This is a genomic window from Paraburkholderia steynii (assembly GCF_900100565.1).
GTDB lineage: Bacteria > Pseudomonadota > Gammaproteobacteria > Burkholderiales > Burkholderiaceae > Paraburkholderia > Paraburkholderia terrae.
Window position 1 is genome coordinate 227,287 of the sequence record NZ_FNDI01000013.1, and the last position, 52,195, is coordinate 279,481.

General features: G+C 63.6%; 43 protein-coding genes (1 of these 43 cut by a window edge). 26 read left to right on the forward strand and 17 right to left on the reverse strand.

What is annotated here, in order from left to right; translation table 11 throughout:
- The 5 genes from BLT65_RS23770 to BLT65_RS23790 all read left to right on the forward strand — a co-directional run.
- A protein-coding gene (locus BLT65_RS23770; RefSeq protein WP_091781629.1) for a response regulator transcription factor crosses the window boundary here: on the forward strand, positions 1-99 show its final stretch. 576 nt of this gene lie to the left of the window's left edge; 99 of the gene's 675 nt are visible here — the last part of the coding sequence; its start codon lies beyond the left edge, outside the window; the stop codon is at positions 97-99.
- Positions 100-1,110: 1,011 nt separating this feature from the next.
- Positions 1,111-2,070 carry an AraC family transcriptional regulator gene (locus BLT65_RS23775; protein ID WP_091781631.1) on the forward strand — a complete coding sequence of 320 codons (960 nt, stop codon included), beginning with the start codon at positions 1,111-1,113 and terminating at the stop codon, positions 2,068-2,070.
- 70 nt (positions 2,071-2,140) lie between these two features.
- On the forward strand, positions 2,141-2,527 hold the full coding sequence (locus BLT65_RS23780; protein ID WP_042314914.1) for a DUF3331 domain-containing protein: 387 nt from the start codon (positions 2,141-2,143) through the stop codon (positions 2,525-2,527).
- 155 nt (positions 2,528-2,682) lie between these two features.
- Positions 2,683-3,648: a LysR family transcriptional regulator gene (locus tag BLT65_RS23785; RefSeq protein ID WP_091781634.1), complete on the forward strand. Its 966-nt coding sequence runs from the start codon at positions 2,683-2,685 to the stop codon at positions 3,646-3,648.
- A gap of 125 nt (positions 3,649-3,773) precedes the next feature.
- Positions 3,774-4,646 carry an alpha/beta fold hydrolase gene (locus BLT65_RS23790; RefSeq protein WP_091781637.1) on the forward strand — a complete coding sequence of 291 codons (873 nt, stop codon included), beginning with the start codon at positions 3,774-3,776 and terminating at the stop codon, positions 4,644-4,646.
- Between the two features lie 22 nt (positions 4,647-4,668).
- Here BLT65_RS23790 and BLT65_RS23795 read toward each other — a convergent pair whose 3' ends face one another.
- The 6 genes from BLT65_RS23795 to BLT65_RS23820 form a co-directional block, all read right to left on the reverse strand.
- Positions 4,669-5,175, reverse strand: coding sequence for a Dps family protein (locus tag BLT65_RS23795; protein ID WP_091781767.1), 507 nt, complete (start codon positions 5,173-5,175; stop codon positions 4,669-4,671).
- 68 nt (positions 5,176-5,243) lie between these two features.
- Entirely contained in the window at positions 5,244-6,233 is a 990-nt protein-coding gene (locus BLT65_RS23800) for a cytochrome d ubiquinol oxidase subunit II (protein ID WP_091781640.1), read from the reverse strand.
- A gap of 30 nt (positions 6,234-6,263) precedes the next feature.
- Positions 6,264-7,673, reverse strand: coding sequence for a cytochrome ubiquinol oxidase subunit I (locus BLT65_RS23805; RefSeq protein WP_091781644.1), 1,410 nt, complete (start codon positions 7,671-7,673; stop codon positions 6,264-6,266).
- Positions 7,666-10,023 carry an FdhF/YdeP family oxidoreductase gene (locus BLT65_RS23810; RefSeq protein WP_091781650.1) on the reverse strand — a complete coding sequence of 786 codons (2,358 nt, stop codon included), beginning with the start codon at positions 10,021-10,023 and terminating at the stop codon, positions 7,666-7,668. Before BLT65_RS23810 ends, BLT65_RS23805 begins: the two co-directional genes overlap by 8 nt.
- Positions 10,024-10,298: 275 nt before the next feature.
- The gene (locus BLT65_RS23815; RefSeq protein WP_244186572.1) at positions 10,299-10,649 is read right to left on the reverse strand and encodes a hypothetical protein; all 351 of its coding nucleotides are present in this window, start codon (positions 10,647-10,649) and stop codon (positions 10,299-10,301) included.
- On the reverse strand, positions 10,646-11,620 hold the full coding sequence (locus BLT65_RS23820) for a LysR family transcriptional regulator (RefSeq protein WP_042314920.1): 975 nt from the start codon (positions 11,618-11,620) through the stop codon (positions 10,646-10,648). The genes BLT65_RS23815 and BLT65_RS23820 overlap by 4 nt, the downstream gene beginning before the upstream one ends.
- Positions 11,621-12,206: 586 nt before the next feature.
- On the opposite strand from BLT65_RS23820, the gene BLT65_RS23825 reads away from it, so the two are divergent.
- From BLT65_RS23825 to BLT65_RS23840, 3 genes are all read left to right on the forward strand, one after another.
- Positions 12,207-12,848 carry an HD domain-containing protein gene (locus BLT65_RS23825; protein WP_091781653.1) on the forward strand — a complete coding sequence of 214 codons (642 nt, stop codon included), beginning with the start codon at positions 12,207-12,209 and terminating at the stop codon, positions 12,846-12,848.
- Between the two features lie 43 nt (positions 12,849-12,891).
- Entirely contained in the window at positions 12,892-14,637 is a 1,746-nt protein-coding gene (locus BLT65_RS23830) for an FAD-dependent oxidoreductase (protein ID WP_091781656.1), read from the forward strand.
- A gap of 443 nt (positions 14,638-15,080) precedes the next feature.
- The gene (locus BLT65_RS23840; protein ID WP_244186573.1) at positions 15,081-16,949 is read left to right on the forward strand and encodes an ATP-binding protein; all 1,869 of its coding nucleotides are present in this window, start codon (positions 15,081-15,083) and stop codon (positions 16,947-16,949) included.
- Between the two features lie 33 nt (positions 16,950-16,982).
- Here the strand turns inward: BLT65_RS23840 and BLT65_RS23845 are convergent, their stop codons facing one another.
- Positions 16,983-17,903, reverse strand: a complete 921-nt coding sequence (locus BLT65_RS23845; protein WP_042314928.1) for a LysR family transcriptional regulator — start codon at positions 17,901-17,903, stop codon at positions 16,983-16,985.
- A 234-nt stretch (positions 17,904-18,137) separates the two neighbouring features.
- On the opposite strand from BLT65_RS23845, the gene BLT65_RS23850 reads away from it, so the two are divergent.
- The 4 genes from BLT65_RS23850 to BLT65_RS23865 all read left to right on the forward strand — a co-directional run bounded on the left by BLT65_RS23850 (position 18,138) and on the right by BLT65_RS23865 (position 23,031).
- The gene (locus BLT65_RS23850) at positions 18,138-20,321 is read left to right on the forward strand and encodes an FUSC family protein (protein ID WP_091781659.1); all 2,184 of its coding nucleotides are present in this window, start codon (positions 18,138-18,140) and stop codon (positions 20,319-20,321) included.
- Positions 20,318-21,808 (forward strand): efflux transporter outer membrane subunit, encoded by a 1,491-nt coding sequence (locus tag BLT65_RS23855; RefSeq protein WP_091781772.1) that lies wholly within the window; start codon positions 20,318-20,320, stop codon positions 21,806-21,808. Before BLT65_RS23850 ends, BLT65_RS23855 begins: the two co-directional genes overlap by 4 nt.
- The gene (locus BLT65_RS23860) at positions 21,798-21,998 is read left to right on the forward strand and encodes a DUF1656 domain-containing protein (RefSeq protein ID WP_007579001.1); all 201 of its coding nucleotides are present in this window, start codon (positions 21,798-21,800) and stop codon (positions 21,996-21,998) included. Before BLT65_RS23855 ends, BLT65_RS23860 begins: the two co-directional genes overlap by 11 nt.
- A gap of 61 nt (positions 21,999-22,059) precedes the next feature.
- Entirely contained in the window at positions 22,060-23,031 is a 972-nt protein-coding gene (locus tag BLT65_RS23865; RefSeq protein ID WP_091781661.1) for an HlyD family secretion protein, read from the forward strand.
- A 14-nt stretch (positions 23,032-23,045) separates the two neighbouring features.
- Here BLT65_RS23865 and BLT65_RS23870 read toward each other — a convergent pair whose 3' ends face one another.
- A complete protein-coding gene (locus BLT65_RS23870) occupies positions 23,046-23,960 on the reverse strand; it encodes an AraC family transcriptional regulator (RefSeq protein WP_091781663.1) in 915 nt (304 codons plus the stop codon).
- Positions 23,961-24,455: 495 nt separating this feature from the next.
- On the opposite strand from BLT65_RS23870, the gene BLT65_RS23875 reads away from it, so the two are divergent.
- The 11 genes from BLT65_RS23875 to BLT65_RS23920 all read left to right on the forward strand — a co-directional run bounded on the left by BLT65_RS23875 (position 24,456) and on the right by BLT65_RS23920 (position 38,378).
- Positions 24,456-27,386: an ATP-binding protein gene (locus BLT65_RS23875; protein ID WP_091781666.1), complete on the forward strand. Its 2,931-nt coding sequence runs from the start codon at positions 24,456-24,458 to the stop codon at positions 27,384-27,386.
- 239 nt (positions 27,387-27,625) lie between these two features.
- Positions 27,626-28,468 carry an alpha/beta fold hydrolase gene (locus BLT65_RS23880; protein ID WP_042314932.1) on the forward strand — a complete coding sequence of 281 codons (843 nt, stop codon included), beginning with the start codon at positions 27,626-27,628 and terminating at the stop codon, positions 28,466-28,468.
- A gap of 259 nt (positions 28,469-28,727) precedes the next feature.
- A complete protein-coding gene (locus BLT65_RS23885) occupies positions 28,728-31,505 on the forward strand; it encodes an ATP-binding protein (RefSeq protein WP_091781669.1) in 2,778 nt (925 codons plus the stop codon).
- Between the two features lie 242 nt (positions 31,506-31,747).
- Positions 31,748-32,383 (forward strand): hydrolase, encoded by a 636-nt coding sequence (locus BLT65_RS23890; protein ID WP_091781672.1) that lies wholly within the window; start codon positions 31,748-31,750, stop codon positions 32,381-32,383.
- Between the two features lie 101 nt (positions 32,384-32,484).
- The gene (locus BLT65_RS23895) at positions 32,485-34,365 is read left to right on the forward strand and encodes an amidohydrolase (protein ID WP_091781675.1); all 1,881 of its coding nucleotides are present in this window, start codon (positions 32,485-32,487) and stop codon (positions 34,363-34,365) included.
- A gap of 14 nt (positions 34,366-34,379) precedes the next feature.
- The gene (locus BLT65_RS23900) at positions 34,380-34,787 is read left to right on the forward strand and encodes a DoxX family protein (protein WP_091781775.1); all 408 of its coding nucleotides are present in this window, start codon (positions 34,380-34,382) and stop codon (positions 34,785-34,787) included.
- 9 nt (positions 34,788-34,796) lie between these two features.
- Complete coding sequence (locus BLT65_RS48460; RefSeq protein ID WP_255221909.1) at positions 34,797-34,928, forward strand: hypothetical protein; 132 nt, start codon at positions 34,797-34,799, stop codon at positions 34,926-34,928.
- Positions 34,929-34,947: 19 nt separating this feature from the next.
- Positions 34,948-35,184 carry a DUF1427 family protein gene (locus BLT65_RS23905; RefSeq protein WP_091781678.1) on the forward strand — a complete coding sequence of 79 codons (237 nt, stop codon included), beginning with the start codon at positions 34,948-34,950 and terminating at the stop codon, positions 35,182-35,184.
- Positions 35,166-35,915 carry a YoaK family protein gene (locus BLT65_RS23910; protein WP_425273141.1) on the forward strand — a complete coding sequence of 250 codons (750 nt, stop codon included), beginning with the start codon at positions 35,166-35,168 and terminating at the stop codon, positions 35,913-35,915. Before BLT65_RS23905 ends, BLT65_RS23910 begins: the two co-directional genes overlap by 19 nt.
- Before the next feature lie 58 nt (positions 35,916-35,973).
- On the forward strand, positions 35,974-36,909 hold the full coding sequence (locus tag BLT65_RS23915) for a glyoxalase (RefSeq protein WP_091781683.1): 936 nt from the start codon (positions 35,974-35,976) through the stop codon (positions 36,907-36,909).
- Complete coding sequence (locus BLT65_RS23920; protein ID WP_091781686.1) at positions 36,906-38,378, forward strand: alginate export family protein; 1,473 nt, start codon at positions 36,906-36,908, stop codon at positions 38,376-38,378. Before BLT65_RS23915 ends, BLT65_RS23920 begins: the two co-directional genes overlap by 4 nt.
- Before the next feature lie 84 nt (positions 38,379-38,462).
- Here BLT65_RS23920 and BLT65_RS23925 read toward each other — a convergent pair whose 3' ends face one another.
- The 5 genes from BLT65_RS23925 to BLT65_RS23945 form a co-directional block, all read right to left on the reverse strand.
- Positions 38,463-39,152 carry a hypothetical protein gene (locus BLT65_RS23925; protein WP_042314939.1) on the reverse strand — a complete coding sequence of 230 codons (690 nt, stop codon included), beginning with the start codon at positions 39,150-39,152 and terminating at the stop codon, positions 38,463-38,465.
- 282 nt (positions 39,153-39,434) lie between these two features.
- On the reverse strand, positions 39,435-40,763 hold the full coding sequence (locus BLT65_RS23930) for a dicarboxylate/amino acid:cation symporter (RefSeq protein ID WP_091781692.1): 1,329 nt from the start codon (positions 40,761-40,763) through the stop codon (positions 39,435-39,437).
- Between the two features lie 112 nt (positions 40,764-40,875).
- A complete protein-coding gene (gene leuD, locus BLT65_RS23935; RefSeq protein WP_091781694.1) occupies positions 40,876-41,490 on the reverse strand; it encodes a 3-isopropylmalate dehydratase small subunit in 615 nt (204 codons plus the stop codon).
- Positions 41,487-42,905, reverse strand: a complete 1,419-nt coding sequence (gene leuC / locus BLT65_RS23940) for a 3-isopropylmalate dehydratase large subunit (protein WP_091781696.1) — start codon at positions 42,903-42,905, stop codon at positions 41,487-41,489. Before leuC ends, leuD begins: the two co-directional genes overlap by 4 nt.
- 28 nt (positions 42,906-42,933) lie before the next feature.
- The gene (locus tag BLT65_RS23945; protein WP_091781698.1) at positions 42,934-43,812 is read right to left on the reverse strand and encodes an alpha/beta fold hydrolase; all 879 of its coding nucleotides are present in this window, start codon (positions 43,810-43,812) and stop codon (positions 42,934-42,936) included.
- 118 nt (positions 43,813-43,930) lie between these two features.
- Between BLT65_RS23945 and BLT65_RS23950 the strand changes: the two genes are divergently transcribed.
- A complete protein-coding gene (locus BLT65_RS23950; RefSeq protein WP_091781700.1) occupies positions 43,931-44,827 on the forward strand; it encodes a LysR family transcriptional regulator in 897 nt (298 codons plus the stop codon).
- 985 nt (positions 44,828-45,812) lie between these two features.
- On the opposite strand, the gene kdgR is transcribed toward BLT65_RS23950, so the two are convergent.
- From kdgR to kduI, 3 genes are all read right to left on the reverse strand, one after another.
- On the reverse strand, positions 45,813-46,631 hold the full coding sequence (gene kdgR / locus BLT65_RS23955) for a DNA-binding transcriptional regulator KdgR (protein WP_229516990.1): 819 nt from the start codon (positions 46,629-46,631) through the stop codon (positions 45,813-45,815).
- 163 nt (positions 46,632-46,794) lie between these two features.
- Positions 46,795-47,574: a 2-dehydro-3-deoxy-D-gluconate 5-dehydrogenase KduD gene (kduD, locus tag BLT65_RS23960; protein ID WP_091781704.1), complete on the reverse strand. Its 780-nt coding sequence runs from the start codon at positions 47,572-47,574 to the stop codon at positions 46,795-46,797.
- 34 nt (positions 47,575-47,608) lie between these two features.
- Positions 47,609-48,445 carry a 5-dehydro-4-deoxy-D-glucuronate isomerase gene (gene kduI, locus BLT65_RS23965; protein WP_091781706.1) on the reverse strand — a complete coding sequence of 279 codons (837 nt, stop codon included), beginning with the start codon at positions 48,443-48,445 and terminating at the stop codon, positions 47,609-47,611.
- A 281-nt stretch (positions 48,446-48,726) separates the two neighbouring features.
- Here kduI and kdgT point away from each other — a divergent pair, with 281 nt between their 5' ends.
- Positions 48,727-49,746, forward strand: coding sequence for a 2-keto-3-deoxygluconate transporter (kdgT, locus tag BLT65_RS23970; RefSeq protein WP_079502687.1), 1,020 nt, complete (start codon positions 48,727-48,729; stop codon positions 49,744-49,746).
- A gap of 122 nt (positions 49,747-49,868) precedes the next feature.
- On the opposite strand, the gene BLT65_RS23975 is transcribed toward kdgT, so the two are convergent.
- Positions 49,869-51,083, reverse strand: a complete 1,215-nt coding sequence (locus BLT65_RS23975) for an MFS transporter (RefSeq protein ID WP_091781708.1) — start codon at positions 51,081-51,083, stop codon at positions 49,869-49,871.
- Positions 51,084-51,942: 859 nt separating this feature from the next.
- Between BLT65_RS23975 and BLT65_RS47980 the strand changes: the two genes are divergently transcribed.
- On the forward strand, positions 51,943-52,195 hold a 253-nt coding region (locus BLT65_RS47980; protein ID WP_244186574.1), incomplete at its 3' end, for a helix-turn-helix domain-containing protein.

Sequence of the window (52,195 nt, forward strand, 5' to 3'; positions counted from 1 at the left end):
GAGTCCCGGTCGTTGGCTGATTTTGTTCTCAAGGCGGAAGCGCTGGGGGTTAAGTCGTTGGAGGCCGGGGCGTCGACGCGGACGCAGCGCGGGTCTTGAGGTTTTGGTTTGTCTTCGACGTTGGGTTGGGGGTGCTTGTGGGGCTTTGCTGGCATTCGCCGTTATGGTGGTTTGCTTGTGTTTGTGCTGGCATCCGCGTTACGGTGTCTGCGCTTTCGCTGGCATCCGCGATTTGTTAGCTTGCTTCAGGCGTCGCCCCTGTGCGGGGCGGCACCTACTTTTCTTTGCCGCCGCAAAGAAAAGTAGGCAAAAGAAAGCGGCTCACACCGCCAGTGCTAGTTTTTGCCTGAGGGCCCCCACAGGGTCTTACGCTTCACATGGCAATCACGTGACCCATGTTCGTTGCCAACGCTCTTGCGGTGCGCCTCACCCGCTTCACGCACCCGCGCTTTACCATGCCGTGCCAGATAGTCCACCGCCGCCCAGGTGGCAAACTGTGTGTAGGCCGTAGTGCCTCGCACGCCTCACTTCGAACCGATAGCGCACACGTCCCACCCTGTAAGAGCGCCAGGCTCTACGCCGCGACAACCTACACACAGTTTGCCACCTGGGCGGCACATACCATTCGCTACCGCTGGCCCTTGTACGGGTGTCTGAAGTGGGTGAGGCGCTCATTCAAAGCGTTGGCAACGCACGCAAACAGAAAGGCTGCCGTGTGAAGCATAAGACCGGTTGGGGTCCCTCAGGCAAACACAAGGGCTGGCGGTGTTAGCCGCTTTCTTTTGCCTACTTTTCTTTGCGGCGGCAAAGAAAAGTAGGTGCCGCCCCGCACAGGGGCGACGCTTGAAGCACGCTAACAAAACGCGGATGCCAGCGAAACCCCCAGGCAAACCGCCACAACGCGGATGCCAGCGAAACCAAAACAACAACCCCCGCGCCCCCGCGCGCCCCACCCGGTATTAAACCTTCATATAGGTTGACGCAACCATTCGACTGCACCGGCAACCCTATGTACGGCTAGTCGCGCCAGGCCCATCCGTTTAACTTTGATTCCATCGCGGCAGCGTTATTTGCGCCGCAATCAAATCACTGAAACCGGAAGAACCTGCCATGACCACCACACTGATCGACCTGCCCGCTCCGCTTGCCGATGTCGTGTCGCGCCGCCAGGCATCCCCCATCGTCGCGGAACAGCAATGGCGCCGCATGAACGCGTCCACGCACGACGCCGCGACGCAGCGCGACAACGTCGTCGTCATGCGCTGGACCCACGGCGGCGACGCGCCGCTCGAAGTGTCAAATGAAGGCAGCGTCGACGATCACTGCATCGGCCTGAACCTGAAGTGCGCTGCACTCACCTTCGATCACGCCGGACGCAGGCTCGTACACGGCCGTCTGACGGCAGGCGCCGTGCAGGTCACCGCGCCCAGCGTGCCGACCCGCGCCGTGTTCTCGTCGTCCGCCGATGTGCTGCATCTATTCGTGTCGCAGCAGGTGCTCGCCGAGTGCTATCAGGACCTGTTCCAGCACTCGCGCGATGCCGACATCGTGCTCGACGACCCCGATCTGATCCGCGACCCCGTGCTCGAGCGTCTGGGCCAGGCGCTGGCCGTCTCGCAGAGCAACGACGCCGCGCTCGGCAAGATGTTCACGGACAGCGTGAGTCTCGCGATCGTGTCGCATGTCGTCGGGCGTCATTTCGCCGGTGCTACGCGCCGTTCGCGCGAGGCCGCGCCGCTGCCGCAGTGGCGCATGAACCGCGTGATCGAATTCGTCGAAGCTCATCTCGCCGAACCCATCGGCCTTGCCGACATCGCGGCGAGCGCCGGCCTCACGCGCATGCATTTCGCCGCGCAATTCCGCCGCGCAACGGGCGTGCGTCCGCATGAATATCTGCTGCGCCGGCGCGTCGAGCATGCGCAGCATCTGCTCGTGACATCGAAACACAACGTGATGGACGTCGCGCTGAGCTGCGGATTCCGCTCCCAGGCCCACTTCACGACCGTGTTCAAGAAGTTCGTCGGCGAAACGCCGCATCGCTGGAAAGAGAAGACCAGCGACGCGCGCTAAAGCACCGTCCCGTACTTCAGACAGTCCAGAAGCATCGCCCGAACCGATCGCTTTCCACAGGAGTTTCGACATGCTGGCAAACGCAAACGTGATGGACCCATGGACCCAGACCATCGGTCTGCTAGGGACGACTTCGCGCCTGATGGCCGTCGCGGAAGCCGCAGCGCAGCCGCGTCACAAGACGCGCAGCACGGATGAGCCCGTGGGCGCGCAGGTGACGCTGATCGATCGCCCCACGCCTTCGACGGCCACCATCGCGTGGCGCGACTCGACGCGCGGCTGTTTCGGCGATCAGGTCTGGCGCATGGCGCGCGCTCGCATGCCGGGCTTCTGCGCGATGAGCGGCCAGGCCATCCGCCCCGGCGACGCCGTGTACAAGCCGAATCCGCGGCCTACGCCCGTCAATGGCGACGCGATGATTCTGGCTTCCGTCCTGCGCGACGCCGACACGCTCTGAACGGCGCGCATCGCGCGATGCCGGCGAGGTGCGATGTCCCCTGCAATGCGAATGACGCGGCGCGTATGGCATAGTCCCCGCCTTGGGGCGCGATGCGGCCGTGAACGGGCGTATCGTGCGGGATGGGATAGTCACTTTGCCTGGTGGGTCAGCGAATGGCAGATATCGTCGGCAGCATGCGCGTATTCGCGCGGGTGGTCGAGACGGGTTCGTTCACCGCGGTTGCGAAAGAGAACGACGTAACGGCCGCGCAGATTTCGCGCGCGGTCACGGCGCTCGAAGAGCAGTTGCAGACGGCGCTGCTGCATCGCACGACACGCCACCTGTCGCTGACGGAAGCGGGCACCCGCTTCTACGAACGCGCGAAGGCGATCCTCGCGGACCTCGATGCGGCAACGGACGAGGCACGCAACGCGAGCATGTCGCCAGCAGGCAAGGTGCGGCTGCATTGCGCGCCTGGCCTTGCGCAAAGCACGGTGGCGGCGGCGCTGGTCAGCTACCAGCGCGCGTACCCTCATGTATCCGTCGAACTGAAGATCGAACAGAGCATGCCGAATCTGGTCGAGGACGGCTATGACGTCTCACTGATCTCGGCGACGCAGCTTCCCGATTCCGCCTATGTCGCGCAGTCGCTCGGTTCCGCGTGGTCGTTGATGGTCGCTTCGCCCGGCTACGTGAAGCAGCACGGCATGCCGCTCACGCCCGACGACCTCGCAGCGCATACGCTGCTCAAGCTCGAAACACCCGTTTCGCCGGCCGACGAATGGCACCTCGAAAGTGCGCATGACACTCAGGTGGTCACGCTCGCGCACGCGCCGCTGCAGGTCAATGCGCCCGACGTGATGCGCGCAATGCTGCTGGACGGTGCGGGTATCGGTACGCTCGCAACGTATTCCGCTGTCGACGATCTCGTCTCCGGCAATCTGGTGCGCGTGTTGCCGCAGTACAGGCTCAAGCCGTTCACCGTGTACGCCGTATATCCTTCGCGGCGCTACCTTGAAGCGAAAGTCCGCACGTTGCTAGATCACTTGCGTTCGACGCTGACGCCCGCGCTCGAAAGCGCCCGCGAACGTATCGACGCCGTGAGCCGCACAGTGGAGCCCGCAGCAAGACGGGCCTGAATCGACACGATTACCCGCAGCGCCATCAAGAATCTTTATCCCCGTCACAGGCTTAATCACAGGCCGCCTGCTCAATAGACTGATTCTCAACCGGCATCGACCGGATCACCATTGGAGAATCAGTCATGACGAACACGATCGATCTCACGCGTCACACGGTCACTGCAAACGGCATTCGCCAGCACTATGTCGAAGCCGGCGAAGGCGCGCCCGTCGTGCTGCTGCACGGCTTTCCCGAAACGAATCATGCATGGCGGCATCAGATTCCCGCGCTTGCGCAGCACTATCGCGTGATTGCGCCCGATCTGCGCGGCTACGGCGAAACCGACAAGCCCGCGAGCGGCTACGACAAGCGGACCATGGCGAACGACTTGCGCGCGTTATTGAGCGAACTGTCGATCGAACGCGTGGCGCTCGTCGGGCACGATCGCGGCGCGCGCGTGGCGACGCGTTTTGCGAAGGATCATCCCGAAGCGCTGGACCGTCTCGTCGTGATGGACAACGTGCCGACGCGCATCGTCGCGCAAGCGATCGACGCGAAGATCGCGCGCGCGTACTGGTTCTTCCTGTTCCACCAGGTGCCCGACCTGCCGGAGACGTTGATCGCAGGCAAGGAGCGCGCGTGGCTGCGGCATTTCTTCTCGGACTGGTGCTATGACCCGAACGCGATTTCGGGCGAGGCATTCGAAACCTATGTGCGCGCGTACGAGGTGCCCGGCGCGGTGCGTGGCGCGATGGCGGACTATCGCGCGAACGCCGTCGACGTTGCGCAGGACAAGGAAGATGCCGACGTGCTGATCGAAGCGCCGACGCTTGCGCTGTGGGGCGAGGCGTTCTATGCGGTGGGCCAGATGTTCGACATGGAGAACGTCTGGAAGGGCATGGCGCGCGATGTCGTGACGCACGCGATTCCGCGCGCCGGACATCTGCCTCATGAAGAGCAGCCGGAGATCGTCAACCGGATTCTGGTCGACTTTCTCAAAGGCTGGAAAGGTTGATGCTCGCGCGCCCGGCGATCGATTAACGCATCGCTTCGAGGAGAATCCACGCGCGCCGCCGCGCGTCGGCGATCCAGTTCTCCAGCAGGCTCGCCGTCGCGACGTCGTGATGCTTTTCGCAGGCCGCGTGCGCGCTCAGCATGAAGGCTGCGAGCCGCAGGTTGTCCGCGCGGAGCTCGGCGAGCATCTGTTGCGGCGGCGCGGCGGGCACGTCGCTTTCGGCGAGCCGTTGCAGGCGCGCGATATCGCTGATCGAATGCAGCGTCGTGCCGCCGATCATGCGCACGCGTTCGGCAATCGCATCGGTGATTTCGAAGATCCGCTCGCCTTGTTCCTCAAGCAGCAGATGACAGTCGCGGAACTGCGGACCGAACATGCGCCAATGAAAGTTCTTCGTCTTGAGATACAGCGCGAACACATCGGCGAGCAACGGGTTCAGGTGCGACGAAATATCCTCGACGGCATGTTCGCTGAAAGGCCTGAACTGCGCGGCGGGTGTTGCGTCGACAAAGGCGTAAGAATGGGACATGACGGTGTTCCAGGAATGTGAGGCCGAGGCGGCCTGAAGCGTGGCCGCATCGTCGAACATAAAAAGCGTCACTCGCCCGCGTGTGCTTCGCCAATGACCTTGCCGCGGAAGATGTAGTACTGGTACAGGTTGTACCCGATCATCACAGGGAAGATCAGCCCGATACCGGCCAGCATGAACGCGAGCGTGTGCGAATCGGAAGCGGCCTGCACGATGCCCAGCTTGCCGGGCACGAAGTCCGGAAACAGGCTGACGGCAAGGCCGACGAACGACACGATGAACAGCGTCACCGCGCCGCGAAACGGCCCGCGCGACGCGCCCATGTACAGCGACGCCACGATGAACGCGAAGGCGAGCGCCGCCGCGAGGCCGAGCGCGATCAGCACGTGCATGACACCCGGCTGCGACCAGCGCTCGAGGCCGACATCGCTGAAGAACCATGTCGCGATGGTCAGCAGCAGCGCGGCTGCGACGGTCAGCGCCGCGCTCAGCAGCGCGAGACGACGCGACCATTGCTCAATCATGCCCACCGTTTTCTTCACCAGATACGTCGCGCCCAGCAGGGCGTATCCCGCGACCACGCCGATCGCCGCCACGACGATGAACCCCTGGCTCATCTCGCCGGGCACAAGGCCCGTGATGATCTTGCCGAGCACGACGCCTTGAGCGAGCGCGGCAACGAGGCTGCCGATGCCGAACACCTTGTCCCACAGCGGACCATGCTCGACGCTGTGGCGGAACTCGATCGCCGCGCCGCGCATGATGAGCCCGGCGATCAGCCCCATGATGGGCAGATAGAGATCCTGCATCAGCTGCGCGTACGCAACCGGAAACGCGCCGAACAGCCCGCCGCCGAGCACGACGAGCCAGGTTTCGTTCGCGTCCCAGACGTGGCCGATCGACTCGACCATCACGTCGCGATCTTCGCGCCGCGTGCGCAGCAGGCTGAGAATGCCGACGCCGAGATCGAAGCCGTCCGTCACGACGTAGAAGACCAGCATCAGGCCGAGCAGGCCGAACCACACGTAGGCCAGCAACGAATGTGTAGAGCTATCCATGAAGCAACCTCTTGAGCGGAGTACGCGGCATCAATAGCCGGAAATGGATTTCGTCGTCGCGGCGCGCGCGGCGTTCGCTGTGACAATGGCGGGCGGCACGCTGGTCAGATCAGGACCGTTTCGCAGCCAGCGCCGCGCGAGGACGAAGAACGTGACGAGCAGCACGACATAGAACGCGAAGAACATCGCCATGCTTAGCGAGACCGACGAGGGCGCGACTGTGGATGCCGCCTGGCTCGTGCGCAGCAGGCCATACACGACCCACGGCTGACGTCCCACTTCACGCACGATCCAGCCCGCTTCGACGGCCACATACGGCAGCGGAATGCACAACACCCACGCGAGCAGCAGCTTGCGGCGCGCGAGCAGCGCATCGAGGCTGCCGCGCGCCTTGCGCAGCGCGTAGACGGTCCAGAACGCCAGCAGCATGAAGCAGAAGCCGATGCCCGCCATCACGCGGAACGCGTAGTAGAGCAGGGGGAGCATCGGCGGCTGGTCTTCGGGCTTGAAGTCGGTCAAGCCCTTCACCTGGCCGTGCAGCGAGTGCGTGCCGAGCACGCTCAGCATGCCGGGGACTTCCAGCGACCAGTCGTTGCGCTGCGCCGCTTTGTCGGGCCACGCGAGCAGCGACCACGACGCGCCTGTGCCGGGCGCATTGGTGTGCCAGTGGCCTTCGATCGCCGCGCCCTTCGCGGGCTGCGTTTCGAACACGCTCACGCCGCTCGAATCGCCGAGCCAGATTTGCAGCGGCGCGGCGATCACCAGCACGGCGAGCGCGATCTTGAACGAGCGCGCAAAGAACTCGGGGTGGCGCTTGCGGAACAGGTTGTACGCGGAGATGCCCGCGATCACGAACATGCCCGTTTCGATTGCCGCGACCCACATGTGCGACACGCCCCACACCATGTCGGGATTGAAGATCGCGGCCAGATAGTTGGTCACCTCGATCTTGCCGTCGACGACGGCGTAACCGGCCGGCGTCTGCATCCACGAGTTGGCGACCATGATCCAGAACGCCGAGATGCTGGAGCCGAGCGCGACCATGCCCGTTGCGAACAGGTGTACGCCGCGCGGCACGCGTCCCCAGCCGAGCAGCATCACGCCGACGAAACCCGCTTCGAGCATGAACGCCATCGCGCCTTCGAAGCCGAGAATGTTGCCGATGAACTGGCCGCTGTACTGTGAGAAGCCTGCCCAGTTGGTGCCGAACTGAAACTCCATCGGAATGCCGCTGACCACGCCGACCGCGAAGTTCAGCACCAGCAGCTTGCTCCAGAAGCGCGCCTGACGGTACAACATCACGTCGCCCGTCTTGATCCACAGCGCTTCGACGAGGAACAGAAACGCGGACAGGCTGATGGTCAGGATCGGCCACAAAATATGGAAGATGGCCGTCATCGCGAACTGCGCGCGCGACAGGTTGGCAACATGATCAAGCATGGCTGGCCTCCTCGGTTTGCGGCGCGGCTTGCACGACGATGGCGCGCGTCGCGGACTCGGGACCGACAGCGGCGGCGCGCACGATCTTCACGGGCACCGACTTGTACGACGGCGTGCGGCTTTGCGGATCGAACGCGTAAAGCGGCACGAGCGGATTCACCTCGGGGTAATACGCGCCGCAGCATCCATCGGGCAGCGAATACTCGACCACCTTGAAGCTGCGGACAACGCGTTCGATGCCATCCGTCGAGAGCGCGACGATATCGACGCGCTCGCCTGGATGCAGCCCGCGCTTTTGCAGTTCGTGCTGATTCATGAACACGACGTCGCGCTGGCCGAACACACCGCGATAGCGGTCCGAGTGCGAATAGAGCGTGGTGTTGTACTGATCGTGGCTGCGCATGGTGGTGAGCCACAGCGCGTCGGGATCGTCGTGCCACGGGTTTTCGTCGAGGCCTTTGAAGACGAGGAAATTCGCGCGGCCCGTCGGTGTGTCCCACACGCGTTCGCGCGCGTTCGACGTGAGATGGAAGCCGCCCGGCACGCGGATGCGCTCGTTGTACGCCTGGAAAATCGGGAACACGATTTCGATCGCGTCGCGAATATGGTCGTAGTTCGCGACCATCTGCTCCCAGGGCACACGCGACTTCTCGCCGAGCGTCGCGCGCGCAATCCCCGCGACGATGGCCGGCTCGCTCATCAGATGCGGCGACGCGGGCTCGTTGCGGCCAGCGGACGCGTGTACCATCGACATCGAATCTTCGACGGTGATCGACTGCGGACCTCCCGCCTGAATGTCGATTTCCGTGCGGCCGAGGCACGGCAGAATCAACGCTGCCTTGCCATGCACGAGATGGCTGCGATTGAGCTTCGTCGCGATGTGTACGGTCAGGTCGAGCTTGCGGATCGCTTCCTGCATGCGGACCCAGTCGGGAATCGCAGCCGCGAAATTGCCGCCCAACCCGATGAACACTTTCGCGTCGCCGCGCATCATCGCTTCGAGCGTTGCAATTACGTCGTTGCCGTGGTTGGTCGGCGGGCGAAAACCGAAGGCGCGCTCGATGCCTTCAATCAAGCCCTTGCTCGGCTTCTCGGTGATGCCGACCGTGCGGTTGCCTTGCACGTTCGAATGTCCGCGCACCGGGCAGATGCCCGCGCCCTCGCGGCCGACGTTGCCGCGCAGCAGCGCAAGATTTGCTATCTGCTGGACGTTCTCCGTGCCGCGATGGTGTTGCGTAATGCCCATGCCGTACACGAGAATCGCATTCTCGGCCTGCATGTAGATGTTTGCCGCGTTCTCGATATCGTCGCGCGACAGACCCGAATGCCGTTCGATCGCATCCCACGATGTCGCGCGCAAATCGTCAAGCAGCGCATCGATGCCGTGCGTATGGCCTTCGATGAATTCGATGTCGAGGATGCGTGGCTTGTCGGCGGCAAGCGCGGCGTCGTCGGCTTCGACGATAGCCTTCATCATCCCCTTGAGCACGGCGACGTCGCCGCCTACCTTGACCTGATACAGGAACGTGCTGATCGGCGTGTAGCCGAGCGTCGCCATTTCGACGGGGTTTTGCGGCGACGCGAAGCGCTCCAGCGCGCGTTCGCGGAACGGATTGAACGACACGATCTTCGCGCCGCGGCGCGACGCCGAATGTAGGTCGCTCATCATGCGCGGGCTGTTGGTGCCGGGGTTCTGCCCGAAGATGAAGATCGCATCGGCGTGTTCGAAGTCTTCGAGCAGCACCGTGCCTTTGCCGACGCCGATCGATTGCGGCAAGCCGACGCTCGTCGCTTCGTGACACATGTTCGAGCAGTCGGGAAAGTTGTTGCTGCCGAATTCGCGGACAAACAACTGGTAAAGAAACGCCGCTTCGTTCGACGCGCGGCCCGACGTATAGAAATCGGCCTGATCGGGATGGTCGAGCGCGTTCAGATGGCGACCCACGAGCGCGAACGCATCTTCCCAACTGATGGGCGCATAGCGATCCGTGATGGCGTCATAGACCATCGGATGCGTGAGGCGGCCGACCATTTCGAGGTCATAGTCGTCCCATGCGGTGAGTTCGGAAACGCTGTGCGCGGCGAAGAACTCCGGCGTGCAGCGGTTCACGGTCGCTTCCCATGCGACGGCCTTCGCGCCGTTCTCGCAGAACTCGAACGACGACGTGTGCTTCGGGTCGGGCCATGCGCAACCCGGACAGTCGAAGCCTTGCGGCTGGTTCATGTGCAACAGCGTCTTTGCGCCGGAGACGGGGATGCCCTGAAGCGTCAGCGCTTCACCCGTCGCCTTGAGCGCGCCCCAACCGCCTGCGGGGTCGCTGTAAATGCGGATCACCTTCTTTTTTCCCATTTCCGTTTCCTGTTCATTCGAACCAGTGTCATTGAGCGAATGATCGGGGCACGGAAACAAAGCGTCTTGCCTGTTTGCCCGCTGGTTTTGTTTCCACACGGAGTTGCCTGACCGGTTGCGAGGTGATTGAGCCCGCGAACGATTCGTTTGATGCCTTGTTTTAGCGGTCGGACAATGGGGAAACGCAAATCGCTTTTCATCACGAATAAAAAAAAGCGGGCGATTTGTCTGACACAAATCGCCCGCTTTTCCAAGCAAGAAAATGAACTGCGAGGTTAGGTCCAGTACTTGGAATCGGTCACGCGGCGCTGGTATCCAAACACGCCACGATGCGCGTGCCGGTCGCGCGCAGGCTCACCGACACTGTCGAGCTTTTGCATCGCAGGCCGCGCTCGCGCGGGCACATGTTCCTTCCACGGCGACGAAACATCCGTAGCCGACACGGGCGTTGGCTTGCCGGCTTCGGCGGCCAGACGCTCGAGTGGCAATTGCGCATTCGCGCCGACCACGAGAATCGCCTGCATGATGCCCGGCGCCTGATACGCACAGGTCGCAGCCAACGCAACGCTACACGCGGCGATCGCATAGCTGGGCCGGAAAAAAGGAAAGGCGATGGTGCGCATCATGCATTCTCCATTACGCGCGCTACACGGCTGAAGGTTTGATGTTGGTGCTCGTTTAAAAGGCGGGTGTCGAGCGCCTCTCTCAGATGCGACGTCATGAAATCGATGAAGGTCTTGATCTTCGCGTCGATATGATGCCGGCTTGAATAAACGGCGAAAACGCTCGTATTTTGAAGGCGCGATTCGGGGAACAACTGAAGCAGCCTTCCATTGCGAATGTCGTCGATCACGCAATGCACCGGCAATGCCGCGACGCCCGCGCCCGCGAGCGTCGCAATGCGGATCGCCTCGGTGTCGTTGATCGCGAACTGGCCGGCGCCTTCCTGACCTGTCGACTGTCCTGTTGGCTTCACGAGGCTGAGTTTCACCGGATGGCCGTTAGGCTCGACACGAAACGGCATCGGCGTCAGCGCGTGCTCGTCGAGATCGATCGCGGTTTCGATCCGATGCGTCTGAAGAAAGGCGGGGGACGCGACCAGCACGCGCTCGCAGTGACCGATCAGCTTGCAGACGTTGCGCGAGTCGGGCAGCGTCGGCGCGGCGACGATCGACACATCCACTTCGTCTTCGAGCAGATTCGCCATGCGCGGCAGAAACTTCAACTGCACCGCAACGGTCGGAAAGCGCTTGCGATACTCGAGAATGGAGTGCGTCAGTTGCGCGAGGCCGAGATCCGTCACGCAGTGAATGCGCAGCGTGCCGCGCGCGCTGGTATGCGCATCGCCCGCTTCGGCTTCGGCGTCTTCCAGATCGGCGAGGATCTTCTTGCACTTCTGGTAGTAGCGCTCGCCCGGTTCCGTCAGCGAAACCTTGCGCGTCGTACGTTGCAGGAGTCGCGCGTGCAGATGGTCTTCGAGCGACGACACGGCGCGCGACACACTGCCCGTGCTGCAGTTCATGTGGTCTGCCACCGCGCTGAAGCTGCCCGACTCGACGACGCGCGAGAAAATACGCATGCTCAAGATCTTGTCCATGGAACCGTTCACCTCGTGCTGTCTGATCCGTTTTGTCTTGTGCGGAATACGACTTTTTGCCGCTTGAGACAAAGATAGACCGAGGCGACGGAATGAACCATCGTACGTTGGGACGTCTGCTTAATCCAAGTAGTCAGGGCCTCATACGTTGGTATAGGGCGGCGGGCACGATTCGCTGTGGATACCTGATCCGTTGCGCGCAGCTTGATGAATCCGCCCGCGCTGCAATCCCGCATTGCGCTGGACGCAACCAAAAATGCGTGACGCGACGCGTAGACTTCGTCCGCCTCGCAAAGCGGCGCTTTCAGGAAAATTAAAGGCCGAAACCGCGCGCGACGCATCCGCCTACACGGCCAGCAGCAATGTGTTTAGTGGAAACGCAATGTGTTTCGCGCCACGCGTCGCGCGATGCCGTGGGCATGACAGGCCCAAAAAATCAGGGAAATCCTGCGTTGAAGCACGCAAATTTCATCGCGTGTATTCAGGTTTTTTAATGCTTCGACAAAGTATTCTTCACTCCGCATTGCTACGCTGCAAGGTGCATTGGAGCACATGGCCGGGCATCATCCGGCGCGGAGGAGTCAACATGAACAAGAAGGTTGCCGGCGTCGACATTCCCGACGGCGTGCTGGCTCGCGCGGCTTTCGAGCATGTTCGCGGTATCGAGCCCGAGTTGTTGTTGCATCACGCGCTGCGCGTGTTTCTGTTCGCTGCGTTGATAGGCTGCAAGGACGCGCTCGCATTCGATATGGAACTGCTGTACGTCGGCGCGCTTTTTCACAACGTCGGGCTAAACGAGCGGTATCGCCATTCGCCGAACCGCTTCGAGATCGACAGCGCAAACGCGGCGCGCGAGTTTCTGCGCAGTCATCGCACCGACGAATCCGCGACGGCACAAGTTTGGACCGCGATCGCGCTGCATACCACGCCGGGCATTCCAGAACACATGTCGCCGCTCGTCGCGCTGCTCAGCGCCGGCGTCCACATGGACGTGCGCGGCGCGCGCTATCACGAGTTCATGGCGCAGCAGCGCGACGACATCGTGCAGGCGTTTCCGCGCGAACGCGGCTTCAAGACGAAGCTGATCGAAGCGTACGCGCGCGGCATGGAGCATCGGCCCGAAACGACGTTCGGCACGGTCAACGCGGACGTGCTCGACAGATGGGACCCGGACTACCGGCGCCTGAATTTTTGCGGGCTGGTGCTGGGATCGGAGTGGCCCCACTAGCGGTCGCTCGCGTCAACACATTCAGTCAAGGCAAAGCAAAGTCATGAATACCCCGGCGATCAACCCTCCAGATCTTCTGTCCACCCAGCCCGATGCGGGCGCGCCGGATCTGGCGATGCCGTATTCGTCGCTGGAGTTCCGCCAGCATCAGATGTTTCCGCGCTTGTCCGCCGCGCAGATCGGGAGCCTGCGCCGCTTCGCGCAGCCGATGTCGTTCAGGGCGGGCGAGCTGATCTTCGAAACGGGGCGCATCGCACTGGGGCTGTTCGTGCTGTTGCACGGGCGTGTGCGAATCTGTTCACGCGACAGCTTCGGCCGATCGACACTCGTGACCGAGCACGACGACGGCCATTTCATGGCCGAGATGGCGCAGTTGTCGGGCAAGCCCGCGTTGATCGACGGCATCGCGCTGACCGATTGCGAAACGCTCGTGGTGTCGCCCGACAAGCTGCGCGCGTTGATCGTCGCCGACGCGCAACTGGGCGAGCACATCATGCGCGCGCTGATTCTGCGCCGGCTGGGACTGATCGAGCAGGGGCTCGGGCCGATCATCGTCGGCAATGGCGACGATGCGCGCCTCGTCCGGTTGCAGGGCTTCCTGCGCCGCAATGCCTACCCCGCGATGGTGATCGACGCGCGTCACGACGCAGAGGCCGTCACGCTGCTCGCCGGCATCACCACAGGCCCCGACGATTTCCCGCTGGTGTTCTGCCCGAACGGCTCCGTGCTGCGCGCACCCGATGAAGCGCAACTCGCGTCGTGCCTCGGCCTCGTGCCGACTTTCGAGCGCTCGCATGTGTACGACGTCGCGATCGTCGGCGCGGGTCCGGCGGGACTGGCTGCCGCCGTGTATGCGGCCACGGAGGGTTTGTCCGTTGCCGTGTTCGACCAGCGCGCGCCGGGCGGGCAGGCGGGCGCGAGTTCGCGGATCGAGAACTACCTCGGCTTCCCGACGGGCATCTCGGGCCAGGCGCTCGCCGCGCGTGCGTTCCAGCAGGCGTTGAAGTTTGGCGCGCATCTGGCGATTCCCGGCAAGGTCACGTGCGTCGACAGCGAAGACGGCGTTCACGGGTTGACGCTGCTCGACGGCCAGCGCGTCAATGCGCGCACGGTTGTCGTCGCGAGCGGCGCGGCGTATCGCAAGCCGGGCGTCGCGGGATTCGACCGGTTCGAAGGGAACGGCATTTACTACTGGGCGTCTCCCATCGAGGCCAAGCTGGTCAAGGGGCAGGACATCGTGTTGATCGGCGGCGGCAATTCCGCGGGCCAGGCCACCGTGTTTCTCGCCAACTTCGCGCGCAGCATTCGCGTGCTGATTCGCGGCGCGGATCTGAATGCGAGCATGTCGAAGTATCTGATCGATCGAATCGGCTCGTTGCCGAACGTCTCGGTGTGTACGCGCTGCACGCTGCAAACGCTCGAAGGCGACGAGGCGGGATTGACGCATGTCCACGTGCGGCGCGAAGAAGAGGGCGACGAGACGATTGAAACGCGTCACCTGTTCCTTTTCATCGGCGCCGATCCGAAGACCGACTGGCTCATGTCGAGCGGCGTCGAACTGGATAGCCACGGTTTCGTCGTGACGGGCTTCGCGCGGCGCTCGCACACGCAAGCCGGTACGGGCATTCACTATCCGCTCGAAACCAGCTTGCCCGGCATGTTCGCGGTCGGCGACGTGCGCTCCGAATCGACCAAGCGCGTGGCGTCCGCCGTGGGCGACGGCGCGGCCGTCGTGAGTCAGATTCACGCTTATCTCGCGCATTGCCACGCGGCTGTACAGAACAGTTAACAACAATTAGCGGCCGCGATTCGACAGACTCGCTATGCTTCGACGCATGTCGCAGCGAGTGAGTCAACATCAATGATCCGTCTTCATGCGTTGCGCGCGGCGCGAACTCGTCGCGGCCGCGCACATCGTGCTTCCTGGTCTTGTGCATATCCGCAAGGACGGCGCGACGTACCGATGGGTGCCTGCCAACACGCCTTCGCTTTGATGAGGGCGTCATGCGGGACCCTCGCAATGAATGCCCTTGCAACGCCTTCAAAATTTTCGAACGGATCGTTCGGATTTTTCCACCCATGCATCAGCCGCGCCGTTCTAGACTGCCAAGCACATCATTCGGTATGCAGCATGCTACGCATTGTGTCTTGCTCTATCCGCGATTCCTTTCGACCACGACTCAACGGCGTATGCCGTGAAGCGTTGCACGCGCATGCGTGCGCGATCCACTCATGACCCGCGTCGGACCGCTCGACATCGATCTCGCGCGCCGTGAAGCACGCGTCGACGGCATGGCCGTGCGCATCGGGAATCGTGCGTTCGACATACTCGAACTCCTGATCGAGGCGCAGGGCGGACTGGTGTCGAAGGAAACGATTCTGGAGCGAGTGTGGCCGGACTCGGTGGTCGGCGACAACAACCTTCAGGTACACATGTCGGCGCTGCGCAAGCTGCTCGGCGACAGCCGCGACCTGATCAAGACGATTGCGGGTCGCGGCTACCGGCTCGTCGGTTCTGCTGCCTGCGTGCAGCACGAAGATGAAGGCGCGCCTTTGCACGACACGCATCACACGCTCGCGCAAAGCGCCGTGCCGAACAATCTGCCTGCGTGCGGCTCCGTGCTCGTCGGCCGCGATGAAGCGACTGCGCATGTCAGTACCGTGCTGCGCAGCTCGCGTCACGTGACGCTGGTCGGCTCGGGCGGCATCGGCAAGACGCGAGTCGCGATCGAGGTCGCGCGCCGCCTGCTGGAGCACGCGCCGGGCGGCGTCTATTTCGTGTCCTTGGGTTCGGCGTCCGACATGAGCAGCGTGCTGGCGATGATGGCATCCGTGCTCGGCGTGCCGCCTGAATGCGGTTGTTCGACGCGCGAGCGCATCGTCGAGGCGATCGGCGGTCGGCGCATGCTGATCGTGCTCGACGGCTGCGAGCATGTAATCGACGTGGCCGCGCAGCTTGCAAACCATCTGCTGAACGCATGCCCGCGCTTGCGCGTGCTGTCGACGAGCCGCGAGCCGTTGCGCATTCCGTCTGAATCGTTGTACTGGGTACCCGCGCTCGACGTGCCCGAGCCGAACGACGATACCCCGCGCGTGCGCCGCTGCAGCGCCGTGAGCCTGTTCCTGATACGCGCCCGCGCGATCGACGCGCGCTTCGCCGCCGACGACGCGAGCCTCCACGTGACGGGCATGGTGTGCCGGCGGCTCGACGGCATTCCGCTGGCGATCGAGCTCGCCGCGGCCCGCGCCGCGCTGCTCGGCATCGACACGCTGGCCGCGCATCTTGACGACCGCTTCGGCATGTTGACGGGCGGAACGCGCACCGCGTTGCCGCGCCACCAGACGCTGAAGGCGACGCTCGACTGGAGCCACGCGTTGCTCGACGAAGCAGAACGCAAGACCTTGCGACGCGTCGGCATTTTCGCGGACCGCTTTCCGCTCGAAGCCGCGATTGCGATCGCGAGCGATCATGAAACGCGCGAGCTGGACGTGGTCGCGGCGATGGCGGCGCTGGTCGAAAAGTCGCTGGTGGTCGCGAGTACCGGGCCGGGCACCGCATCGTTTCGGCTGCTTGAAACGACACGCATGTACGCACGGCAGAAGCTCGACGACAACGGCGAGCGCCGCGTCGTCGCGTTGAATCACGCGCGCTATCTGTCCACGGTGATCGACGGCAACGCGCGCGCAGCGGGTCAATGCGCCGGCGAACGCTGGCGCAGCGGGATTCCTGCGCTACTCGACGAGATTCGTGCGGCGCTGGGCTGGGTGTTGTCCGAAGAGGGCGACGAAGCATTACGCGAAACGCTGCCCGTCAATGCCGTCTTTCTGTTCTACGAGCTGTCGCTGATCGACGAATGTTGCACGTGGGCACGGCGCGCGCTTGCTGCCATTGCGCCTGCGGACGAATCCGCGCATGCGTTGCCACGCCAGCGCTCGCGGCTTCGGCTTCTCGCGGCGCTGGGTGCGGCGCTCGTGCGGGTTCACGGCCCCAACGCGGAAACGCATGCGATCTGGAAAGAAGTGCTCGCGTCGGCGATCGCATCGGGCGACCGGCCGCACGTGGATGTGGGAAGCGGATTGATCTGCGCCACGCCGTTGTGAAAATGCGCGTAGCGCCCTGCATCGAGCGGCGCGTCAACTCATCGCTACGAGCCGTTGCGCGACGTCGTCGATCAGGTCCGGCCGGTCGAGTTGATCGACCCACCAGCGCAGCGCCTTGCCCGCTTCGTCGTCTCGCCACGCGAGATAGAAATGCGTGACCGAGCGCATCCCCGACACTTCCTTGCGCACCAGTTGCCCGCGGCTCAACGGCCCCGCGGCAATACATTCGGGCACCGTGCCGACGCCAAGGCCGCGAATCTGCGCGGCAAGCTTGGTTTCGAGCGTCGGCACCGTCAGCACTTCCTGATTGGCGGCGAGCGCGATGGTGCGCGGCATGAGCTTGCGTGACGTGTCGCTGATCGCGACAGCGCGGTGACGCGCGACGGCATCCATCGTCAACGGCTCGGCAGCCGACGCTAGCGGATGACCGGGCGCGATCACGAACGCGTGCTGCAACGAGCCAATCGGCTTCGCAACGAGGTTCGCGATGGGCGGCGGCTCGCCTGCCGCGCCGACGACGAGGTCCGCGCGCCGCGTGATCAGCGCGTCCCATGTGCCGCCGAGCGTCTCTTTCGACAGCAGCAGCCGGGTGCCGAGATTGAGCTTGTAGAAGTCGGTGACGTGAGGCCAGATCAGGTCGAACGGAATGATTTCGTCGATGGCGACGCGCAGTTCCGATTCCCAGCCATGCTCGATCCGCTTTGCTTTCTGTTCGAGTTCGCGCGCGGCTTCGAGCAGACGCCGGCCTTCTTCGACGATCACGCGGCCCGCATGCGTGAGCTTCGCGCGGCGGCCCGTGCGCTCGAACAGCTTCACGCCGAGATCGACTTCCAGCTTCTGAACCAGATACGTCAACGACGACGGCACCTTGTGCAGTTCTTCCGCTGCGGCTGCGAACGTGCCGGTGCGATCGATTGCATCGAGCGCTTGCAGGACTTCAAAAGAGAGATTCATGAATGGCGTCGCGAGGAATGTGTGAATGCGTTGTCGCTCATAGCATGAAGGCGGCGTCGCATTCGCGCAATACGTGAATCCGAATGTTGGTCCAATGCAAGCATGAACGTGCGATTCGACAATCGACACGACCCCGTTTCCCGCAAACTCAAAGCCTTCACCGTACGCGTATTGCGCGCCTTTTTGCGAAGCGCCGCCGATACCGTACCGACCCGGCAAGACACGGACACCCCTATGAATTTCGATGCAGACATCGCGGCATGGCCGCGATGGCGTGACGAACTCAGGCAATACTGGAGCGACGATTATCCGCGCTTCAGGCATGTCGCCAAGGTCGCGATTGCCGCGACGCTCGCGATGGGCTTGTGCATGCGTCTCGAACTGCGCGGGCCCGGGACAGCGATGGTGTCGTGCGTCGTCGTGATGATGTTCCAGCAAAGCGGCATGGTGATCGCGCGCGGTTTCTATCGCGGTCTCGGCATGGTGTGCGGCAGCGTTGCGGGGCTCGTGCTGGTGTCGCTGTTCTCGCAGGCGTCGTGGCTCTTTCTGTTCGTACTGGCTGCGTGGATCGGGCTGTGCGTGTTCGGCTCGTCGTACTTCCGCAACTTCCAGTCATACGGTTTTCTGCTGACGGGCTACGCGACCGCGATCACGTCGCTGCCCACGTTGTCGAATCCTTATGGCGTGTTCGACAATCTGGTCTATACGATCAGCGAGGTGGTGATCGGCGTGGCGTGCGCGAGCCTCGTCAGCGCGCTGATTCTGCCGCGCCGCGTGGCGCCCGATCTGTACGCGGCGAGCAGGAACAATCTCGGTCATCTGTTCGCGGCCATTCATACGCTGCTCGGCGCTGAGTTGCCGAAGGACGGCTTCGGCACGATGCTCGATCTGCTGCGAGAGCGCGCGAACGTGCAAAGCCTGCGCGTCGGCGCGGTGTTCGAAGACCCGTCGATCCGCCTGCAGAATCATGCGTTCATCAAGCTCGATACGAGCTTTGTCGATACGCTCGCATCGGCGCACGCGCTGCACCAGGCGATCGCGCAGGCGTCCGTTGAAGCCAACTCGCGCACGATGCGCGCGGCCAATGAATTGATCGGCTCGCTTCTCGCTATCGTGCCGACGGGCATTGCGCCGGGTGCGTCGCCGGAGTTGCAGGTCGATGCACTCTCCGCCCCGCTTGCCGGGTTCGAGCGTTCGCTGAAAGTACGCGTCGACGCCGCGCTAAAAGAACTGGAAGACGAACCCGACTGCCAGCGCGTCTTCATCGAAATGACGGGCGCGGCGCTGCACGGCTTCGTCGGTAATCTGCGCGAACTGTGCCGCAGTTTCGTGGAAGCGCGCCGCGCCGATCAGCGGCCCTGGCGGCAATCGGTGCTGCATCTGATCACACATATCGACAGCACGCGCGCCACGTCCAATCGCGCGGCAGCCATCCTGAACGGCATGCGCGCGGCGGCGGCAGTGCTGTCGGTGGGCGCGATGTGGCTGGCGTCAGGCTGGGTCGGCGGATCGAGCGCGCTGGTTTCCGTTGCGATCGTCAGCGCGCTGTTCACGCTCGCGCCCGATCCCGTTGTTGCGAGCTGGCAGATGTTTTGCGGCTGCGTTGCGGGTGCGATCGTGGGCTTCTTCATCGCGTTCTTTGTGTTTCCGCTGTTCGACAGCTTTCCGTTGCTCGCGGCGTGCATGGCGTTCCCGATCGTTGTGAGCAGCTATCTGAATACGTTTCCGAAAACCGCAACGTTAGGTCTCGGCTTCGGCGTGTTCTTCTGCTACACGATCAACATCGCGAATCCTGTTACGTACCATCCCGCCGAGTTTCTCGATACGGCCTTCGGTCTGTCGCTCGGCATCGCCGCAGCCGCCGTCGCGTTCTCGACCATCGTACCGCTGGCGGGCGACTGGATTTCGCGGCAGTACCTGAAGCAGATCCGATCGCTCGTCACGAAGTCCGCGCGCGACGATGACCTCGAAGCGTTGTCGCATCGTTTCGAGTCGGGCATGCGCGGCTTCATCATGCGGATCGCGTCGGCGCCTGCCGGGGAGCGCGTGGACCAGACGCGTCTCGTCGCGTCGGCGTTCGCGGCGCTGGAAGTCGGACGCGCGATGATCGTGATACGCCAGGACACGGCGCATGTGGCCGCACGTTTGCCGAACGACTGGCGCGCGCTTGAACACGAGTGGCTCGACGCAATGGCCGATGTGTTCTCAGCCGCGACCCCAGAGGCGCGAGACCGCGCGATGCGCGCGACACAGCAGGCAAAACGCGCGCTGCCGCATGTCGATCTCGACGACACGACAGCCGATGCGCTGATCGCGAAGCGGATGCGCCGGCTCATGCATTTCACGGAGCTGATGTTGAAGGACGACATGCTGCCGTTGTGGCAGACGTCGGCGGCTGCGAACGGAGCATCGGCATGAAGCAGCGCGTCTCCTTCCTGAACACTGCATGCCGCGCGCTCTCGACGGCGGCGCTGTGTGTGCTGCTTTGCTCGTGCATCAATAGCGGCGGAATTCGTCCGCACGAAACGGAGTTGACCCCGGCCTCGCTCGATCCCGGCAACGCAATCCGCACGACACGCCAGGACGCCGCCTGGCCCACCGACGACTGGTGGAGTCAATGGAACGATCCGCAGCTCGATATGCTCGTCAAGGACGCGACGGCGGGCAATCCGGGCCTGAAGGAAGCGCAGGCGCGCATCGACAACGCCCGATTCCAGGCACAGGTCGCAGGCGCTGCCGAACTGCCGCAGGTCGGCGCGTCGGGCGACTTCGAGCGCCAGCGTTTCGCGCGTTATACGACGCCCGCGCCGCCGGGCGGCACGACCGTCTGGAACAACAGCGTAACGGCGGGTCTTTCGTACGACCTGGACCTGTGGGGTAAGAACCGCGCGATCCGCGAAGGCGCGCTCGATGCCGTGCAGGCCTCCGTAGCCGACGACCGCTTTGCCGTAGTCGAACTGCAGACGGCCGTCGTGCGCGCCTATGTGCAACTCGCGCTGCAATACGCGTTGCTCGACGCTGACCAGGCCGTGCAGCAAGAGGAACAGCACACGCTCGATATCGCGAAGGCCCGCTTCGAAGCGGGCATCGGCAGCCGTCTCGACGTGTCGCAGGCGACGACGCAAGCGGCCATGAGCGTGACGAAGGTTCAGGAAACGCAGCAGCAACTCGCGTTGAGCCGCATCGATATCGCCGCGCTGGCGGGCAAGGGCGCCGGTTACGGCGATACGCTGAAACGCCCGGCGCTCGCGCTGAATGTGCCGATCGCGTTGCCCGCGTCGCTGCCCGTCGATCTGATCGGCCATCGGCCTGACATCGTCGCGCAGCGCTGGCGCGTACACGCCACCGAAAAGGGCATGGAGGCCGCGCATGCTGCTTTCTATCCGAACATCAATTTACTTGCTACAGCGTCGCTGGGATCGGCGGCGACCTTCGGCGGGTTCTTCAACCTGTTGAGCAGCAACGGCGCGGGCCATAGCCTCGGCGCGGCCATTTCGCTGCCGATCTTCGATGGCGGCCGGCTGCGCGGCGAGTACGGCGTGGCCGTGTCGGACCGCGACGCCGCCGTCGATGCGTACAACGCGGCCATCGTCGATGCAATGCGCGGCGTCGCGGCGCAAGTCACGTCGCTGCACGCGCTGGATGAACAACAGACGTCGACGCAAAGCACGCTCGATGCGGCGCGCGACGCCTACCGGCTCGCGGAGTCGGGCTATCGCAACGGCATCACGGAGTTTCTGAACGTGCTCGCGGCGCAGAACGCGCTGCAGGAGCAGGACGAGCGCCTCGCCGACGTCGAGGCCAAACGGCTCGACGCTTGGGCGCTGCTGATGAAAGAACTGGGCGGCGGTTTCGCCGCGACGGCAGCCGACCACGCTGCCATGGAGCCTGACAATGCCCGCTGAGATTGAATTCTGTTCGTTCCTCGTGCCGTATCTGCTGCCTGTGCTGATCGGTTGCGTCGTCGTATTCGTGATGCTCGATCTGCTGTTTGCGCGGCTTGGCGTCTATCGGTATGCATGGCATCCGGGGCTGTTCCGGGTGGCGCTGTTCGCCGCGATGTTCAGCGGCGTCTCGCTGCTGGTGCGTGGATGACGCGGCTATGAACCATGATGAACCACGCGCCTTGTCGACCTGAAACCGCTTGCATATAAAAATGACGATCAAACCGCAATCCTTCCTGCGCGCGCTCTTCACGGTGACGATCCTGCTGATCGCGCTGGTGCTGGTGCGCCTGCTGTGGGTCAACTACATGTACTCGCCATGGACGCGCGACGGCCGCGTGCGCGCCGATGTGATCGACGTGGCGACCGACGTGTCGGGGCTCGTCAGCGAAGTGCGCGTGAAGGACAACCAGTTCGTGCATCGCGGCGACGTGCTGTTCGTGCTCGACCCGTATCGCTTCAACTATGCCGTCGCGCAGGCGGATGCCGACATCGCGCGGGCCCAGGCGGAGATGGCGCGTGCCAAGGCGCAGATGTCGGAAGGCGCGTCACGCGACCAGATGAAGCGCGAGCAGGCGGCGCGCCGCGCGAACCTCGCGGGCGACGTGATCTCCGACGAAACCCGCGAAGATGCCGCGTCGGCTGCGAACCAGTCGGATGCCGCTTACCGTGCCGACATCGCTGCCTATAGCGCTGCCGAGGCGCTATATAAAGCCGCCGTCGTCGAGCAGCAGACGGCGCAACTCAATTTGACGCGCAGTGTGGTGAGAGCGCCCGCCGACGGCTATATCACCAACCTGAACCTGTGGCCGGGCGACTACGCGACGGCGGGCTCGGCGCGCATGGCGCTGATCGACGCGCACTCGTTCTGGGTCTACGGCTATTTCGAGGAAACCAAGATTCCGCGCGTGCATGTCGGCGACCGCGCCGTGGTGCGTCTGCTGTCGGGCGGCGTCGACATTCAGGGGCATGTGGACAGCCTGTCGAGCGGCATCGCCGACCGCGACAATCCGACCAGCGGCAACGACTTGCTGGCCAATGTGAACCCGATCTTCACATGGGTGCGGCTTGCGCAGCGAGTGCCCGTGCGCGTGCATCTCGATAGCGTACCCGCAGGAATGCACCTCGCGGCTGGCATGACATGTACCGTCACGTTGCTGCCCGGCAAGCGGGTGCCGTCCTGAGGAGGGGCGACGAACTAACGCCCGGCCGCGCGCCGCCATGCACCCGGCGACGTGCCCGTCGCCTTCAGGAACAGGCGGTTCAGGTGACTCTGGTCCGCGAAGCCGCAAAAGCTCGCGATTTCCGTCAGCGTCAAGTTGGTGGCTTCAATCAGTTGCCGCGCTTCGCCGATACGTTGTTCAAGCAGCCATTGATGCGGGGTACGCCCCGTGGCGCGGGAAAATGCCCGGATGAAATAGCCGCGCGACAGGTTGCATTCGCTGGCGACATCGGCGATGGACGCGCCTTGCCGCGACCGCTCGATCAGCAACTCTTTGGCACGCGCTTCATGCGCGTGAGACAGCGCGCCTTTCGCACGCGGCCGGCGATCGCGCAGATTGCCGTAGCGTTGCGCGAGGTGCGTGCCGACGATCACGCCCATCTGCTCGGCAAAGAGCGAATCGATGGCGCCGTAGTGGGCGAGATTGCTGTCCAGCGCACGCGCGAGATGACCGAGCACAGGGTCTTTCTGTTCGACCGCGCAGGTCAACCCGTCGATGCCGGGGCCGCCGAGTTCGTCGCTGAGTCGTGTGAAGAATGCGCGCGATAATTCGACCAGCACGAAGTCGAAATTCCCATATAGATCAGCGCGATAATCTTCTGAGAAATCGCGGATATAAATCGAATCCGCTTCAAACCGTTTGGCGATGAGTCGCTCGCCGTTAAAAATATTCCGCCGATGCCCGCTGTTCAGCGATATGCCGACCAGAAAACCCCGGTCGCATGCCGGCATGGCGACGCGATCCAGATGCGCTTCATCCATGCACTTGCGATAGAAGCGGATGTCGCCAATATCTAATTCAATGTCCTTGCGTAATTTGCTCGACACGCATCCGAGCGCGTCCTTCGGCTTGGGCGGCGCGGCCGCTGCGGGATGTGCGTAAGACGACATGAGCCACGTCCTCAATTCATGCATTGCGGGCGAAACATAATCCGGGCAGTTTACACGGAAGCGACTGACGATAAATATTCAAAAAATGGCTGGCTGCCTTTATGTTTTATCGCAGGTTGATTCATTTGATTCAGGAGGGGCGGTATTCTGGCGGAATTTTCCGCCGTTCGGGCCTTGACTTGCTGCCTATGCACCAGGATGTGATGTGATCCTCATAACGGTAAAAAAGACCGCACAAATTCATATCAGGTCACTATTATTCAAGACGCGCCGTTACAGCCTGTTTACAATTCGGACGCGTATCCTCTTTAAGCTAGTCCTTTGCGTGATCGACAAAGCCCAATCTTTGAGCAACGTCGCGGTGCGATGCGCGAGCCGATAACCACGCGATAACCACGCACACAGCGAAAACTTGACGCACCCGATCTTCGACCTTCAACCAGGCGTACCACATCGTTCAATCGAACTTGCGCACAGCGTTTCCTGGAGGCGGCCATGATTCAGATTGGCACATTGCTCGTCAACTTCGAACAGCGAGAGATTCGTCAGCACGGCCGCTCGGTGCGGATCGGCGCACGTGCCTTTGACATTCTCGAGGTGCTGTATCGCGCGGACGGCGGCATCGTGTCGAAGGACGCCATCATGGATGCCGTGTGGCCCGGCTCGATAGTCGAGGAGAACCGGCTGCAGGTGCATATCGCCGCGTTGCGCAAGCTGTTCGGCGCGGACCGTGAACTCATCAAGACCGTGCCGGGGCGAGGCTATCTGCTCGTGTCGGAGAACCGTCACGCGCGCGCGCCGGAACGGCAAGGTGGGCCGCTCGCGAATGGCGGCGGGCTGCCGGCCTGCGCCGCGACGCTGGTTGGGCGTCAGGGCGAAATCGCGCAGATCGTCGAACGGCTTGGCCATGCTTCCGTCGTCACGCTGGTCGGTGCGGGCGGCATCGGCAAGACGTGTCTCGCCGTCCATGTCGCGCGGGCCATGCGCGAACCCACGGGCGACCATTTCAACGAGCCGGTGTGCTTTGTCGAACTGGCCAAAGCCTCGACGCGCGACACCGTGCTCAAGGCGCTGGCGGGCGCATTGCGGATCGATGCATCCGATGAATACCTGACCCAGGAAAGCCTCGCCGACGTGATCGCCGCCGCGCCGTGCGTGCTCGTGCTAGACAACGCCGAGCACGTGATCGACGTGGTCGCGAGTCTCGTCGAAGCGCTGGCCGCGCGCAATCCGGCGCTACGCGTGCTCGTGACGAGCCGCGAGCCGCTGCATATCTGGGCCGAGTCCGTGTTTCGCGTCGAACCACTGGCGGTGCCCGCGAGCGGTGCATCCACGGATGCGATCCTCGCGCATTCGGCCGTCGAACTGTTCCTGAACCGCGCGAAGTCGGTTGCGCCCGAATGCGGTGCCGATGAAAACGCGATCCGGCTGGTCGGCGAAATCTGCCGGCGGCTGGAAGGTTTGCCGCTTGCCATTGAACTGGCCGCCGCGCGCGTGGCGACGCTCGGCGTCGAAGGCGTGGCCTCGCGTCTGGACGACCGCCTGAACCTGCTGACGGGCGGGCTGCGTTCCGCGCTGCCGCGTCATCAGACCTTGCGCGCGACCTTCGACTGGAGCTACGCGCTGCTCGATACGACGTCGCGTATGTTGTTCAGGCGGCTCGGTTTCTTCGCCGGAGCCTTCACGTTCGACGCCGTCTGCACGGTCGCGACTGAACCGGACATGCCGATCGCGTCCGTCATTTCGAGCTTGAGCGAACTGGCCGCCAAGTCGCTGTTGAGCGTCGAGTTCCGCGGCGCGATTGCGCAATACCGGCTGACGGAATCGACGCGCGCGTACGCGATGGAGAAGCTGCGCGACGAAGGCGAGCTGCAGCGCATCGCGACGCGTCACATGCACTCTCTGCAGGAGCGGATCGAGCACGGCAAGGTGCCGGTCGGCGGTGCCGCGCAGGGCCTCGCTGCCGCCGAGCCGCGCCTCGCGCTCGACGACGCGCGCGCCGCATTCGAATGGGCTTTCTCGCCGGGCGGCAATCCCGCGCTCGGCGTCGCGCTGGCGGGCTCGCTGGTGGGGACGCTGCTGCAAGGCCCGCTGCTGCACGAATGCTATGAACGTTCGGGCCGCGCGCTGGCCGCGCTCGATGCGCTGCCGCCCGATTCCGTCGATACGCTGTGTGAAATGCGCCTGTGTTCCGCGTATGCCTCGACGCTGCTGCACACGGGCGGCGCGGTGCGCGAGGCGGGCCCGTTGTGGAAGCGCGTGCTGGTGCTCGCGCGCCAGGCACGCGACGATGCGTTCGAGGCGCGCGCGCTGTGGGGCGCATGGAACTCGATGCTCGCATCGTCCGACATTCACGCGTCGTTCCGCTTCGCGACCCGCTTCCAGGCCTTTGCTGAACGCTGCGGCACGCCGTGGCAGCAGATTCTCGCGGCAGAGATGATCGCCGTGTCGCTGCATTGCTTCGGCGAGCATGAGCAGGCGCGCGTGCGGCTGGAGCGGGCGATCGCCGCGCTGACCGAACTCGGGCCGATCGCGCCCGGCAGCCTTGGCGTCGCCGTCGATCCGTTCACGTTCGGCAACGGCACGCTTGCGCGGATCGTATGGATGCAGGGGCATCCCGAGCGGGCGATGCAACTGGTCGAGCACGTCGTCAACTCGATCCGGCCTGACATGTTGGAGCCTTCGTTGAGTCACGTGCTTGCCGTCGCTGCCGTGCCATTGGCGCTGCAATGCGGCGAACTCGAAACGGCAGCGCGCTATCTTGCAGTGCTGCGATCGCAGGTCGCGTTGAACCGCTTCGAGATATGGCAGGCGTACGGCGAGTGTCATGCGGGACACCTCGACATTCTGCAGGGACACCCGCACGCCGGCCTGGCGAAGCTCGAACCCGCGCTGCAACGGTTGTTGTCGTGCGGCTTCCGGCGAGTGCTGACGCCCGTGATCGCCGTTTGCGCGGAAGCGATGGCGAGAACGGGGCGCATCGCCGAAGCGCGGCTGAAGCTCGACGAGGCGCTCGAGTTCTGCAACGCACATGGCGAGCATTTCTTCATCGCGGAACTGCAGCGCGTGATGGGCGTGACGGCGCTGGAGCAATCGCGCGTGATCCAGTCGAACGGGCGCGCGTCGATGGCCGACGAGTTCGAAACGGAAGCACGCCGCCATCTGCTCGACGCGATGCAGACGGCCAGAGAGCAGCATGCGCCGATGCTCGAACTGCGCGCCGTGCTGAACTTCGCGGATCATCTGCTCGAACGCGGCGAGACGGTGCGGGCGGCGTCGCTGCTGGCCGACGTGTCGAAGCGTGTCGACCTGCAATCGAGCGCGCCCGATATCAGGCGGCTTGCCGTGCTGCTGCATCTGACGCACGAGTCTCGTCCGTCGCTCGATGCCGACAGCGGCCAGCCAGCGATGGCCAACGGCCTTTGACGCACGATCATCCTTGTTCGAATCCACCTGAAAATTTATTAACCTCCGCAGACGCGTGCTCGCTATGCGACGCACGCCTGCTGAAGCATTCACTCCGTCAAGCGCGCAAGGTTCCGTTCAGGACGTTTAAGCCGCGCATAAGGACTTTGACTGCGCACCTCGCTAAGCTCCGTCTCTTCTGACACCAGACCCGCGCCGCGCCAGCGTGCGCGATGCGACGCAACGACGGAGAACAATGAATGAGCGCGCACAACCAGCGTGAGAACTTCGTGAAGGCGAAGGACGGCACGGACATCTTCTTCAAGGACTGGGGCACGGGCACGCCCGTCGTCTTTTCGCATGGCTGGCCGCTGTCCGCCGATGCGTGGGACCCGCAGATGCTGTTCCTCGTGAACCAGGGCTATCGCGTGATCGCGCACGACCGACGCGGACATGGCCGTTCAGGCCAGGCTTCGGGCGGCAACGACATGGACACCTACGCGGACGATCTCGCCGCCGTGCTCGATGCGCTCGACGTGACGAACGCGATGCTGGTCGGCCATTCGACGGGCGGCGGCGAAGTCGCGCATTACCTTGGCCGTCATGGCTCGAAGCGTGTCGCGAAGGCTGTGCTGATCGGCGCCGTGCCGCCGCTGATGCTGAAGACGGCCAACAATCCGGGCGGTCTGCCGATGTCCGTGTTCGACGGCATTCGCGCGGGCGTCGCCGCCAACCGCTCGCAGTTCTACCTCGATCTCGCGACGCCGTTCTACGGGTTCAACCGTCCCAACGCGCAGGTCTCGCAAGGGCTGATCGAGGACTTCTGGCGCCAGGGCATGGCAGGTTCGGTCAAAGGCCAGTACGAGTGCATCAGGCAGTTCTCCGAAGTCGACTATACGGATGACCTGAAGAAGATCGACGTGCCCACGCTCTTCCTGCACGGCGACGACGATCAGATCGTGCCCATCGACGCTTCGGCGAAGCTTGCGTCGAAGCTCGTGAAGAACGCGACGCTGAAGGTCTATGCAGGCGCGCCGCACGGCATGTGCAGCACGCATGTCGAGCAGGTGAATGCCGATCTGCTGTCGTTCCTGAAGCAGTAACCAGCCGGGCATTCGCGGGGCGCGCATCGGCGTGCTCATCGGCGTGCATGAAGTGAAGCATCGAGAACGCCGCCCGTCAGGCATGCCGGGCGGCTTTTGTTCGTTGTACACTGCTTTGCAGTCGGTCCCGTTTGTCGTTTCGTGCCGTCATGGCTGCAATCGTCACAGCTCATGTCGATATGGCGTCGTATAGTGTGAGCCTTTCAACGTTGCACAACGGGCGTTGTGAGCTCCACAGTCCTCAACATCACCTCTTCAGATGATGACGATCAAGATCGGTCAACTCGAGATTTCACTTGATCATCGCGAAGTGCGTCTCGATGGGCAGAGAGTCCCGATCGGCAGCCGCGCGTTCGACATTCTCGCGTTGCTGATCGCCGCCGACGGCGAACTCGTATCGAAAGACGAGATCATGCGCGTCGTCTGGCCGACCACGGTCGTCGAAAAGAACAATCTGCAGGTTCATATCTCCGCGCTGCGCCGTGCATTCGGCGACGAGCGCGAGCGTCTGCGCACGGTGCCCGGCCGTGGTTACCGTCTGGTCATGCATGACGACATCGACGCGTGCGACGGCGCCAGCGTGCCGTCCGCCACGCAAGAGGATGTATCGGTCGGCGCCGACGCCGCGCGACCTTCACGTCGGCCGCTGCCCGCGCGCGTGCCGGAGTTGATCGGCCGGCAGGATGCGCTCGACGGCGTGTCAGCCGCGTTGCGCGCCCATCAGGCCGTGACGCTGGTAGGCACGGGCGGCATCGGCAAGACGCGCCTTGCGGTCGAAGTCGCGCATGCGATCCAGCACGCGTTCACCGACGGCGTCGTGTTCGTGCCGCTCGCGGCCGTGAGCGATGCGCCGTCGGCGCTCGACGCACTCGCGTTCGCGATGGGCAGCCGGCTCTCCGCGAGCCGCACCGCGCTCGCGCAGATCGCCGCCGAATGGCGCGACCGTGAGGCGCTGGTGGTGCTCGACAACTGCGAGCAGGTGCTGGAGATCGTGGCCGCGATTGCGGAGTCCCTGACGGGCGCGGGCAGCCGCATGCGCGTACTGGCGACGAGCCGCGAAGCCTTGCGCGTGCGCGACGAAATCGTCTATCAGGTGCCGCCTCTGTCCGTGCCGACCCCGGACGATCCCGGCACCGATGTATTGCGCACGCCCGCCGTGCGTTTCTTTCTGGCCCGCGCGCAAGCCGATGGCGCGCACTTTGCGCTCGACGAAGCCAGCATTCGTCTGATGGGTGAAGTGTGCCGCCGGCTCGACGGCATTCCGCTCGCGCTCGAACTGGCCGCGTCGCGCGCGGCCTTGCTGGGCATTGGCCTGCTGGCCGAGCATCTCGACGACCGCTTCCGCATCCTCACGGGCGGCCGGCGCACGGCCTTGCCTCGCCATCAGACGCTCAAGGCGACGCTCGACTGGAGCTACCGTCTGTTGAGCCGCGACGAACAGAAGCTGTTGCGCTGGCTCGGCATGTTCGTCAACGGCTTCACGCTCGATGCCGCCTGCGCGATGGCGGAGCACGCCGGGCTCACGCGCATGGAAGCGCTCGATGCCGTGAGCGGTCTCGTCTCGCGCTCATTGCTGACGACGGACTTCGAAGGCTCGTCGTATCGCTACCGTCTGCTCGAATCGACGCGCGCCTACGCGCTCCAGCAACTCGACGACAACGGCGAGCGCGTGTCCGCAGCGGGTGCGCATGCTGTGCTGTTTCTTCAGATGCTCGAAACCGCCCAGAAGCGCTGGGCCGAGCGGCCCGTCGTCGAGTGGCTTGGCGAATTCACGCGCGAACTCGGCAACCTGCGCACCGCGCTCGACTGGACACTGGGCGAACGCGGCGATCACGCGACGGGCATTGCGCTCGCGGCTGTCACCGTGCCTTATCTATATGACCTGTCGCTGGTCGAAGAGTGTTGCAGCCGTGCGCGCGCCGCGCTGCGCATCGTTCCTTCTGAGGCGCGGGAAGACGGCAATGTCGACGTCGAAGCGCACTTGCGGCTCATGTCGGCGCTCGCCGCCGCGCTCGTCTATACGGAAGGCCCGCTGACAGAGACACACGAAGCCTGGACGCTCGTGCTGAACGAGGCGTTGCAGGCCGGTCACACCAACTACGTAACGCGGGCGCGCTGGGGCGTGTGGAACTGGCATCAATACAGTGGACGCGCACGCGATGCGCTGATGTTCGCGCGCCGCTTCGGCGATCTCGCGCGCAGCAGCGGCGACGCAACGCTGGTTGTGTTGTCGGGACGCGTTGAAGGGATCGCGCTGCACTATGCGGGCGATCAGCCGCGCGCATGCGAATTGCTCGAACGGATGATCGAAGCATACGAAGAAAAGCCGCTGAGCCGCTGGCACACGACAGGCTTTCGCATCGATCACGGCATCGTCGCGCGCGCGACGCTGGCGCGCGTGCGGTGGGTGCAAGGCGAGCGCGGCGGCGCGTACGATCTCGCCGCGCGCTGCTTCGATTCGGCCGCGCAATACGACCATGAAATCGTCATCTGCTATGTGCTCGTCGAGGCGCTCGTGCCGATTGCGCTGCTGAACGGCGATCAGGCGGCGGCGCGTCATGGCATCGACGTGCTGCATGAACTGTCGACGCGGTTCGGCTTCACGATCTGGAGCGCGTGCTGTGCGTGCTACGACGCATGGCTCGCGACACTCGAAAGCCCGGGAGTCGGTTCGATCGAACGGTTGACCACCTCGATCTCCGCGCTGCGCGCAACCGGCTATCTTGCGCAGCTTTCGCCTTTGCAGGGACAACTCGCGGTCGCGCTGATGAGGGCGTCGCGCGACAAGAAAGCGCTCATCACGATCGACGACGCGCTGCGCCACGCCGACGACAACGGCGAACGCTGGTACTACGCCGAGCTATGCAGGATCAAGGGCGACGTGCTGTGCAAGCTCGGCCGTCACGACGACGCGCAACGCTGGTTCGCGACATCCCTCGACTGGGAACAGCGCAACGGCGTCGAACGCGCCGTTGCACGCGAAGCATCGGCCGCATGCGCACCGCTGCGTGTTGTCTCCGTTCTATCCCGTGCTTAATAACGCCGCTTAATAACGTTTAAGGCGCGCATCAGGACTTTAAGTCCGCCCGTCACTAACCTTCTCGCAAGTCGAAATGCCCGCACGGCATTGTGAAACTCGCGCATAAGCCGCGCGGGAAGCCGTTCGCATCCGCATAGCCGATGCAACGTCGACTGGATTCATCCACTAACCGGACGCTAGCGCGGTTGCCTTCAGGCAACCGTGCGGGTCTCTCGCATGCCTGCGAAATGGAGCTACTCATGGCACATGAACTGTTGACGCCCGACACATGCGCGCTCGCGCTTATCGACCATCAGCCGCAGATGTTCTTCGGCACGCACTCGCACGAGCGCACAACCGTCCTGCACAACGTCCAGATCCTCGCGAAGGCCGCGAAGCTCTTCAACGTGCCGACCATCCTGACGACGATCGCCGCCGACTCGTTCAGCGGCCATCTGCTGCCTGAAGTGCAGGCGGTGTTTCCGGAGATCAAGCCGATCGACCGCACGTCGATGAACTCGTGGGAAGACAAGGGCTTCCGTGAAGCGATCAAGGCAACGGGCCGCAAGAAGATCGTGATCGCGGGCCTGTGGACGGAAGTGTGCGTGACGTTCCCGACCATCCAGATGCTGGCCGAAGGCTTCGAGATCTACGTGCCGACGGACGCATGCGGCGACATCACGGAAGAAGCGCATGAGCGCGCGGTGCAACGCATCGTCCAGGCGGGCGCCGTGCCGATGAACTCGCTGCAGTTCATGTGCGAGCTGCAACGCGACTGGGCGCGCGGCGAAACGTACGAAGGCTGCATGGACATCTTCAAGGCGCACAGCGCATACGGCATCGGCGTGCGCTACGCGAAGCAGATTCTCGGCGAGCACGCAAGCGAAGCGGGCTGATCGGGTTTCATTGCCTCAAGCATTTTTCTGTTTTGATTCACGTGCGGCGTCGCTGACGTCGCGCGTGAATTGCGCCTGACCACGATTCACGGAGAGCGACGATGACCGCACCCATTCAGCCCGCCCGCATTGCGGACCTGGTGATCTACAACGGCAAGATAGCGACGCAGGACGACAAGCGCTCGTTCGTGACGGCGCTAGCCGTCGCGAAAGGCGAGATCGTCGCGAGCGGCAATGATCACGACATGATGCAATGGGCGAACGATTCGACGCGCCGCATCGACCTGAAGGGCCGCACGGTCATTCCCGGCCTCAACGATTCGCACCTTCACGTGATTCGCGGCGGCCTCAATTTCAATCTCGAGTTGCGCTGGGATGGCGTGCCGTCGCTGCGCGACGCGCTCGAGATGTTGCGCGCGCAGGTTGCGCGCACGCCGGCGCCGCAATGGGTGCGCGTGGTCGGCGGATGGAACGAATTTCAGTTTGCGGAGAAGCGCGGCCCGACGCTCGAAGAGATCAACGCGATCGCGCCGGATACGCCCGTTTTTATCCTGCACCTTTACGACAGCGCGCTGCTGAACGCTGCGGCGTTGCGCGCCGTTGGCTACGACCGCGACACGCCGAACCCGCCGGGCGGCGAAATCCAGCGCGACCGCCGTGGCAATCCGACGGGCATGCTGATCGCGCGCCCGAATGCGGGCCTGCTGTACGCGACGCTCGCAAAAGGTCCGAAGCTGCCGCTCGACGATCAGATGAACTCGTCGCGCCAGTTCATGCGCGAGCTGAACCGTCTCGGCGTGACGAGCGCGATCGATGCGGGCGGCGGCTATCAGGCGTATCCCGACGACTACGCCGTCATCATGGAACTCGCGAAGCGCAATGAATTGACGGTGCGGATCGCGTACAACCTCTTCACGCAGAACGCGAAGAAGGAAATCGAAGACTTCGCGAAGTGGGTCAAGGTCACGAAGCCCGGCGACGGGGACGACTTCCTGAAGGTGAACGGCGCGGGCGAAATGCTGGTGTTCTCCGCCGCCGACTTCGAAGATTTCCTGGAACCGCGCCCCGATCTGCCGGACGCGATGGAAAGCGAACTCGAAGCCGTCGTGCGGCTGCTGGTGCAGAACCGCTGGCCGTTCCGGCTGCATGCGACTTACGACGAATCGATCGAACGCTTTCTCAACGTGTTCGAGCGCGTCAATCAGGACACGCCGTTCGACGGGCTGCGCTGGTTCTTCGACCACTGCGAGACGATTTCACAGCGCAATATCGAGCGTATTGCGGCGCTTGGCGGCGGTATCGCGGTTCAGCATCGGATGGCGTATCAGGGCGAGTACTTCATTGCGCGTTATGGCGCGGAAGCCGCTGCGCGCACGCCGCCTGTGCGGCAGATGCTGGCTGCGGGGCTGCCTGTTGGCGCGGGCACGGACGCGACGCGCGTCGCGAGTTTCAATCCGTTCGTGTCGCTGTTCTGGCTGGTGTCGGGACGCACGGTGGGCGGCACGCCGATGTACGCGGCGCAAGACCGGCTCGACCGCATGGAAGCGCTGCGCCGCTATACGGTCGGCAGCGCGTGGTTCTCGAATGACGAGACGCGCAAGGGCGCTTTGATTCCGGGCCAGCTCGCGGATTTCGCGGTGCTGTCCGACGACTACTTCACCGTCGATGAAGACGCGATCAAGCATCTGACCTCGGTGTTGACGGTCGTCAACGGCCGCGTCGTCTATGCCGCCGACGAGTTCGAAACCTTCGCTCCGCCTGCGCTGCCCGTTAGCCCGACGTGGTCGCCCGTCGCGGAGTATGGCGGCTACGCGCGCTACCGTCCCGCCGCTGCGCCGCTGCAGCAATCGTGCAACGACGCGTGTGTGAACCTGTGCGGTGTGCATCGTCATGCGCATGGATGGGCCTGGCGCAGCAACGTGCCTGCGGGCGACGCGAACTCGTTCTGGGGCGCGCTCGGTTGCAGCTGCTTTGCGTTCTGATGTGCAAGCACGCAATGAACCGCTTTTCCGCACCCGACGCCGCGCTGCTGTTTCTACGCGTCACAGCGAGCGTGCTCGTGCTGCTCGTGCATGGACTGCCGAAGGCGATCCACTACGCGAGCCAGCTCGACGCGATCGAAGACCCGTTGCATCTCGGCAAGACGCTGACGCTGGCCTTTGCGATTTTCGCGGAAGTCGTGTGTCCGCTGCTGATGATCGCGGGCATCGCGACGCGGCTCGCCGCGCTGCCGATCATGCTGGTCAGCGTGATCGCGCTCGGCCTCGTGCATCGCGAGTGGACGCTGGATCAAGGGCAGTTCGCGTGGATGCTGCTGATCCTGTTCGGCACCATTGCGATCGGCGGCGCGGGTCGTTACCGGCTTACGCTGCGGCCGCATGCGTCCGGGCAACGACAGGCGTGAGCGCAGGCGATGGAATCGATCAAGTCGAATGAACGCGCGGCGCGGCTCGTAGAAGTCGCAGGCGTGTGCATTCCGCACACGCCGCTTGCGATTGCAGCCACTGAGGCCGCGCACGCGTCGCTGTCCGCGCTGATTCAGTGACGCAATGAAGGAGTAAGCCATGTCATACCTGATTTCTTTGGGCGCGGGCCTTGTGGTCGGCCTGCTGTATTACCTCGTGCGCGTGCAGTCGCCCGCGCCGCCGCTGATCGCGCTCGCAGGATTGCTCGGCATCGTGATCGGCGAGCATGCGATTCCGTTCGTGCAGGCGCAAATACGCACGCCCGATGCGCAAACGCAAAGCGCGCCCTCTGTCGCGAGCAACAAGCCGACTTCGTCATGCAGCAAGGACCAGTGAGCATGGGCGCGGAGGCGCAACTCGCGGCGCAACTCGATCACGTGCCTGGCGAGGACACCTGGCTTGCGACCATCGCGGGCTATGTCGACACGCTTGGCTTCGTCGCGCTGTTTGGCCTTTTCACCGCACACGTGACGGGCAATTTCATTCTGATCGGCTCGGGCCTGGCGGGCGCGGGAACGGGGCTGCTGATCAAGTGGCTCGCGTTTCCCGCGTTCGTCGCGGGCATCGTACTCGCGCGCGTGCTCGACAACCAGTTGCTTGCGCGCGGACATGGCGTGCGCGCCTGCGCACTGTACGTGCTGCAGGCGGCGCTGCTGACGGGCTTCATGGCAGCGGGCGTGCTGGCCGCGCCCATCACCGATTCCGACGCGCCGCTGACGATCGCCTGTGGCCTGCTCGGCGCAGCGGCGATGGGCGTGCAGAACGCGCATGGCCGCCTGACCGCGCGTTCCGTCGTCGCGAACACGGTGATGACGGGCAACGTCACGCAAGCCGTGATCGACGTGTTCGATCTGCTGTTTTCACCCGCTGACGCGAAAACGCGGCAAGCGGCGCGCAGTCGCTTGTGGCGCACGCTGCCGCCCGTCGCCGGTTTTGCGATTGGCGCAGGCGCGGGTGCGGCCGGGTATCTGCTCGCGTCGTTCTGGGCGCTGCTGTTGCCGCTCGCCGCGCTGTGCGTGCTCGCGGCGCTGTCGAGAAACACGGGCGCAGCGCCCGCGCAAACCTGATCGCGCCGCGCGTCAAGACGAGACGCGGCGGCAACCATTACCAGCAAGGAGTGTTTTCATGAGTACCGTCAAGATGTATCGATTGTTGCGCGCCGCTGTCGTCGCGATTGCGGCGCTCGGCGTGACGCTGGCCGGCTCGCCCGCTTTCGCGGAAGCCGACCATCTGAACGCGGGCAAGAGCACGCCCGTCGTGTCCGTGGGACCGCAGTACGACACGACGCACGTCTATGTGTCGAATCAGGACATCGATGCGTTCGTCGACAGCTTCGTCGCGACGTTCGGCGGCAAGGCTTCGCCGCGCGCCGTGTTCACGGTCACGCCGACGCCGAGCAAGACGGCTTCGCAATACGTGCAGACGCCTGTCGGCATGTTGTCGGTGTTCGCGTTCCAGACGCCGATTCCGTATCCGTTCGGCAGGGAGCGTACCGGTTATCTCGTCACCGATATGGACAAGGCCGTGCGTGCCGCGCGCGCAGCGGGCGCCGATGTGATCGTCGATACGTTCGACGACCCGATCGGCAAGGACGCGGTCATCCAGTGGCCGGGCGGTCTTTATATGCAGCTGTACTGGCACACGAAGGCGCCTTCGTATGGTCCGCTCGAAACGGTGCCGGACAATCGCGTCTATGTGTCCGCGCAGGCCGCCGACAACTTCATCAAGCGTTTCGTGCGCTTCTCGCATGGCAAGGTCGTCTCCGATAACCGTCGTGCAGATGGCAGCGAAATCGGCCGGCCGGGTGACACGATCCGGCGCGTGCGTATCGCGTCGGGCTTCGGCAACATGCTGGTGTTCGTGACGGACGGCAAGCTGCCGTATCCGTATGGCCGCGAGACGACGGGCTATCAGGTCGCCGATCTCGACGCGACGCTCACCAAGGCGCAAGGCGTCGGCGTGAAGGTGCTGTCGCCCGCGAGCAGCACGGTCGAAGGGCGCAGCGCGATGGTCGAATTTCCCGGCGGCTACGTCGCCGAGATTCACGAAGCGAAGAAGTGACGGTGCGTCGTTCAATCAAAAGCGCGAAGCGAGCTGCCGCTTGCGCAGCGCTCGCCGTCTGCGGTCTGGCGGACGGCGCGAACGCGCTCGCCGCCGACACGGCAGCGACAAGCACGACGAAAGCAAACGCAGTTGACGCATCGCAATGCAGCGCGAAGCGGCCGTCGTCGTTGTCGTTCAACCGCTGGCAGGAAGACTGGTCGGTGCTGGCGTTGCCGTGCGTGCCGCGCAAGCCGTTCGACGCGCTCAAGTACATTCCTTTAGGCGGCGATCCGTCGACGTATCTGTCGCTCGGCGCGACCCTGCGTGAGCGCTTCGAGTTGAACAACACGCCGCTGTTCGGGCTCGGCAGCGCGCGGCCCGACAGCTATGTGATCCAGCGTGCGCAGGTGCATGCCGACGCGCACATCGGCGAGCATGTGCAGGCGTTCTTTCAGCTCGAAGACGCGCGTCCCTTCGGCAAGGATTCCGTCACACCCGTCGACAAGAATCCGCTCGATATCGAGCAGGCGTTCGTCGCGTTCGTCTATGGCGTGGGCGGCGGCACGTTCAAGGCGCGCGTCGGCCGCCAGGAGATGGCGTTCGACTTGCAGCGCTTCGTGTCGGTGCGCGACGGGCCGAACGTGCGCCAGGCATATGACGCGCTGTGGGCCGACTATGAGATCGACAAATGGCGCTTCATCGGCTACCTGACACAGCCGGTGCAGTACCGCGACGTCACGGCCTTCGACGATGTGTCGAATCGCCATCTGACGTTCAGCGGCGTGCGCGTCGAGCGAGCAAACACAGGACCGGGTGATCTGTCCGCGTACTGGTCGCGCTACAACCGCGACAACGCGCACTTTCTCGATGCGACGGGCACCGAGCATCGCGATGTGTTCGACGTGCGCTACGCGGGCAAGGTCGCGCCGTTCGACTGGGACGCTGAAACGATGGTGCAGACGGGCCACGTCGGCAACGACACGATCGGCGCGTGGGCGTTCGGCGTGCTGAGCGGCTATACGTTCGCATCGGTGGCGGGCTCGCCGCGGCTCGGCTTGCAGGTGGACGGCGCATCGGGCGACCGGCATCCGGGCGACGGCCGCGTCGGAACCTTCAACCCGCTGTTCCCCAACGGCTACTACTTCACGCTGGCGGGGTACACGGGCTATAGCAACCTGATCCACGTGAAGCCGTCGATCACTTTCAAGGTGACGCCGAAGGTCACGCTGTTGACGGCGCTCGGCTTCCAGTGGCGCGCGACGACGGCGGACGCCATCTACGGCCAGGGTTCGGCAGTGGTGCCGGGCACGGCAGGCAAGGGCACGCGCTGGACGGGTATGTACGCACAGGTTCGCGCCGACTGGCTCGTCAGTTCGAATGTTGCGCTCGCGCTGGAAGCGGTGCACTTCGAAGTCGGCGATTCGATACGCGCGTTAGGGGCACGCAATGCGGACTATGTGGGTGTGGAGGCGAAGTTCGGCTGGTGATGGATGGCGGCGCTGCGCATGGACGTGCGCATGCCGCACCTTCTTGCGAAGGCGCGGCATGCTGACAACACACTCTGCTTCGTACTACCAGCCGTAACCGCGGTAGCCGTAATAGCCCTGGCGGTACACGGGCACCTGCGCCGCATACTGCATCGGCATGACCGGCTGGCTCACGTAGACAGGCTGGTGGTAAACAGGCACGTACTGCACGGGCGGCGGCTGATACGGCTGGAACACCACCGTTTGCATCTCTTCCGGCGAAGGGCCGTCGTACATCGGCGGCTGCGTATAGACGACGGGCGCGGGCCGGTAGCGCGGACGCGGCGGCGGCGCGGGTGCATATTGCACGGGCGCGGCATCGTCATCGTCGTAAGCTGCTTGCGCCTGCAACTGCCGCTGCGCGACGCGCGGCTGGTTCACGCGCCGCACCTGCGCGCCGTCGTCGGCGGGCATCTCGGACGGCAAGGGCGGCGGTTGCTGCGCATTGGCCTTCGACGTGCGCTTCAACTGCTCGCGCAAGGAAGCGTAAGTATCGGCATCCTCCTTCGCGCGGGCGTTGTAGCCGCTGTGATAGGCGTCGCTCAGATCCTTCAGGCGTGCCTTGTTTTCCTCGTCGGCTGTCATCTGCTCTTCGCCCGGATCGAGCGAAGCTTCGTTCGTGCCGCCATTGTCATAGGCTGACCGCGGCCCGTCAGCCCACGCAGTGGCGGACACAAGGGCTGGCCCGAAGGCCACGGTCAACGCCGCAGACCCGAGCAATGTGCTGATTCTCATGGTTGTTACCTCGCTGGTGGTCATATACGGCAAACACAACTCCGTACGCCTGTCCGGTGCTGACCGCCTGCGAATCAGCATCCCGCCGGAACCTGACGTACACCCATGCTGCACGCCTTTACCAGGGCTACCAGGGCTACCAGGGACGACCCCGAGTAACGGACGCGCATCGCGTCGTCCGCACGATCAACATGATGTGAATAAAGTTGCCAGCAATCGACCTGGCCGGATGCGATGTAACGCACATTGCGCAGTATTTGTGTGATGAGGAAAAACGCGAGGTTATGCTTTTTCGATATCGGTGTTCTGCGCTGGGGCCGTTGTCTCGAAGCGTGGGTCGGTTGAATCGTTTGCGCGGCGTCCGAGCGCAGCGGCAAGCGCGTCGCGATCCAGGCCGCCTTCCCATGCCGAGACGACGATCGACGCCACGCCGTTGCCGACGATATTCGTCAGCGCGCGGCACTCGGACATGAAGCGGTCGATGCCGAGTATCAGCACCATCGCCGCGACGGGTACGGTCGGCACGACGGAAAGACTCGCGGCCAGCATGATGAAGCCCGCGCCCGTCACGCCTGTCGATCCTTTCGATGTCAGCATCGTCACCAGCAGCAGCGTGATTTCCTGCGTGACGGTCAGATGCGTGTTGGTCGCCTGCGCCAGAAACAGCACGGCGAGCGTCATATAGATGTTCGTGCCGTCGAGATTGAACGAGTAACCCGTCGGCACGACGAGCCCCACGACGCCGCGCGGGCAGCCGAGCCGTTCGAGCTTTTCCATCAGCTGAGGCAGCGCCGCCTCGGATGTCGAGGTGCCGAGTACGATCAGCAGTTCGTCACGGATATAGACGAGGAAGCGCCACAGGTTGAAGCCGCACATCCGGGCGATCAGGCCCAGCACGATCGCGACGAACAGCGCCGCTGTCAGATAGAACGAGCCGATCAGCTTGAGCATCGGCAGCAGGGAGACGATGCCGTAACGGCCGATCGTGAACGCCATCGCGCCGAACGCGCCGATGGGCGCGAGGCTCGTGATCATATGCACGATGCGAAAGAATGCTTTCGACAGCGTCTCGACCAGGTTCGTCACGGGCGCCGCCTTGTCGCCGAGCACGGCCAGCGCCGAGCCGAACAGCATTGCGATCACCAGCACGGGCAGGATATCGCCTTGCGTCATTGCGCCGGCGAAGGTGTCGGGGATCGCGTGCATGACGAACGCGACGATGCCGTCGCCATGCGCGGCCTGCGCCGCGTAGCTGGACACGGCGCTTGCATCGAGCGTCGCCGGATCGACGTTGAAGCCGCTGCCTGGTTTGAGCACATGCGCGGCGAGCAGACCGATCGCGAGCGCGAGCGTCGACGCGGCCTCGAAATACAGCAGCGCCTTGCCGCCGACGCGTCCGACCTTCTTCATGTCCTGCATGCCGGCGATGCCCGTCACGACCGTGCAGAAGATCACCGGCCCGATGATCATCCTGACCAGTTTGATGAACATGTCGCCGAGCGGCTTCAGCGCGACGGCTTCATGCGGCGCGAAGTGCCCGAGCAGCACGCCCGCCGCGATGGCGAACAGCACCTGTACATAGAGAACCTTGTAGAACGGTTTGCGCTTCATGTCTCCTCCGTTTGTCGGGGCAAAGCGGGGCCGTTCCCTTCTGCAGTCGGAAGGGAATCGGCGTGTCTGAATGTGAAAGGGTGAAGCCGCTACGGCGAGTGCCGCGTGGCTGTCATAGCACCTGTGCCCATGCGCGACGTGCAAAATGCGCGCGCTCGAACGCTTCGATGTCGGCCAGGGACGCAAGCGTCAGGTCGATCGTGTCCATGCCTTCGATCACCATGCGCTTATGGCGCGCGCCGAGCGGATACGTGTAGGTCTGTCCTTGCGTAGCCGTCACGGTTTGCCGTTCGAGATCGATGCGAAGTTTCGATTCAGGCGTTTGGGTCGAAGCCTGCACGAGTGCATCAATTGCGTCGCGTTCGAGTTGCACGAGCAGCAGACGGTTGTTCATCGCGTTGGAATAGAAAATCTCCGCGAAACTCGGCGCGATCACCGCCTGAAAGCCGTATTGCTGCAAGCCCCACACCGCATGCTCGCGGCTCGATCCGCAGCCGAAGTTCGCGCCGCCGATCAGGATGCGCGCGCCGTCATAGGCTTGCTGGTTGAGCACGCAGTCGGCACGCGGCACGCCTTGCGCATCGAAGCGCAGGTCGTACAGCAATCCATCTGCAAGACCGGCCTTGTCGACGATGCGCAGAAACTGCTTCGGCATGATCTGGTCGGTGTCGAGGTTGTCGATGGGCAACGGCGCCGCCGTGCCTTCGATGATCGTCAAGCGGTTCATTGCGCGTGTGCCTCCAGTGTGCGGACATCGGTGATGCAGCCGGTCAATGCGGCTGCCGCTGCCATCGCGGGACTCATCAGATGCGTGCGGCCGCCGCGTCCCTGGCGTCCTTCGAAATTGCGGTTCGTCGTCGATGCGCAGCGCTCGCCTTCGTCGAGCATGTCGTCGTTCATCGCGAGGCACATCGAGCAGCCCGGTTCGCGCCATTCGAAGCCCGCGTCGATCAGCGTTTGCGCGATGCCTTCCTGTTCGGCTGCGCGGCGCACGCTGCCCGAGCCGGGCACCACCATCGCGCGCACGCCTGGCGCGACATGCTTGCCGCGCACGATCTGCGCGACGCTGCGCAGGTCTTCGATACGCCCATTCGTACACGAGCCGATAAAGACGCGATCGATCCGCGTGCCGGCCAGCGGCTGTTGTGCTTCGAGTCCCATGTAGTCGAGCGCGCGGCGCAGCGACGCGGCGGCTTCCCGCGACGGCTGTTCGGCTTCGCCGGGGATGCGCGCATCGATTGCGATGGCCTGGTCGGGGCTGGTGCCCCACGTGACGAACGGCGCGATGTCGCGCGCGTCGAAACGGTGTTCGGCGTCGAAGTGCGCGTCGTCGTCGGAGCGAAGGGTGCGCCAGTCGTCGAGGGCGTTTTGCCACGCGGCTTCGTCGAGCGATTTGGCGTGTGCGCGCACATAGTCGAAGGTGGTCGCGTCGGGCGCGATCAGCGCGGCGCGCGCGCCCGCTTCGACGGTCATGTTGCACAAGGTCATGCGCGCTTCCGCCGACAGCGAAGCAATGGTCGATCCTGCGAACTCGACGGCATAGCCACGCGCGCCTTGTGCGCCGATCCGGCTGAGCAGCCAGATCACGACGTCTTTCGACGACGTGCCATAAGGCAACGCGCCGTCGATCACGATACGCATGGTCTGCGCGAGCCGATAGACGAGGGTTTGCGTCGCGAGCACATGCTCGACCTCGGACGTGCCGATGCCGAAGCCCAGCGCGCCCAATGCGCCATATGTGGTCGTGTGGCTGTCGCCGCACAGCACGACCATGCCGGGCCGCACGAGTCCCATTTCGGGCGCGACGATGTGCTCGATGCCCTGCATCGGATCGTTCGCGGCGAGCAGGCGGATGCCGGCGCGCTCGCAGTTGCGGCCGAGATTCTGCGCGAGCACGAGCGATGCGGCGTCGCGGATCACGCGCGGCGTTTCGGCGTGAGTCGGAATGATGTGACTGACGACGGCGAGCTGCTGCCGTGGCCTGCGCACCGCGCGGCCACGCGCTTCGAGCGCGCTGAAGGCTTGCGGGCTGGTGTACTCGTTCATCAGATGCAGATCGACGTACAGCAGCACGTTCTGCTCGTCGATACGCGATACGAGATGCGACTCGACGAGCTTCTGGTAGAGGGTTCGTTTCGACATGGTGATGTGATGTTTCTTTGTGTTGGAGTCACGCGCCAAGAAAAGGCAGCACGCGATCGAGCAAAAGTTGCGGCGCTTCTTCGGGGATGTAGTGGCCGCAGGGCAGTGCTTCGCCTTGGACTTGCGGTGCGTATGGCCGCCACTCCACAAGCGGCTCGAAGCATTGCTCGATCACGCCTTGCGCGCCCCATAGCGCGAGAAAGTCGCACTTGATCTGCTCACGCGCGGCGAGCGTCGCGCGGTCGTGTTCGAGGTCGATCGTGACGCTCGCGCGGTAGTCCTCGCAGATGCCATGCGCGGTAGCGGGATCGGACAGACAGCGCAGATATTCGCCGTAGGCTTCGGCCGTGAACGGCGCGAGGCCCGCGCTGCGCGCGCCGATCGTCTGCTTCAGATAGAGGTTCGGGTCCGCGCGGATCAGCGTCTCCGGAAACGGCGCGGGACGCACCAGCATGAACCAGTGCCAGTAAGCGCGAGCGAAATCGAACGAGGTCTTCTCGTACATCGCGAGCGTCGGCGCAACGTCTAGCGTGACGAGGCGTTCGACGGCGTCGGGGTGATCGAGCGCCATGCGCGCGGCCACGCGTCCGCCGCGGTCATGGCCGATCACGGCAAACGACGCGAAGCCGTGAGCGCGCATCAATTCAACCTGATCGAGCGCCATGCGGCGCTTCGAGTAGTTCGCGTGATCCTCCGTGCCTTGTGGCTTGCCGCTGTCGCCGTAGCCGCGCAGGTCGGCTGCGATCACGGTGAAACGCTCGGCGAGTGCGGGCGCGACCTTGTGCCAGATTGCGTGCGTCTGCGGGTGGCCGTGCAACAGCAGGAGCGCGGGACCGCGTCCGCCCTTGATTGCGTGAATCGTGATGCCGTCGATGCGGGCCGACGCATCGGTGAATCTTTCGAACATCGTTGTCTCCCAAGGTTGAATCGAGTCTAATTGATGCCTTGAGAGATAGGGTTTCCGCAAATGCATTCCGGTCGTAACTTGAAGGAACGAATCGTGACGGACGTTGGGAGACAGTGAAATGGACGGCTTTTCGGATCTGAATCTGTTTGCGCTGGTCGCGCGGCATCGCAATCTGGCGGCGGCGGCGCGCGAGCTTGGCGTGACGCCGCCGGCTGTCAGCAAGCGCCTGGCGCAACTCGAACGGCGGCTCGGCGTACGCCTGATGAACCGCACGACGCGGCGTTTGAGCCTGACGCCGGAAGGCGAGCTATACCTCGCGAACGGTTCGCGGATACTCGACGAGCTGCAGGAACTCGAACAACTGGTGACGCGCAGCCGCGCTGAGCCGGCGGGGTTGCTGCGTGTGAATGCTTCGTTCGGTTTCGGTCGTGCGCGGATTGCGCCTGCGATTTCCGATTTCGTTGGGCGTTTTCCGTCGATGAAGATTCAGCTTCATCTGACCGACCGGCCGATGAGTTTGCAGGAAGAGGGTTTTGATCTTGGCATCCGGTTTGGGGAGGTGCCTGATGCGCGTGTCAATGCACGTTTGTTGATGAAGAACCGGCGCATCGTGTGCGCGTCGCCCGAATATGTGAAGCGGCATGGGACGCCTTTGCTGCCGCATGATCTGACGCGGCATGCGTGTATTGTGCTGCGCGAGAATGAGTCGGCTTATGGGACGTGGCATTTTTCGCGCGGCAAGCGCGTGGAGACTGTGAAGGTGGATGGGCCGCTGGCGAGTAATGATGGTAGTGCTGTGCTGCACTGGGCGCTTGAAGGGCGTGGTGTTGTTGTGCGTTCGCAGTGGGAGATTGGGGAGTATCTGGAGCGGGGCGCGCTCGTGCCGCTTTTGGTTGATTGGGCGTTGCCCGGGGCGGATATTCATGCGATTTATCTTGAGCGGAATCAGCTTTCCGTGAAGCTGCGGACGTTTGTTGATTTTCTTGGGGAGTATTTGCGGGGTTCCCCGCAGTGAGTTTTTTTTGCGCCTGTGCGGCGTGGGCGGTTTGGTTTTTTTGCCTTTGCGCTGGCATCCGCGGTTTGGCTTCGCGGCGCGGGCGATTTGGTTTTTATGGGTTTTCGCTGGCATCCGCGTTTTGTTAGCGTGCTTCACGCGTCGCCCCTGTGCGGGGCGGCACCTACTTTTCTTTGCCGCCGCAAAGAAAAGTAGGCAAAAGAAAGCGGCTCACACCGCTAGTGCTAGTTCTTGCCTGAGGGCCCCCACAGGGTCTTACGCTTCACACGGCAGCATTTCTGTTCGGGTTCGTTGCCAGCGCTTTGAATGAGCGCCTCACCCGCTTCGAATACCCGTGCATGGGCTAATGGCAGCGAATGGTATGTGCCGCCCAGGTTGCAAACTGTGTGTAGGTTGTCGCGGCGTAGAGCCTGGCGCTCTTACAGGGTGGAACGCATGTGCTATCGGTTCGAAGTGAGGCGCGCGAGGCACTACGACCTACACACAGTTTGCCACCTGGGCGGCCGTGGACTACCTGGCAAGGCGTGCTGTAACGCGGACGCGTGAAGCGGGTGAGGCGCATCGCAAGAGCGCTGGCAACGAACGTGGGTCACGTGGTTGCCGCGTGAAGCGTAAGACCCTTTGGGGGCCCTCAGGCAAGAAGACATGTTGGCGGTGTTAGCCGCTTTCTTTTGCCTACTTTTCTTTGCGGCGGCAAAGAAAAGTAGGTGCCGCCCCGCACAGGGGCGACGCTTGAAGCACGCTAACAAATCGCGGATGCCAGCGAAAGCGCAGACACCGTAACGCGGATGCCAGCGCAAACACGAGCAAACCAAACAAAACCGCGCCGCGAAGCCAAACCACGGATGTCAGCGCAAAGGCAAAACAACCAAACAGCGCGCGCAGCCCCCCTTGCGAAGGCAAAAAAAACCAAACCGCCCGCGCATCCGCATAGAACAAAAAAATGCTGACCTTCAGTGTCAGCCCGGATGCGTGACCTTCAGTGTCAGCCCGGATGCGTGACCTCGGCTGCTTCCTGCGTCGGCTCGCGATACCCAAGCCTCGCCGACACAGCAGCCCCCGCAGCCTTGAGCAAAGCCACGTAATGCAACTTGGTATCAGCCCCACACCGCATCGTCGGAAACGAAACAGAAAGCCCCGCAATCACACGCCCAAACCGATCAAACACAGGCACAGCCAGGCATCGCAAACCTTCTTCCTGCTCCTCGATATCCTCGCCATAACCCTGCGCCCGCACCTGCGGCAGAATGCTCATCACGGCATCGGCGGAAGCGAGCGTCTTCGCCGTCGACTTGCGAAACTCGATATGCGACAACACCTCGCGCGCTTCAGCAGGTTCCATCCACGCAAGCAACACCTTGCCAATCGCCGTGCTATGCAACGGATTACGCCGCCCAATACGCGACTGCATCCGCAGCCCATAGTCAGCGTCGATCTTGTGAATATAGATAATCGCGTCTTCGTCAAACGTGCCGAGATGCACGGCCTCCCGCGTCGCGCCCGCAATGCGGCGCATTTCGATATCAGCCTCGCGCACGAGATCAACGCTTTCCAGCGCCTTGGCACCGAGTTCGAACAGCCGGATGGTCAGGTGATAGCGCTCGGTTTCGACCTCTTGCGTCACATACCCAAGCGCCTTCAGCGTTTGCAGCACGCGATGCACAGTCGTCTTCGACAGCGAAAGCCGTTGCGATAGCTCGCTGATGCCAATCTGCCCGCTGTCGCCAATCGCGCCGAGAATCGCGAACACGCGTGCGATCGACGACAACGATTCGCCTTTATCGGCGGCGTCCACGTCGGACATGAGCGGGGCGGCGGCGCGCTTGCGGGGCGCGGCGGCCGTGGTCTTGAGTTTGTCGATGGCTGCCATAGTGTCTGCGCAGCGGTTGCCCGCAGCGTCTTTCCACAACGATGTTGCTGATCGCCGAAATATACCGCGTGCGCCGCGCAATTCACATCAAATCACATCACCGCGCGAGCCAGCCGCCGTCGACAGCGAGCGTGTGGCCATGCACATAGTCCGAAGCCGCCGACGCAAGAAACACGACCGGGCCCGCGAGATCGTCGGGCGTGCCCCAGCGTCCCGCCGGGATGCGCGCGACGATCTCGCTGTTGCGCTGCTCGTCGTCCCGCAGCGCCGCCGTGTTCGACGTTGCCATGTAGCCCGGCGCGATCGCGTTCACGTTGATGCCGCGCGCCGCCCATTCGTTGGCCAGCAGGCGCGTGAGTCCGAGCATCCCGCTTTTCGACGACGTGTACGACGCGACGCGGATGCCGCCCTGGAACGACAACATCGACGCGACGTTGATGATCTTGCCGCGCTTATCCTGTTCGACGAAATGCCGCGCGACGGCCTGCGCAAGAAAGAACGCGCTCTTCAGGTTCACGTTCATCACGGCATCCCAGTCGTCCTCGCTGAACGCGAGCGCGTCCGCGCGCCGGATGATGCCGGCATTGTTCACCAGCACGTCGATGCGCCCGCAGGATTCGAGTGCGGCGCGCACGATGTCGTCGATGGGCGCGATGTTCGACAGGTCGGCGCTCACGCCGACATAGCGGCGTCCCAGCGCCTTCACCTGTTGCGCGGTGTCGCTGTCGTCCGAGCGGCTCACGCCGACGATGTCGCAGCCCGCAGCCGCGAGCGCACGCGCCATGCCCGCGCCGAGTCCCGTGTTGCTGCCCGTGACAAGCGCGACCTTGCCGCCGAGATCGAAAGGATGCGGAGGGTGCGAAGGATGCGTAGTCATGCGCGATTCCTGTTCGATGAAAGCCTGCGTTGCATTAGCGCAGATCGCGCACGGCGAGATGGTCCATGTCGCTGAACACCTGGTTCTCGCCGACCATCCCCCAGATGAACGTATAGGCGCGCGTGCCGACGCCCGAGTGAATCGACCAGCTCGGCGAGATCACGGCCTGCTCGTTGTGAACGAGAATATGCCGCGTCTCGGTTGGCTCGCCGAGCATGTGGAAGACGGCGGCATCGTCGGCGACGTTGAAGTAGAAATACACCTCCATGCGCCGTTCGTGCGTGTGGCAAGGCATCGTGTTCCAGAGGCTGCCCGGTTCGAGCTTGGTCATGCCCATCGACAGCTGGCAGGTGGGCAGCACTTCGGGAACGATGAACTTGTAGATCGTGCGGCGGTTGCTCGTTGCGGGATCGCCGAGCGTTTGCGGCGAGGCTTCGGCGAGCGTGATGGTGCGCGTCGGATACGTGGCCTGCGCGGGCGCGCAGTTCAGATAGAACTTCGCGGGATGCGCGGGATCGTCGCTGCCGAACGTCAGCGACTGCGTGCCCTTGCCGACATAGATAGCTTCCTCGTTGCGCACGATAAACCGCTTGCCATCCGCCTCGACCCAACCGTCGCCGCCGATATTGATCGCGCCGAGTTCGCGCCGCTCCAGCAGATAGCTGACACCGATCGACTTGCCGAGCGAACTGGGTACTTCGACAGCACGCGTCTGCGGAAACGCGCCGCCGACGATGATCCGGTCGATATGGCTATACGTGAGCGCAAGCGCATCCGGCTCGAACACCTTCTCGACCAGAAACTCTTTTCTGAGGCCGGTTGTGTCGAGCGTTTTCGCATGTTCGCTGTTGATGCTCTGCCTGACTTCCATGTCTCCTCCGCTGCTTCGCGACACACTGGATGCCGCGTCCGGGTTGATTGTGGGCGCAGTCTAGCATGATCGGAACGGCGGTCCGAAATAAAGAAAACCTCAAATATCCATATTCCGGGAAAGGTATTGTGAAAGCAGGGTAAACGATTAATCTCGATGCGAACAAAAACGGAACATCGTTCCTTTGTCGATGCTATAGTCCGCGGACAGGTGGATGTAGCCGGACCATACCGGACCTTTCCGCCGTTCCCATCACCGGCCTGGCGTCGTATGGAGGAGACATGAAACTGAAGAAGGCAATCGACCGCGTACCAGGCGGTCTCATGCTGATACCGCTGTTGCTCGGCGCTTGCGTGCATTCGTTCGCGCCTGGCGCCGGCAAATACTTTGGGTCGTTCACGAATGGCCTGATCACGGGCACTGTGCCGATTCTCGCTGTCTGGTTCTTCTGCATGGGCGCAACCATCGATCTGCGCGCCACGGGCACCGTGTTGCGCAAGTCGGGCACGTTGCTCGTCACGAAGATGCTGGTCGCGTGGCTCGCGACGATCATCGCGTCTTCGCTGCTGCCTATCGACGGCATCAAGACAGGGTTGTTCGCCGGGCTGTCGGTGCTGGCCATCACGACCTCGATGGACATGACCAACGGCGGGCTCTATGCCGCCGTGATGCAGCAATACGGCACGAAGGAAGAAGCGGGGGCGTTCGTGCTGATGTCGATCGAATCGGGGCCGCTCGTCAGCATGATCATTCTCGGCGCGACGGGCGTCGCGTTCTTCGAACCTCGGCTGTTCGTCGGCGCGGTGTTGCCGTTTGTCATCGGCTTCACGCTCGGCAATCTGGATAGCGCGCTGCGCGAACTGTTCGGCCGCTGCGTGGTGCCGCTGATTCCGTTCTTTGGCTTTGCGCTCGGCAACGGCATCGACCTGAACGTGATCGTCAAGAGCGGTATTCCGGGCGTGCTGCTCGGGCTGGGCGTGATCGTCATCACGGGCATTCCGCTGATTCTCGCCGACCGCTATATCGCGGGTGGCAATGGCGCGGCGGGTCTCGCGGCATCGTCGACGGCGGGCGCGGCGGTCGCCAATCCGTCGATCATCGGCGAGATGATTCCGCACTTCAAGCCGGTTGTGCCGGCAGCGACGGCGATGGTCGCGACCGCGTGCCTCGTCACCGCGATCCTCGTGCCGATTCTCACGGCGACGTGGTCGAAGCGCGCACGGATGAAAGCAGGCGAGAGCGCGCGGATGGAGGAGGACGACGCAGGGCCGTTGCCTCAGCCGCTCGGCGCGCACGAATAAGCGCATAGGCGACTCACAAGCAACGCACGCGCTGCAAGCAAAACGGCGCGAACCGGCAGATCAGTTGAGCCGGTTCGCGCCGTTTTTGTTGATGGCTGTCGAATGAGAGGCCGTTCAGATCTTCATGCGTGGCCCGCTGCATGCGGGCGGCCGATCACCAGGTAATGCGCGAGCGCGATCACCGGGAACGCCGTCGCGACGCTTGCCACCAGCGTCCAGCCGCCGTGATCGTAGAGCGGGCTGGCAAGCGCCGAACCGATCGCGCCACCGACGAAGATGCTCGTCATATAGAGCGCGTTCAGGCGGTTGCGGCTCGCGGCGTGCAGCGCGTAAATCTCGCGCTGGCCGAGCACCATATTCATCTGCACCGCGAAGTCGAGCACGACGCCCGTCACGACGAGACCGGCAACGCCCCACGCCGGGTGAATCAGGCCAGGCGTATAGGCGAGCGCGCCGACCACCAACGCGATCAGCGTCGCGCGTACTGTGTGGCCCGCGTCCGCGAGCCGGCCTGCGATGGGCGCCGACGTCGCGCCGATTGCGCCGACCAGCGCGAACGCGGCGATTGCCGTCTGCGACAGCCCGTAATGGCGCGTCAACTCGACGGGCACGGCCGTCCAGAACAGGCTGAACGAGCCGAACATCAACGCCTGATACAGCGCGCGATGACGCAGCACGGGCATCGTGCGCAGCAGGTGGCCGAGTGACGCGATCAGTTGCGGATAGGTCGCCTGATGCGAGGGCTGGCGCTTCGGAATGGTCAGCGCGAGCACGGTCGTGACGATCGCCATCAGCACGGCGGCCGAGCCGAATACGACACGCCATCCGAAGTGACCCGCGATGACGCTCGAAATCGGCCGCGACAGCAGAATGCCGAGCAGCAGCCCGCCCATGATCGTGCCGACGACGCGTCCACGCGTTTCATCTGGCGCGAGATGCGCGGCGAGGGGAATCAAGATCTGCACCGCGACGGAGCTAAAGCCGATTAGCAGCGAGACCGCGAGGAACGCGCCCGGTGTTTGCGTGAATGTCGCGGCGGCGAGGCTTGCTATCGACACCAGCGCCGTCGCGATCATCAGTTTGCGGTTTTCGAGCAGATCGCCGAGCGGCACGAGAAAGAACAGGCCGAGCGCGTAGCCGATCTGGGTGAGCGAGACGATCAGGCTCGCCATGCCGCTCGACATGTGGATCGACGGCGCGATCAGTTCGGTGATCGGTTGCGCGTAGTACAGGTTGGCGACGATCGCGCCGCAACTGAATGCGAATAGCGCTATGAGGCCGCGTGTGAGCTCGGCCGCTGTGTCGCTGCGTGCGAGCGTCGTGGAACTGCTGGACATGCTGACTCCTTTCTCTTTAGCCAATGGTTGGCTGTGACTTTTCGGTGTTGCCTTGCAGCATAGCGAATTGCAGTGAACGCTGCGCATGGCGTGTGTTTGGTGCGTGTGCAAGCTTTGCGTAATGGGATGACGCGGCGGTCGGGGTCTGGCCGTTGCGCGCTGGCATCCGAGGTGTGTCTTTGGTGCTTCTAGTGTTGCCTTTGCGTGGCGCACGCTGTGTTGGTTTGCTTGTGGGTTCGCTGGCATCCGCGATTTGTTGGCTTGCTTCAAGCGTCGCCCCTGTGCGGGGCGGCACCTACTTTTCTTTGCCGCCGCAAAGAAAAGTAGGCAAAAGAAAGCGGCTAACACCGCCAGTTCTTGTGTTTGCCTGAGGGCCCCCGAAGGTTCTTACACTTCACACAGCAACCACGTGACCCATGCTCGTTGCCAACGCATTGAAAGAGCGCCTCACCTGCTCCATACGCCCGCGTTGCGGCACGCCGTGCCAGATATTCCGCCGCCGCCCAGGTGGCAAACTGTGTGTAGGCCGTAGTGCCTCGCACGCTTCACTTCGGACCGATAGCGCATGCGTTCCACCCTGTAAGAGCGCTACCTTGTACGACGCGACAACCTACACACAGTTTGCCACCTGGGCGGCACATGCCATTCGCTGTCGCTTGCCCGAGTACGGGCATTTGAAGCGGGTGAGGCGTTCATATGAAGCGTTGGCAACGAGCACCAACCAGGGCACTGCCGTGTGAAGCGTGGGACCGGTTGGGGGCCCTCAGGCAAAAACTAGCACTGGCGGTGTGAGCCGCTTTCTTTTGCCTCGAGTTTTCAAATCTGAAGTGCAACACCCCGACTCGTTTAAGGTGTTGCCATGGAAAAACGATATCGACAACTCCAGCCAGAAGAGCGGCTGACGATCGCCAGCCTGCGTCTGCAAGGTTCAAGCATACGGGCCATGGCCCGTATGCTTAAGCGCTCACCTGCAACTGTGAGCCGTGAACTGGCGCGCAACAGCGGACCCGAGCACTATGCTTCGATGCCGGCCCAGGCGCTAAGCGTCGCACGACGTGCCGCTGCCCGACGCCCCGCCAAGCTCGACCCGCAAGGTGTTACATGGCGTATTG

Coding starts and splice junctions, on each gene's coding strand:
- BLT65_RS23850 (WP_091781659.1), top strand. CDS start 18,138: ATGAATTTCGATGCAGACATCGCGGCATGGCCGCGATGGCGTGACGAA.
- BLT65_RS48460 (WP_255221909.1), top strand. CDS start 34,797: ATGGAATCGATCAAGTCGAATGAACGCGCGGCGCGGCTCGTAGAAGTC.
- kduI (WP_091781706.1), bottom strand. CDS start 48,445: ATGGAAGTCAGGCAGAGCATCAACAGCGAACATGCGAAAACGCTCGAC.
- BLT65_RS23810 (WP_091781650.1), bottom strand. CDS start 10,023: ATGGGAAAAAAGAAGGTGATCCGCATTTACAGCGACCCCGCAGGCGGT.
- BLT65_RS23785 (WP_091781634.1), top strand. CDS start 2,683: ATGGCAGATATCGTCGGCAGCATGCGCGTATTCGCGCGGGTGGTCGAG.
- BLT65_RS23905 (WP_091781678.1), top strand. CDS start 34,948: ATGTCATACCTGATTTCTTTGGGCGCGGGCCTTGTGGTCGGCCTGCTG.
- BLT65_RS23950 (WP_091781700.1), top strand. CDS start 43,931: ATGGACGGCTTTTCGGATCTGAATCTGTTTGCGCTGGTCGCGCGGCAT.
- BLT65_RS23975 (WP_091781708.1), bottom strand. CDS start 51,083: ATGTCCAGCAGTTCCACGACGCTCGCACGCAGCGACACAGCGGCCGAG.
- BLT65_RS23900 (WP_091781775.1), top strand. CDS start 34,380: ATGAACCGCTTTTCCGCACCCGACGCCGCGCTGCTGTTTCTACGCGTC.
- BLT65_RS23895 (WP_091781675.1), top strand. CDS start 32,485: ATGACCGCACCCATTCAGCCCGCCCGCATTGCGGACCTGGTGATCTAC.
- BLT65_RS23845 (WP_042314928.1), bottom strand. CDS start 17,903: ATGAATCTCTCTTTTGAAGTCCTGCAAGCGCTCGATGCAATCGATCGC.
- BLT65_RS23775 (WP_091781631.1), top strand. CDS start 1,111: ATGACCACCACACTGATCGACCTGCCCGCTCCGCTTGCCGATGTCGTG.
- kdgR (WP_229516990.1), bottom strand. CDS start 46,631: ATGTCCGACGTGGACGCCGCCGATAAAGGCGAATCGTTGTCGTCGATC.
- BLT65_RS23840 (WP_244186573.1), top strand. CDS start 15,081: ATGACCCGCGTCGGACCGCTCGACATCGATCTCGCGCGCCGTGAAGCA.
- BLT65_RS23875 (WP_091781666.1), top strand. CDS start 24,456: ATGATTCAGATTGGCACATTGCTCGTCAACTTCGAACAGCGAGAGATT.
- BLT65_RS23830 (WP_091781656.1), top strand. CDS start 12,892: ATGAATACCCCGGCGATCAACCCTCCAGATCTTCTGTCCACCCAGCCC.
- leuC (WP_091781696.1), bottom strand. CDS start 42,905: ATGTCGAAACGAACCCTCTACCAGAAGCTCGTCGAGTCGCATCTCGTA.
- kdgT (WP_079502687.1), top strand. CDS start 48,727: ATGAAACTGAAGAAGGCAATCGACCGCGTACCAGGCGGTCTCATGCTG.
- BLT65_RS23805 (WP_091781644.1), bottom strand. CDS start 7,673: ATGCTTGATCATGTTGCCAACCTGTCGCGCGCGCAGTTCGCGATGACG.
- BLT65_RS23870 (WP_091781663.1), bottom strand. CDS start 23,960: ATGTCGTCTTACGCACATCCCGCAGCGGCCGCGCCGCCCAAGCCGAAG.
- BLT65_RS23865 (WP_091781661.1), top strand. CDS start 22,060: ATGACGATCAAACCGCAATCCTTCCTGCGCGCGCTCTTCACGGTGACG.
- BLT65_RS23795 (WP_091781767.1), bottom strand. CDS start 5,175: ATGTCCCATTCTTACGCCTTTGTCGACGCAACACCCGCCGCGCAGTTC.
- BLT65_RS23945 (WP_091781698.1), bottom strand. CDS start 43,812: ATGTTCGAAAGATTCACCGATGCGTCGGCCCGCATCGACGGCATCACG.
- BLT65_RS23825 (WP_091781653.1), top strand. CDS start 12,207: ATGAACAAGAAGGTTGCCGGCGTCGACATTCCCGACGGCGTGCTGGCT.
- BLT65_RS23855 (WP_091781772.1), top strand. CDS start 20,318: ATGAAGCAGCGCGTCTCCTTCCTGAACACTGCATGCCGCGCGCTCTCG.
- leuD (WP_091781694.1), bottom strand. CDS start 41,490: ATGAACCGCTTGACGATCATCGAAGGCACGGCGGCGCCGTTGCCCATC.
- BLT65_RS23925 (WP_042314939.1), bottom strand. CDS start 39,152: ATGAGAATCAGCACATTGCTCGGGTCTGCGGCGTTGACCGTGGCCTTC.
- BLT65_RS23860 (WP_007579001.1), top strand. CDS start 21,798: ATGCCCGCTGAGATTGAATTCTGTTCGTTCCTCGTGCCGTATCTGCTG.
- BLT65_RS23930 (WP_091781692.1), bottom strand. CDS start 40,763: ATGAAGCGCAAACCGTTCTACAAGGTTCTCTATGTACAGGTGCTGTTC.
- BLT65_RS23815 (WP_244186572.1), bottom strand. CDS start 10,649: ATGATGCGCACCATCGCCTTTCCTTTTTTCCGGCCCAGCTATGCGATC.
- BLT65_RS23790 (WP_091781637.1), top strand. CDS start 3,774: ATGACGAACACGATCGATCTCACGCGTCACACGGTCACTGCAAACGGC.
- BLT65_RS23820 (WP_042314920.1), bottom strand. CDS start 11,620: ATGGACAAGATCTTGAGCATGCGTATTTTCTCGCGCGTCGTCGAGTCG.
- BLT65_RS23800 (WP_091781640.1), bottom strand. CDS start 6,233: ATGGATAGCTCTACACATTCGTTGCTGGCCTACGTGTGGTTCGGCCTG.
- BLT65_RS23885 (WP_091781669.1), top strand. CDS start 28,728: ATGATGACGATCAAGATCGGTCAACTCGAGATTTCACTTGATCATCGC.
- BLT65_RS23780 (WP_042314914.1), top strand. CDS start 2,141: ATGCTGGCAAACGCAAACGTGATGGACCCATGGACCCAGACCATCGGT.
- BLT65_RS23880 (WP_042314932.1), top strand. CDS start 27,626: ATGAGCGCGCACAACCAGCGTGAGAACTTCGTGAAGGCGAAGGACGGC.
- BLT65_RS23915 (WP_091781683.1), top strand. CDS start 35,974: ATGAGTACCGTCAAGATGTATCGATTGTTGCGCGCCGCTGTCGTCGCG.
- BLT65_RS23910 (WP_425273141.1), top strand. CDS start 35,166: ATGCAGCAAGGACCAGTGAGCATGGGCGCGGAGGCGCAACTCGCGGCG.
- kduD (WP_091781704.1), bottom strand. CDS start 47,574: ATGACTACGCATCCTTCGCACCCTCCGCATCCTTTCGATCTCGGCGGC.
- BLT65_RS23890 (WP_091781672.1), top strand. CDS start 31,748: ATGGCACATGAACTGTTGACGCCCGACACATGCGCGCTCGCGCTTATC.